Below are 55,254 nucleotides of genomic sequence, written 5' to 3'. Positions count from 1 at the left end.
GCCGGAAAAATGGTGGGAGCACTCCTACTCCACCCGCCTCGTGCAAGACATTATCGGCGCCGACCGCATGTTCCCTCTGACCCTTGAAGGCGTCGATGCGGCAATGAAGGAATTGGCGCGTTAGCGCCGGAGCCGACCGGAAAGGATCGTTCATGCTGCACTCAAACCGTTTGATCGCCCTGGCAATAACCGCAGCCAGCGCCGCGTTGGTCGGGTCCTGCTCGGACAACGGTTCCGCCGACAGCACCGGATTGTGGATCGCCAACCCCGACCGCCTCGGCCCGATCACCGCGGAAACCGCATTCAGCCAAGACGCGCTGGCGGCCATACTGCCTGATTTCTCGGTTGTCGAAGGCGAGGCATTTGCCGAGGGCGAGGCCTATCTGACCTATGAAGCGCACCGCACGACTGCCGGCCCCGCCGTGCTGGTCGTGGACGGCAATGGCGACCAGCTGCTGGCCGTCACCATCCGGGAGCCCGGCTTGATTCAGTCAGCACTGGATATCGGCATGCTGGCCGGTGCAGGCGGGCTCGATCCCGGCCTGTGCTTTCCCGGTGTGGAAGAGCGATCCGGTGACGTTGTCTGCCAGGATGAAAGGCCGACCGGATTGACCTACTGGATCCGCGTCGACCACGCTGGTCCCGACGGCGAAATGCCACCGGTCGAAGCCCTCAATGCGGGGACGGTCTACGAAATCCAGTGGGTTCCGGTGCCAGGCTGAGGCTTCACAGGCTACAGGGCTGTCAGGTGAGCTTGGCGATCCGACCCTCGTCATATTCCAGATCCAACTCGTTCTCGACCCGCGCGACCCAACCCCTCACGCCGAGGAATTCGTCGAGATCGAAGCCACCCTCATCGGCCACCCGTGTGTAGGCGACCAGAGCGATATCCGCGAGCGACAGCTGGTCGCCCACGATGAAGTCGCGTGACAGGAGGCGCATTTCCATCACCCCCAATGCCCGACGCCCCTTGGCCATGAGCTGCGGGTCGATGGCATCGTCCGAAACGTTCTGGAAGGCGCGCTGGAAGCGCCGCACGGCGATATAGGGCTCGTGACTGTATTGCTCCCAGAACATCCATTCGAGCATCTTGGCCTGATCGAACGGGTCGGCGGGGACCAGCTCCGAGCCGTTGGCCAAATGGAAGATGATGGCATTGGACTGGGCCAGGATGCGACCATCCTGTCGCTCAAGGCACGGAACCTGTCCGGCCGGATTGATGGCCAGAAAGTCGTCGGTTCGGGTCTCACCCTTGACGACGTCCACCTCGTGCCAGTCGTAAGCAATGCCCAGGTGGTCGGCCGTCCATTTCACTTTCAGGCAATTGCCGCTGCGGCGGTCACCATAGATGCGTACTGGCTCGGTCATGTCGCGACTCCTGTGCGTGTCGTCACAGCATAGCGCCGCTGCGGGCAAGATCGAGTGGTGAAAAAGGACCGCGCGCAGCCGCTTGCCATGGCAAGGCTTCACCGGTCTCCAGGACTGTGACAGTCCGCCGCTTGGGCGTCGCTGCCAGCCCGCCTATAAGGAGACAAACGAGCACAGGTTCCATTGCCCATGACCACGACACTCCCTTCCGGCATCACCCCGGCTGAAGACTGCCAGACCATGCAGGAGGTCCGCGCCGGCGTCGATGCGCTGGACCGTGAACTGGTCGCCCTGGTGGCCGAGCGAGCGCGTTACATGGAAGCGGCGGCGCGAATCAAACCCAGCCGCGACGTGGTCCGTGACGAGTGGCGGATCAATGATGTGATCTCGAAAGTGAACGCGGAGGCAAAAGCCCGTGGTCTTGCGGTAGAGATCGCCGAGCCGGTCTGGCGCGAACTGGTCGAACGGTCGATCGCCTATGAGTTCAGCGTCTGGGACGCGACACGGACCGACTGATCAGTCAATCCGGGCAAAGGCCAGTTCGGTTTCCCGGAACGCGCGCTCGACTGCCAGCCGGGCTCCCGCCCAGGCGGATTGAGATTGCAGTTCGGCCTCGTCACACACGTCGGCCAGTGCGAAGGCACCCACGCCGCGAGCGGCGCCTTTCAGCGTGTGGCAGGCTGCACGCCAGCTGGCCGGATCCGGCGGGCTGTCCATGATCGTCAGACAGCGCCGCGCCTGGTCGCACATCAGCGACAGCAACTCATCGCGAAGGGCCGCATCACCGCCCGTGTATCGGGCCAGGTGCGCGTCATCGAAAACGGGTGTTGCGAGGGGTTTCATGGCGGCAATCATGCGTCTGTCCTAGCGACCCTGCCTTAACAGCCTCCTTAAAACACCTGCCAGCAAAGGTCTTTCGCTCATCTTGGTGAATAGGGCGTTCACATTCCCGTCAGGCGCGAAATGACAGATTTGTCATGCAAAATCGGGAGGATCACATGTTCAGAACTGTCAGAACCATCGCCTGCGGTCTCGCCCTGGCGATCAGCGCCGGTGGACTTGCAGCCGCGACATCGACGAGCGCGCCAGCGCCCGTCCAGGCTCCGGAAAAGGTTGCCGAGGCCGGCGAAAAACGCCTGCAACGACGCCAGCACCGTCAGCGCGACCAGTACCGCGACCGCCGCGGGTCAAATCGCGGCTATAGCGACCGTCGCGGTGGGCGCCGGGACTATAATGATCGCGGTCGTGGACGACACGACTATCGCGACAATCGCCGTGGCCGCAATGACTACCGCAACAATCGCCGCCACCAGTCACGCTGCTGGAGTGAAAGCCAGCGCTCCCGTTTTCGCGGACAGCCCGCCATCGTCAGTGTTCGGGTGTGCCGAGACCGCCATGGCCGGACTTACACAGTCAGGGGTTCATCGCGGTTGATCCGGTACCTGCGCGGCAACCGTCGTCACTGGTAGGAAGCCTCCGACGAGCCGCTTGAAGCTCGCCCCTCGGCGCGATAATTTCGCGCTGAGGGAGAGTTTTCATCATGTCACAATCCATCCGCTTTCATCTGACCGCAGCCGGAGCGCTGTGCGTTTTTCTGGCCGCCTGCTCGGCGTCCGAAAACGGAGACGGCGACGCGGCACCGGACACCGCGGCTCCGGCGCTGGACGGCGAGACCCGTCCCGCCGATGACGTCACGCCGCCAATGGACAGCCCGGAGGTCGCGGCCGTCGACATCCAGGAATGGGATGTGCCCTGGGAGGGGCGACCGCGCGACCCTTATACGCTGAACGGTGAGACGGTCTGGTTTGTCGGCCAGGCCAATTCCTATATCGGCCGCCTTGATGTCGCCACCGGCGAGATGACCCGCACCGACCTGCGCGAGGGTGCCGGTCCGCACAATCTCATCGTCAATCCGGACGGCCGGATCTGGTATGCCGGCAATCGCGATGCCCATATCGGCATCTATGATCCTGCGAGCGAAACATTCGACTATGTCGAAACGCCTGCCGACACGGTCGCCGACCCGCACACACAGATCTTCGACGGCAACGGAAATATCTGGTTCACCAGCCAGCGCAGCAATTCGGTCAGCCGCCTCAACATGGAGACGCGCCAGCTCGATACCGTCATGGTGCCGACGCCCGGCGCCCGCGCCTATGGCATCAAACAGGCGCCGGACGGCACCATCTGGGTGGCCCTGTTCGGGACAAGCAAGCTGGCATCGGTCGATCCGGAAACCATGGCCCTGACCGAGCACGACCTGCCCCGCGACAGTGCCCGGCCGCGACGCCTCGACATCACGTCAGACGGTCGCATCTGGTATGGCGACTATGCCGATGGCTATCTGGGCGTTCTGGACCCGACCGACGGATCTATCACCGAATGGGCCATGCCATCCGGCGCCAATGCCCGCCCCTATGCCCTTGCTGTCGACGGCCAGGATCGGGTGTGGTTTGTGGAAACCGGCGTCGATCCAAACTGGTTTGTCGGTTTCGATCCTGCCAGCGAGGAGTTCTTCTCCATCACCGGCATCCCGTCCGGCGGCGGCGTCGTGCGTCACATGCACTACCTGGCTGCTACCGGCGAGATCTGGTTCGGCAGCGACATGGGCACGATCGGCCGCGCCCGGGTCGAGTAGGTCTTGCGCGGCGGGACCGGGTGTCGGTCCCGCTCCTCCGTCGCACAAGCGACCCGGCCCCGCGCAGACGCATGGCAGGCATGTGCAATCCGCGGAAGGTATGGCTTGCTTTTACGCCGCGTCGGCGTATTTTCCGCCGCTTCCCAACCGGCGCGCCTATAGCTCAGTTGGTAGAGCAGCTGACTCTTAATCAGCGGGTCCTAGGTTCGAATCCTAGTGGGCGCACCAAATTCCTCCCGATATTCTCCCTGATTGCGACCGATCGGTCACCGCGATCATTTGTGGCAAGAAAAATGGCGCCGACCGGGTGGTCGACGCCATCTTCACGGACGAAGCGATCGCGCGATCAGCTCTTGTCGCTGTCAGCCCCGGCGTCTGACGCCTCGTCGCCCGCGACGTCGCCATCGGCGAGGACAATCCCATCGCCAAAGGCATCCGCCAGGTTTTGCGGGTTACCGACCTTCAGGCCGATTTCCGACAGCATGGCATCGACCAGGGGCGCTTGTGACCGATAGCGCAGCGCCGAGGACACGACCTGGTCTGCAAGTCCGCCGTCCTGACCGTTGCTGCCGCCGCCGGCACCGGTGCCGCTGACCGCGCCACCGTTCAGACCATCGACCTGCAGGATACGGATGCCGTCGATATTCTCGATCGGCTTGACGCTTTGCTCGATGATCTCCGGCAGAGCCTGCATCAGCGCCAGCTTGATCTGCATGGCAACCTGTTCCGGCGACAGTACATTGGCCGCCTCGTTGATGGCCCGCTGACCGATCGCCTCGACCGCGTAGACGCGCTCCTGGGCATCGGCGCGGAGCTTTTCAGCATCGGCCTCACCTTGTGCAGCCGTCCGGATGCGGGTGGCGTCTGCTTCGGCCGCGATGCGGACGGCTTCACCACGATCAGCCGCAGCCTGCTTCTCGGCATCGGCCGCCACGGTAATGGCAATCGCGTCCATCTCGGCAGCTTTCGATGCCTCGACAAGTTCGATCTGCTTGTCACGCTCGGCGATTTCCACCTGGCGGGCAGTCGTCACTTCCTCGGCGGCGCGGGCAGCCAGGGCGCGGGCCTGGTCGGCCTCTGCCTCGGCAACGGATTTTTCGCGCGACTTCTGGGCGACGACAATGTCCCGGCCCTGCTCGGCGAGCTGAATCTGCTTGGCCTTCTCGACATCAGCGGATTCAAGGGCCTGTTCCTTCTGGATCTCCTGCTCACGGACCTGCTTGTCCATGGCAATCTGGCGCTCGGCCACGATCTGGTTGGACTCGATCGACGCCTCATTGGTTCGTTGGGCGGCGAGGATTTTCGCGGTCTCGGCCTCGCGCTCGCGGCTGGCCTTCTCGACGGCGATCTGCGACGCCTGTTCGGCAGCCCGCGTCTGGACTTCACGCTGTTGCTCAAGGCGCGCGAATTCCTCGTCCCGGGCGATCTGCAGGCTTTCCTGCTCGGTGACCAGGTTCTTGCGACGGATGAGGACCTCGGTGTCCTGCTCGATATCATTGCGCTTCTTGCGGCGCTCCTCGATCTCCTGGGTAAGCTTGGTCAGGCCTTCCGCATCGAACGCATTGTTCGGGTTGAAATAATCCTTGTTGGTCTGGTCGAGACCGGTCAGCGAGACCGACTCCAGCTCCAGGCCGTTCTTGAGGATGTCCTCGGAGACTGCAGCCTGCACCTTTTGGACGAAATTGACCCGTTGTTCGTGCAACTCCTCCATCGCCATTTCAGCGGCAACAGCACGCAGGGCATCGACGAACTTGCCCTCGACCAGGTCCTTCAATGCTTCGGGATCCATGGTCCGGCGGCCCAGGGTCTGGGCCGCATTGGCGATTGATTCAGTCGTGGGTTGTACACGCACAAAGAACTCAGCCTGCACATCGACGCGCATGCGGTCCTTGGTGATGAGCGCTTGCTCATTGGCCCGCTTCACCTCGAGCCGCAGCGTGTTCATGTTGACCGGAATGGTCTCGTGCAGGACCGGCATGATCAGGGCGCCACCATTCATGATGACTTTCTGACCGCCAAAGCCGGTCCGGACGAAGGAGATTTCCTTCGAGGCGCGCTTGTAGAGCCCTGCGATGAAGCTGAAGACCGCGAAGAACGCGATCAGGATCGCACCGGCATAAAGCGCAATGGTGGGAAGATCTGGCATGAATGTCCCTTTCACTCTTGTTGGTACAAACCGTCAGGGGTCGCTATCGATTGCGCGACAGCACCTGATGGGTATTGCGGATGACGCGGTAGACCGAGCCGGCCTGGCTGACGATGATGACTTCATCCGCGCCGCCAAAAACCTCGTCATCCTCATCGGGCTCCACCAGTATCCAGTGGGTCTGCCCGTGCATGTCTTTCAGTTTTGCCTCGGCCGGTTGATCGCGCCGGGATTCACCGCGGATGATCACCGCGACCTTGCCGATGAAGCGATCGGTCGAGACCGCCTCGGTTTCTTCCTTGGGCAGCACCGCCCCGAAAGCGCGGCCGAGATATCGCGTACCGGGCAGTGCCACCATCACTGCAGGGATGGCAGCGAGCCAGCCCGGCACCAGGACACCGGCCACGGACGAGGTGACGGCCAAGACCGTCAGCCCGGCAAGCCCGAAAACGGTCAGGAATGCGATCAGCAGCACCAGGGCCGGCGCCTTGCCGAAACTGAGCCAGCTCATCAGATAGGTCAGCGGGCCAACGCTCTCGAGACCACCAACATCCACACTCCCGTCCGGCCCGCCATCGAGATCAGGCAGGTCGAAATCCGGCAGGATCCCGTCCAGAAAACCTGAAATGGCTGCACCGAAGAACAGGCTGACCCCTTCGAGGATGGCGATGAAGGTCATCACCATCAAAGCGATCACAAAGGGCAGCGCGGCGGGTGCGGAGAGAATGTCCATCATTTCGTGTTTTCAGTCCCTGCCGCTTTGGCTGCAGCCAGACGTTCCTTGATGCGGTTGCTCCGGGCGAGCGTTTCAAGCTCGGCCAGCTTGGCGCCGTCCTTGCGAGACCCGCCTGCGGAGCCCGGCATGCCGGTGGCATCGCGCATCACCCGGTCAAAGGCTCGCTCGGCCTTGTTGACCTTGCGCTCGGCGGTTCCCGAGGCGGCCGGATCGCCGTCGGCCGTCAGCGTGTCGGACGCGGCACGGCTTTCCTTGTAGGCCGACAGCTCTTCTTCCATTTCACGTCGTCGTGCCTGGAGGGCTTCGATATAGCCTTCAAGCTCGACTTCCTGGGAGCTGGCATCACTGACAGCGGTTTCCAGGATCGGCATCTGGCTTTCAATGTCCATCTGACGCGAGATCGCAGCTTCGGCAAGATCGTCCCGGCCTTCCTTGACGGCCATCTCGATCTGCTCGGACAGGGTCTCGTGACGGGTGTTGGCATCCATCAGGCGGCGTGAAGCAAGATGCTTGTTGGCGAGCACACGTCCCAGCTCATCGCGCACCTCATCCGTGGCCGATTCGACCTCCCGGATCGCTTCCTTCATCACCGTTTCCGGCGAGACGTTCTCGACGGCGTCAACGAGAGAGTTCACGCCTCCCGATACCAGGCGCTTGACCCGGGAAAACAGTTGTTCGCTCATGGCGCATTGCCTCCTTTCGGCTGTTTCGACAGACGGACCAGATCGAGGATCTCCTGGATCGGTTCCAATCGTCTTTTCATCAACTCCGGATCGAATGTCCGGCTGTTCTCGGTCAGGCCGAGATCGAGCAATTCCTCGATCAGGGCGAATATCTGTTCGGACAGGTCCGCCTCGAAATCCACGAGGTCGTCGACAGTCCCCTCTTCACGCACGCCCACCATCAAGGTCGCGACCAATTCAGGCATCCGCTGATAGGCGCGGGCGACAAGCTCGGACCGGTTGCGATGCTCTTTCTGGGCATTGCGCAGCCGATTCAGCGCGGGTTGCAATTGGGCGCCGCACCATTCGACCCTGCTGGCGAAGTCATCGCCACCCGCCTCCATGCGGCGCGCCTGAGCCAGAAGGGCGCGGAGTTTTTCGCTCGGTGTCTTGGCGCCCTCAGCCTTGAAGCGCGCCAGAAAGGCCGCGTCATCATCGCTGATCCGGACGCTAAGGGGCACGCTTCGGGACATGACCACCTCCACTTGATTACGAAAGCATACAATTGCATTCATATGTCTGCGAAGAGGGATTGTAAAGCCTGACATCCCACCCTGCGGTCGAACCACGCTATCAGGGCCTCCCCGTCATTGACCTACGGCGCCGGGGCGTGGCTATTCGTGTTGCCGTCGGAGCTGACGGAAAAGCCTGGAGCAAGAATGTTCATGACCGGATTGTTTCGCGTGATTTCGCTGGTGGCGACATTGGCTGGCCTGTCGGCCTGCACACATGCGCCTGCCCGGCTGCCGATCATGACCCCGTCGGGCGCCGACGGGCGCAGCGAGACCATTCTGATCGCGACGACCCGCATGCCCAGCGACGACCCAGCCATTCGCCTCACAACCCTGCGCGGCGACCTCTCTTTCGCGCAGGCCGATGTCTGGGTACCCTCGAACCGGCTTGCCGGCGAGATCAACCACCCGTCACGCCGGGCTGACCCGGAACGCGAATTCGGGCTGGTCGGATATCACGACGCCCTGAGCCGGAGGGAGTGGTCCACACGCCTGGATCGCCGCCTGTCGGCCCTGCCCCTCGCACAGCGACAGGTCCTTGTCTTCGTGCATGGTTTCAACACGCCATTTTCGGACGGGCTCTACCTGAACGCCCAGATACTCAACGACTTTGGCGTGGAGACGGTCGCCGTCCACTACGCCTGGCCTTCGGCGGGACGGGTAACCGCCTACCTGCAAGACCGTGACAGCGCCCTCTTCGCCCGCAACGGACTGGCAGAATTGTTGGTGGAGGTTGCGGAGAGCCCGTCCATCTCGGTTACGATTCTTGCGCACTCGATGGGCGCCCAGGTGACGATGGAGGCGTTGCGACAGCTGAGCCTAGCCGGACGGCGCGATGTTCTGGCGAAGATCGATCCGGTCATCCTCGCCATGCCCGACATCGACTTTGACGTATTCTTCAATCAGCTCGACTCGATCGAGCCGCGGCCCGAGAACATGACCGTCCTCGTATCCGGACGCGACCGGGCTCTTCGCGTCTCCGACTCCCTCAGCGGGGGTGGACAAGCCCGGCTGGGAATGGGCGCCCAGCAAGAGGCGTTGACCGCACACGGGATAGCCGTCCTGGATCTGACCGGATTGCGCGATGGCACCGTGATCGGCCACACCGATTTCGCAGCCTCGACAACATTGATGCGACTCGCCGCCAGCGGCGCCCTCGACAATGCCTTCAATGCCGAGTCCCAATCGTCGGGAGGTCTGCTTTCCAGCCCCTTGGCCGCCCTCGCCGCCCAGATCATCCGCCTGCCCGCCCGGGCGTTCGGCGACAACTGATCATCCGGCATCGCCTGAACACAAAAAAGCGCCCGGACCGAGGGGGGGAGAGGGTCCGGGCGCTTGTGTTGCAAGGCGACATCTGGGGGGAGAGATCAGCCTGCCTCGCGAACCTCGGTGAGGAATGTTTCCACGGTGGAATTGAGCTTCTCGGCGCGTTCCGACACCGTCCGTACGGCGTGCAACACATCCTGGGACGCGTCGCCGGTCTGGCGGGCCGAGCGGGACACCACATCGACATTGTCCGAGACGGCCCGGGCACTGGTCGCCGCATGGGAGACCGAGCTCGAAATCTCGCGGGTCGAAGCGCTCTGTTCTTCCGCAGCGGCCGCAATCGCGGATGCCGAGCGGGAAATCTCGCCGACGGCGCGGGTCACATCCTCGATCGAAGCCGACGAAGACGCCGCAGCTTCCTGGATGGCCTGGATCTGGTCACGAATGTCATCCGTGGCCTTGGCTGTCTGCGCGGCGAGTGATTTGACCTCGGAGGCCACAACCGCGAAGCCCTTGCCGGCTTCCCCGGCGCGAGCCGCCTCGATGGTCGCATTGAGGGCGAGCAGGTTGGTCTGCTCGGAAATGTCATTGATCAGCTGGACCACATTGCCGATCTCCTGGGCAGCGGCGCCCAGATTGTCGACAACCGCACGAACCGACTTGGCCCGCTCATCGGCCTGGCTGGCCATGTCCGAGGAGCCCTGGATCTGCTGCGTGACTTCGGCGATCGAAGCGGTGAGTTCTTCCGAGGCTGCAGCGACGGATTCAACATTGGCCGATGCCTGCGCGGCTGATGACGCCATCTGGCCCGACTGCTCGGATCCTTCGGTAGCGGCCTGGGACAGCTGCTCGGCGATGGCTGACATGGACGAGCAAGCCTCGTTGACCTCACCCAGCATGGACATGACTTCGGCATCGAAGGTTTGGGCCAGATCATTGAGCTTGGCGGCACGCTTCTCATTGGCCTCGGCCTGGGCGCGCTGTTCTTGTTCGAGTTCTTCTGCCTGCAGGCCCTTCTCACGGAAACGGCGCAGGCTTTCGACCACGGCACCCAGCTCGTCCGAGCGCTCGAGCGCACCGATATCGAGGGAGTAGTCACCGTCAGCCAAGGTTTCAGTGGCGTCGGCAATCTTGCGGACGGACGCCGAGATCTGGCGACCGAAAAGCACAGCGAGGGCAATCAGGGCAACGCCGACACCAATGGTCAGGCCGATGAATACAATGATGGATGTTCCGGCAGCGGCTTGCGTCTCTGCGGCATCCATGCGGGCCAGGGAAGCCCCTTCCATGGCCAGGCCGTCCAGGTCGGCGCTGATCTCGGCGAACACGGCATCGAACGGCTGCAGGAAGGCGACCGAGCTGGCAAAATCGAGTTCCAGCATCTGGCCGACAAAGTCGAGCGCGTCCTTGTAAAGGGTCAATTGCTCGACCAGGCTATCGAAGGTATCCGTGCCCGAAGCGATATCGGCGCCAGAGCTCTGGAGCTCGACGATGCGGGCGGACAGCCCGTCGACGCGCGCGCTGACCGCATCGAATTCGGCCATCACGTCAATCGGGTTACCGGCTGCCTGGGACGTCACAACAGCAAGCACCTGGCTGTTGATGGTCTGGAGTTCGGATTTCAGGTCGGTGAGTTCAAGGGCGACATTCATTTCCCGCATCGCCCGTTGCTGGCTGTCAGAACCATTCTGCAACGACCAGGCGCCCAGCCCGGCGACGGCAATCAAAGCGATGATCGCGGCGACAGGAGCGACCGCGAATGATTGCGCAATCGTCAGCTTGAAGATTGATTTTAGCTTGCCCATGGTACTCTCCCGGAAGACGTCACCGAAGGCGGATCTGTCATTGGTCCTATGATCCGCCTGAATCGCTAAAGTCAGGGTTAACGCCCCGGTACCAAAGGCACCGGGGCGCTCATTTCATATTAGAAACTGCTCGACAGACCGAACCAGACGCGCGAGTCCGACTGGGCGTTGGCAGTGGTCGCCTCGCCGTCGCCGAAATTGGCATTCTGGGCGTTCAGCGACACAGCGATATGGTCGTTGAAGCGATAGCCGGCGCGGAAGGAAAGAGCGACATAGTCGTCGATCGCAACCTGGGTCGGCAGGCCGAAGACCGGCTGCAGCGGCGAGGTGGTCTCGGAGACATAATTCACGAAACCATCGACACTGACCTTGTCGCCTGTCCAGCCGAGATGGCCGTTGAACAGATGAGCCGGGGTGGCATTCTCGAAGTCCTGGACATGGCCAAGACCGAACGTGCCGTCCAGATCGTCTTCAGTCTGCTGGTACGTATAGTTCGCATCCCAGTTCCAATTGCCTTCCGGATCGCCGATGAGGCCGAATTCGAAACCGGTCGTCGTGGTGTCGCCGCGGTTATCGAACAGGAGGGTCGGGATGGTGACGGTCGGCGGCAGCAGGTCCGGGAAGAGACCGAACTGGCCACGCACGTCCGACGTGTCCTGCATGAACACGGCAGCCCGCATATCGATGGTCGGCGTCAGGTTGCGGTCATAAGCGACCTCATAACTGTCGACGATGGACGGCACCATGTCCGGATTGCCCGACAGGATGAGCGGGTTCCCGCCGACGGTTGTCTGCAGCGTGAAGCCGATATCGAAGGAGGTCGGCGCCTGAATGCCGCGACCCGCCATGAAGCGCATCGTGCCGCCGAAGGAGGGACGCCAGACCAGCGCCGCATTGTAGGAGAACTCCTCGAAGGAGACCGAGTAATCATCCTGGGTGAAGGAATAGAAGGCGCCCGGCGCGCCGTCACGGCTCCAGTCAACGACGTCATAGCGTCCGGCAAGGGTCAGGTCCCAGGTGTTGGAGAACTTGTGGTTCCACATCGCCGAAACGGCCATCGACTCATAGCCGAAATCACCATTGCCCGGATCCGGGAAGGACGCAGTCTGACCGTCACGGAATTCGGCGCCGATACGGATGGTGTCATTGGTGCCGACCTTGAACAGGTCCTGCACACGGAAAGTGGTCAGCTCGGCGCTGAGCGGACCGAAGGAATAGGCGATCTCGCTTTCATTGCGGTAAGCGAGAGCCGTGATGACACCGTAATCGGTATCAGCTTCCAGCTCGGCCTTGTAGGAGCGCAGCTCGTAAAGGGCGCGAGCGGAAGAATAGACCGATGTCATTTCCGACTGGTCGACATTGGTGAAAGTCGCTTCCGCCGTCAGGGTGACCTTGTTGGTCAGGGCAAAACGACCTTCGATGGCCCCGGTTTCACGGTGAAAGTCCTGCAGGGCGAGCGGCTGGGCCTCGATGGCATTCGGGTGGGCCGGAAGCTCCGAAGTCTCCGCATTGCCATAACTGACGCGGACCGCGGCACGATCACCGAACTGGCGCGCCGCCACGAAAGCGGCGTCAAATCCACCATCAGATTCCACATTCACGCGGGCCGTGGCGTAGTCGCCATGCTGCGGATTGCGGGTGATGATGTTGACCACGCCGGACACGGCGTTGAAGCCGTAGAGTGCCGACTGTGCGCCCTTGACCACTTCAATCTGCTGGATCTCTTCCAGCTGGACCGGCAGGGTCGACCAGGCGGTGTAGCCATAGCTGTCGAGATAGACTTCGCGGCCGTTCACCAGCACCAGCAGGCGCGGCGAATAAGGCGTGGCAGCACCACGGATCGAAATCTGGCCGTCACCGTAACCATAACGGTTGTAATTGATGCCGGCATAGTGACGCAGGATGCCCGGGATGTCGTATTCCGGGAAGCGTTCGATATCGGCCTGGGTGATGATCACCATCGTGGCCGGGACATCCGAAGCGCGCTGCGGGGCGCCAGTGGCGCCGGCGGTCACGGCTTCGCCGAACAGATCGCTCATCGCGGTGAAGTCGAGCGACTGGGCAGTCGCCGCGGCGGAGAAACCGACGCTCAGCGCAAGCACGGAGATCGATGTCGTGAGGAATTGGGTCTTCATGGTCGTTACTCTCTCAAATCTCTGTTTACGCTTAGATTTCTTCGATCATCATCGCGAAGGCGGCGGCGAATGAGACCGACGAGCCGTCGGCAGCACCGCGATTGACGACGATGCGCACGGACGGCGCGCTCTGGACACCCATCACGCAACGGGCGCTTTCGACGCAGCCCATGTCGGTGGAGACGGTCATCACGCCAGCCGAGCTGGCGGCACCGTAAACGCCGGCATCGCCAGCGGCGCCACCCAGGAGAACGGCGGCATCGGCGCCGCTGAGCGACCCGGTGTCCGCCATCGGCACCAGGCGTGCGTTCAGCGTGACACGACCGGCCGAGAGGCCGCCGGCCATGGCAGACGCCAGAGCCTGGGCTTCAGCTTCACTGCCCGCGTCATAGACAATGGCGACAGTGCGGTCAGAACCGCTGGCCCCTTCGACAAACCCGAGCGCGCGACCGATCACTTCCAGATCGCGCTGGGTCGTTTCGGCCATCGCCGGTGTTGAGATAAGAAGGCCGGCCAGAGCCGGCAGAATGAATTTGCGCATTTGGGGACACCCCGTCCTGTTCCACATTTCACCGCAGTGCGGCGTATGGGGTGGAACTAGGCGAGGGATATTAACCATGCATTTCTTCTGGGTAATTGGATATTACAATGCTTGCAGGGGCTTACACTGGTCATGGCAACCTTAAATGGACATCGCCGGACGGCGCCCGAGCGATCGGATTCGACGTTATCGACAGCCAGGGTTGAGCTCGCCATCGCGTCACCCGATACCGCATGTGAATTTTGTCCTGCCCCTATTCGGCCCTCTTTCTCGGCCTCTATGCCGGCATGGAGCGGGCAGAAAAAATCAGATTCACCCCTTTGACGACCGGACTCTTGCTGATTTCCAGCGTGCTGTTCGTGCCCGGATTAACCCTGCCGGCCGTCGAAACGCGGCATCTGGGGCTGTGGGGCGACGAACATTCCATCCTCGGCCTCGCCCTGACGCTCGCAGCAGAAGGCGACTGGCTGCTGGCAGCGACCGTGTCTGTATTCTCGATCGGATTTCCGCTCACAAAGCTGGTCTGGATGTGGCGTTTGCAGGTCTTCTCACCCGCCAGGCCTGACCGGACACAAGCGCCTCGCCACGACCGTTCACTGAATTGGCTTGAACGGCTGGGCAAATGGTCGATGGCGGACGTGCTGGTCATTGCACTGGTCGTGTTCAGCCTGCGCGGCAATCTGGTTGTCGAGGCAAAACCCTTGATCGGTGCGGGCTGTTTTGCCCTGTCGACCCTCATGGCCATGTGGACCGCGGGCCGTATTGTCTCGGAGCGGCGTCACTAGTCGGCGTCGGCCGTGAGCAGTTCGGCGGCGCGTCCGCGCACAATGTCCAGCAGACGGACCAGGGTCGCGACTTCACCGGCTTCAAGCCCGCCCAACAGATCCGCTTCGGCGCTCAAGGCGACCGGCATGATCTCCTGGTACAGGGCACGCCCCGGATCGGTCAGGCGAAGGTCCCGCGATCGACGGTCTGCCGCCCGTTCGGCCCGGACCACCAGGCCACGGTCGACCAGGGATTTGACCGCCCGGCTCACCGAAACCTTGTCCATCGCCGCAATGTCGGACAGGGCCTGCGCCGTCATCGGCTCCGCCTCGCCGAGCAGGGCGATGACCCGCCACTCCCACACCGTCAGCCCGAAACGGGCCTGATAGGCCCGCGCAACAACGCGGCTGACCTGGTTCGATGTCACGGCCAGCCGATAGGGCAGATAATCGTGCAGGCTCAGGGCGGGCGGGGTCTCAGTCGGCTCGGTCATGCTTCACAGGTGCCGGATGCCGGCTGCAGCTGCAAGACGTTTGTTGGCTCGACGAAGCGCCGCGCGCTCGGCTATCGATAGGGCATGACCGATATTATCCCCTGCCCCGCTCCGCCCCGCCTGGCCATTGACGGCGACAGCCGTACATTCCCGGTCAGTCGCATTTTCTGCATCGGACGCAATTATGCCGACCATGCCAAGGAAATGGGGGCGGCCGCGGAACCGATCTTCTTTGCCAAGCCGGCCAGCGCCATCACCTGCGCCACCGCCCTGCCCTATCCCACAGAGACTGAAGACCTGCATCACGAGGTCGAGCTGGTTCTGGCGCTGGGTGAAAACGGCACCATCATCGCATCCGGGACCGGCGTCGACCTGACCAAGCGCGACCTGCAGGCCGGCCTCAAGGCCAAATCGGCACCGTGGGAGATTGCCAAGGGTTTCGATGCGTCTGCACCGATGGGCGCTTTACGCCTCGGGCCGCCACCAGCGACCGGTTCGATCAGCCTCGGCGTCAACGGCGCCGTGCGCCAGTCCGGAGATCTGGCGCAGATGATCCTGCCGCCGCAGGACCTGCTGGCACAGCTGACACGCTTTTTTGCGCTCCAGCCGGGCGATCTTATCTTCACGGGTACCCCGTCCGGGGTCGGCGCACTCAATCCGGGCGACACGGTTGCCGCCCGGATTGACGGCCTGCCACCACTCGACTTCACCCTGACCGAAAGGCGCTGAGCCATGACCACAACTCTTTTTGGCTATTGGCGCTCCAGCGCCGCCTACCGTCTTCGGATTGCCCTCAATCTGAAGGGCGCGACCTATGACCAGGTCGCCGTGAACCTGAAAGAGGGCGAGCAGGGCGGAGCGGATTGGCTTTCCATCCAGCCGCAAGGCCTGGTGCCGGTGCTGGAGCATGACGGAGCCCGATTGCTGCAATCCCCTGCCATCCTCGAATGGATTGACGAGACCTGGCCGGAGCCGCGCTTTCTGCCGCGTGATCCGGTCGAGCGGTGCCGCGCGCGCGGCTGGGCCTCGATCATCGGATGCGATATCCACCCACTGCAGAACCTGCGCGTCCTGAAAACAGTCGCGGGTGATCTCGGACAAGGGCCGGACGGCATGAAGGCCTGGGCCCAGCGCTGGATGAGCAGCGGCCTGGATGCGCTGGAAACCCTTGTCGAGGCGGCCCCTCGCACCGGTTCCTATCTGGGTGGTCAGACGCCGGGCCTGGCCGACATTTATCTGGTTCCGCAACTCTATAACGCCCGCCGTTGGGGGCTCGAAGTCGCCGCGTGGCCGGCGCTGGAAGCCGCCGATGCGGCTTGCCAGGCCCTGCCGGCTTTCCAGGATGCACTCCCGGAAAACCAGCCAGACGCAGACGGCTAGAGCGACCGCGGCTCCCAAAAACTGTTGACGATCTGCCAGTCCCCTTCGACGCGTAGCAGGAAGACCCACTCGACACGGTCCTGGGCATCAATCCGGGCGGCACCGGTGGCGCGGGTGGCCTCGAACACGGTGACGGTCGCATCGCGTGTCACCGGCGCGGCCCCGTCCAGCTCGATGGCGATCATCTCGAGAGTCTCAGGCGCCAGATATTCCCGCTCGCCGGAGCGGTCCACATGCCGCCGGTCGAAGTCCGGATAGACGGACGCGACAACCTCCGCAGCATCGCCAGCGTCCCAGGCACGGGCATATCGTGTCACGACCTCGTCTATTTGGGACATGTGCTCGGCACGGTCCGGATTATTGGTCCACTCGAACGAGCCGTAGGCACAATTCACGAGCACCCAGTTGTCATTGATCCGCGTGCCGACGAAGAAATCATACCATTCGGAATCGGCGTTCAGCTGGAAGACGCCGGTATCGCCTGTGCTGTCGAAGAAGCGGACATCAACTGTCGAGGTCACCGGGTCCAGGCGACCATCGCCATTGTACAGCTCACCCAGGATCTGAAGATCGCCCGGCGTCAAATTCTCGATGGTCATGCGACCAAAGCCCTGAAAATTCGGTCGCAGACCCAATTTGGACAATTCCGGGTGCACTGTCGACAGCACCTGGTCGGCGTCCTGCGCATAAAAACCCCGCGCGAAGCGGTCGGCCAGCGGCGCAAGCGCGGCTTCTGTCGCGGCATCATCAGCAAATGCGGCCGGTGAAATAGCTGCCAGCATGGTCGTCGCTACAAGAATTTTCCGGATCATCATCATCCCCTCAGATTTCGATCCGTTCTTGTTGCACGCCGCCTTGAGGTTGGATGTTGCAAGTTCGAAAACTCGATCAACTGGATGTGATCGTCGGGGATCAATCTCGGCGCAGGCGCGCGAAATGTCGGCAGGCCAGACCATCCAGAAGCCACTCGACAGGGCCGACGCGCAGCCAGCGATCAATCGCCCAAACCGCGCCCGCCTGCAGACCGGCCAGAACCAGACCCAGAGCGAACAGGCTCGCCGGCCCCAGTTGACCGTAGAGGGCAATTCCCGGAACGCCCGAGAAGATCAAGGTCAAAAACACGATCTGGCCGACATGGATGCTCAGCCAGACATGCCCGGCTCGGATCAGGAATAATTGCACCGGCTCGGCTATCCGGTAGCGAATGGCCAGAACGACAAGCACGGCATAGCCACTGGCCGTCAGCGCCGCCCCCACAGCATGGGCGGCAATACCGCCCCAGGCCTGGGACGGCGCAAAGCCGGCGTTGATCGCGTTCAATGCGCTCCATCCATTGAGTGGCAGGCCGATGCCAAGTGCAGCGGCCGCGCTGAACACGAGCGGCATCAGCGGCCAGTCGCCGCCCCAGAAGCGGCGTTCAACCAATTCCATCCCGAGCAGGACAAGACCCAGCACGCCACCGCCGAGAAAGAACAGCTCGACAAGATGGAATTGTAGCGCGATCGCCATGTTCCCGGGCAGTCGGGCCCAGAACCCGGATTGATGCGCGGCTTCGATGGCGGCAATTCGGACCGGGTCAAGACCGAGCAAATCCGCGAGGCCCATCGTGTCAGGCAACAGGGCCGTGATCCCGGCGCCCGCCAGCAGGATCAGGAAGGTCCCGCCAATGAGCCCGGTCAGCGTCATCCACCGGGTCGCAGGCGAGAGGGCCTGCATCGGCACCGCGATCATGCCGGCGATCGCGAGCACGGTCAGCAATTCGCCGTGCCAGAAGAGATAGGCCAGCACGAGCCCGACGAGGCACATCCAGCCAAGGCCGCGGGCACCGTCGCCTTGATGACGCAAGGCAAGCGCCGACCCGAACAGGACCAGAAGCAGGATGTTGAATGTCCAGGAGACGAATGTCTGTCCCAGCCACCAGGCCAGATTGTCCAAGACTCCGGGCGTCGCAGTCTGAAGCGGCAGGATATCAGCAGCGGCCCATACATGGGCAAAGCCTGACAGGTTGGCGAACAACAATCCGAACACGGTCACGCCGAGCATGATCAGGACACCGGCTTCCTCCGCCTCGCTCGCCTCATTCATGTCCGCTCCGAAGGGGCTGCGCCCCATTTTGGCCACCTTGTTACCAACTCTTCACGAAGCTCTCATGTTTCGTGAATTGCCCGCACCGTATGCAGGTCCTAGGCACATGTTCAATACCAACCGGGTCCGGGACGCACACCTGACATGATCCAGTTTCTGATCTCCATCATCGAATGGTTTGCTGTCTTGGCGCTGTCCTCGATCGGCATAGACGCGGACGCGGTCAGCGGCTGCACGTCGGGCCAATCCGCCCAACCGGCCGAATACCGCGAAGCCGTCATGTGGGTCGGCGCGACGGACCCGAAGGCCAGACCGGCCAGCCTGATGTCGGATCCATGCCAGCGATGGCTGCCGATCAGTGACTCGCGCGACGTACCGGAATTGCTCGCACCACCGCTCGTCTATACCAGCTGATCGCACCCGGGTGACGCTCGGACAGGTCGTCTTTCCGATGCAAATGTTGAATTTGCATAGATTATCTGTGTGCCTGGCGCGCTTCTGGTCCTATTCTCTGTCATGATATCAGGCATCAACAGGCTCGCGCGTGCGGGTCTGTCGATAGCAGATCGCAGCGATCAGGCCCCAAATGACCGAGACGAACCAAGACCACACGATCGAACTGGCGGAGATGACCATGGCCGATGAGGACAAGGGCACCCCGTTGACGCAGGCAGCCCCGAACGCACTTACGGCTCCGGCGTCGCCGGAGGGACACGATGCCAGCGCGCCGCCTCGTGGCGGCAATTGGCTGGTCTGGCTGGGCAATTGTTTCGCGCTGTTCTGGGTTGGAGGCGCCAGCGCCTTTTTGTGGGGATATCTCGGCATCCAGTCGTTTGAGGCGCTGGGACGCTACGGGTTCGGCCAGCTGACCGGGCTCTCGGTTTTCGCGCTGCTCCCCGCCCTGATTTTCATCATTGCCGGCATGATGGCGCGCGAAATTGTCCGCAATTCCGCCAACACCCGACGGGTCGAGCTTGCCATCCGCAAGCTGGCCGAACCGGCCCAGTATGCGCGGCATGAGGTGCAGACCCTGTCCGACGCAGTCTCCGGCGAAGTCGAACGGATCAACACCGCACTTGAAAGCGCCCTGGCCCGCCTCGCGGCCATGGAAGAAGTCATCAGTCATCACGCTGAATCGCTGGAGCAGTCGGCAACCGATGCCCGCGACCGGACCGAGCACCTTCTCAAGGGACTGCGCACCGAGCGGCTGCGACTGGGCGAGGTTTCTGAATCCCTCGATGACAAGGCCGCCCTGATCGCCGCTGCCATTTCCGACCAGTCCAAGATGGTCGCTGCGGCCGCCGAGCTCGCAGCCAGCCAGGCCACCGACAGCGAAAAGCGGATCCGGGCCAGTGTCCAGGATCTCAACGACGCCGGCAGCGCGGTGACCGAACGCAGCGATGCAGCCGCACTCGTCATCGCCGAACGGACCGGCCATCTGCGCGAGCTGTCCGATGGCCTGAAGGAACGTTCGGAAAATCTCGACGCCGCTTATGTCAAACACCGCCAACGGCTCGCAGACGCCGGCGAGGCCCTGCGGCTCGAGCAGGAAAAGATCGCCGCCGCGCTGGACTTCCACAAGGCCGAGCTGGAGGTCATGGCCTCGACAGCACGCGATGGCGCTGACGCACTCAACTCGGCGGCCTCCAACGGCGCTGTAGCCTTCCGAGAGGCCGTGGAGTCAGCCATCGAGCGCGCTGACGGCATGGCTGGGCGGGTCCGGTCGGAGACCGAAAGCGCTGCCCAGGAACACGAGTCTGCCCTGGCGCGCCTAATTGCCTCCGCACAGGAAGCCAAGGCCGTGTCCGACGCGGCAATCGAGGCCATTGAAGCCCAGGCCGATATCGTCGCCAGCAAGGTCGAGCAGACCAATGAGGCGGCCTTTGCCGCCGCCCGTCGCTCGGACGAAGCCTTTGACCTGCGACTGGCGGAAGCCGACAAGCTGACCAAACGCGCCTCGATCGCGGCCGACGAAGCCGCCGAGTCGGTTCGCAAGCGCCTGGAAGCTGTCCTGGCCTCGGCCCGGTCTGAAACCCAGACCGTCGAGCGGCATATAGAAACCATGACGGCACGCCTGGATGAACTTCCCGGCGTAGCGCGTGACCGCGCCCAGGAAACGGCCGACACGCTGCGTCGCGGGCTGGAGGGCCTCAATGCGGCCGCCATGGCTGCCGCCGAGGAAGCGCAGGAAATCGATGCCGCCTTCCAGGCGCGCATCCGCCAGAATTATGAACTGCTCTCCGACTTCATGTTGCGCATGGGTTCTGTGGCCGGCGGTCGCCGGGCGCCCGAACTGGCCAGCAATGAACTGCCTGACCCTCTGGCCGGCCGCAAGTCACGTCGTCCTGCAACCGACCCCGCCCCGACCCCGGACGCCGAGGAAGCGGGGTCCGATGCCGCATCCGAAGACGAGATGAAACGTCCGCTGGGCCATTCCGAAGCATCCACGCAACCCCGAGCCGACAATGCGGTCGGTTTTCCCGAGCGCGGCGGTCGACGCAGCAATGCCTCGGGTGGCGAACCGGGCTGGCGGTGGAAAGACCTGCTGTCGTCCATGCCTGACGAGGACGGTGATCAAGCGCCCAAGGGCGGACGGCGGGGACGCAAGGACCACGAGGGTTCAAGCGACAGCTGAACCCGCGCACCTGCGTCTTGAATTCAATGTATCAGCTGCCCCGTTGGGCCGTGCGGCCGGCTGTCCAGTCGGCGATTTCGCGACTGGCTGACTGCGCGGCCTGGTCAAAGGCTGCCACGATGGCACTTGTGCGATTGGCGGTAGCCCTGACCTCTGCGGTCACCACACGGGCACCGGCGAAACGACGCCCATGTTCGGCGACCAGGCGGGTCGATATCCGCACCCGGACCAGCGGCGCAGTCTCGACACCGCGATCATACACCGCTTCGAACTCCTGCAGGTCAAGCCGGAGTTCGTAATCCGCCCGGATTCCGTCATCCGACCGGGTCGGCGCGAGCCGGCCGTCATGGGCGTTGAAGGAATCGACCAGAAGGCTCTGCAACAGGCGCGGTGTCGGCGAAATCCATCGCGCGCCATGAATATAGGCGAGGCTTGCCCCATCCTGCATGATCGCGATCTGGTCGCCGGACAGGCCGCGCGGGGCGTTGGGTACATCAATCTCGATGACCGTCCAGCTCTCATCCTGCAACTCGACCGGCTCCGGCGAGGACAGACGATAGACCGAAACCGGCTCGGACTCCGGTAATAGCGACACACAGGCCGAGACAGACAACGCGCTCAGCCCGACAAGGGCGGCACGGATATAGCGGGACCGGCTCATTGCGGCACCTCCACGGTTTCGCGGGGCGCTCCGGCTATGAAGCCGCCCGGATTGCTTTCCACTTCAGACGTGATGCGTTCGAGCGACGCCACCACACGACGCAGATCGGACAGTGTCCGGTTGAGGTCCTCGATGCCGCTCTCGGACAGGCTCTCGATGGCGGGCTGCAAGGTCAGAACAATCTGGTTTGTGTCGGCAGCGGCCTGGTTGACCGCCATGGCGGCCAGCGTGGTCTCATTGGTCGCCAGCGTCATCTCATTGTCGAGGAAGGCTGTCGCAGTGACGCCGAACTCATTCAACGACATGGCGGCGTCCGACATGTCGCTGGCGGCGGTGTCGATCCCGGCCAGCGTATTGCGCATGTCGGCAATCAACGCCTCTTCCTCGGACAGACGGTCGGTGATTTCGCGCAGATTGGTCAAGGTCGCCGAGACTTCCCCGACATTCTGTTCGCTGAGCAGAGCGGTCAGCCGGAACAGCGCGGTCTGGGCCGCGTCGAGCACGTCCTCGGAGCCTTCAACCAGGCCTTCCAGCTGTGCCCGCCGGGCAAAGATGCGGGGCGGCGGACGATTGGCCGGGCTTTCCAGACGCTGGGCGTCCGGCGTACCACCGGTGATCAGGATATAGGACAGGCCGGTCAGTCCCTGCGGCTCAAGCTGGGCAAAGCTGTCCACACGCACAGGTGTCTGGGCCAGCACCCGGATGCGAGCAATCACGCGGCTCTGGTCATCCAGCTCCAGCTCGGTGACCTCGCCGACCTGGATGCCGTTGAAACGGACCTCGCCGCTCTCGCGCAAGCCGCGCACGGGACCGTCAAAGACGATGTCGTAGAAGGCATAGTCCTCGTCAAACGAGACCTTGCCCAGCCAAAGCGCGAAAAAGCCGCCGGCCGCCAGGAGCAGGACGGCAAACAGGCCGACCAGGGCGTGATGGGCTTTGGTTTCCATGTCTAACTCTCCTTGCCGGCCAGCGCGGCGCGTCCGCGCGGTCCGTGGAAATATTCCTGGATCCAGGGGTGCGGATTGGCCAACAACTCCCTGATTGGTGCCACAGCTTCAACCCGCTTGTCGGCCAAAACCGCCACCCGGTCGCAAATCGCGTACAGACTGTCGAGGTCGTGTGTGATCATGACCACAGTCAGCCCCAGCGCGTCAGACAATTCCCGGATAAGATTGTCGAAGGCGGCCGCACCGATCGGGTCGAGGCCGGCGGTGGGTTCGTCGAGGAACAGGATCTCCGGGTCCAGCGCCAGCGCCCGGGCCAGAGCCGCGCGCTTGCGCATGCCGCCGGACAATTCCGACGGGAAGCGGTCAGCGGCACTGGGGTCGAGCCCGGCGAGACCGATCTTCATGCCGGCGATCTCCTCCATCAGGGGGATCGACATGTCGATATGCTCTCGCAGCGGCGCCATGACGTTTTCAAGAACCGACAGCGAGGTGAACAGGGCCCCGTTCTGGAACAAGACGCCCAACCGGCTGTCAATCCGGCGCCGCTCGCGAGCCGACATCTCGGCCAGGCGTTGCCCGTTGAGACGGATCTCACCGCCCTCCGGATGTTTGAGTCCGAGAATCGTGTTCAGCAAAACGGTCTTGCCGGTGCCCGATCCGCCAACAATGCCGAGGATTTCGCCGCGACGGACGTCCAGGTCCAGATGTTCATGGACCACATGGCGACCAAAAGCGCTGCGCAGGTTGCGCACAGAGATGAGGATGTCGTCGGTCAAATCCCCAGCTCCAGATACATCATCGCAAACAGGGCCTCGAGCACGATGATGGCAAAGATCGACTGGACCACAGAAGCTGTCACGCGCCGACCGAGCGACTCGACATCGCCCTGCACCTGCATGCCCTGACGACAACCGATAATCGCGACCACCATGCCGAAGACCGGCGCCTTGGACATGCCGACCCAGAAATGGCTGATGTCGATCTCGGAATGCAGGCGGGTAAAGAACAGCGCCGGCGAAATGTCCTGTGCGGACCAGGTCACCAACATGCCACCGAAAATGCCGGCGACCATTGCGCCGAACGTCAGGAGCGGCGCCATGAGGACACAGGCGACGACCCGGGGCAGCACCAGCGCTTCGTAAGGGTCGAGGCCGAGCACACGCATGGCATCGACTTCCTGCTGCATCTTCATCGCCCCGATCGAGGCCGTGAAGGCACTGTCAGAACGGGCCGCCAGCATGATCGCCGTGATCAACACGCCGAACTCGCGCAGGATCGACAGGCCCACCAGATCGACTGTGAACACGGACGCGCCGAAACTCTGCAGCAGGGTCGCCCCCATGAAGGCGACCACCGCTCCAATGAAGAAGGTGAGCGTGGCGACGATGGGCAGCGCGTTCACGCCAACCTCTTCCATCGCCCACACCGTTGGCGTCAGGCGGAACCGCCACGGCTGGAAGAAACAGCTCAACCCGGTGGTCAGCGTCCGGCCAAAGAAGGCGAAGGTGTCGACAGCTTCCTGATAGGCGACTTCAATCCCCGCCCCGAGCCTCGCGAGCGCCTTTATGAAACCGAAGGTCGGCTCCTCGTCCGGACCGCAGATCTGGGTCCGCATCCGGACTTCCTCGATCAGACGCCTGACCGTGCGATGTTGGCCGACAAAATGGAAATCCGCATCTGGCGTGGGGCACTTGCGGGTTGCGCGACCCAGCAAATAGGCGCCCGCTGTATCGACACGTCCCAGATGACTGACATCCACGACGATACTGCACGGGTCGGCGCTGGCCTCGACGGCACGAATGGCATTGTCATGGCGGCCGATCGTATCGATGACCCAGTCGCCATGGGGCTCAAGGATCGTGCGCTCGCCTTCCTCGCGCACAACCAGCTCCGCTCTCGCTGACGATTCGTCCCGCATACCCCTCATCGCTTCGATCCTAATCGATATTTTCCCGGCGCGGGAGTAAAGAAACACGACGCAACAGGACGGCTGCAGCCAACCCCAACAGGCCCGGCACCATCATGAATGCAAAGCCGCCAACGCCATACTGCGCATAGGCATAACCGGACAAGGTCGATACCGCGGCCAGTACAATGCCGCCGGACAGGGCCGAATTGAGTCCCTGTGAAAGCGCCGTTTGGTCGTCCGGCATGTCATTCGCGGTAAACCGCAAAAAGCCGACATAGGTCGCCGCGAAGGTCAGGGCATGCAGCGCCTGCAACGGGAAGAGGGCCCACAGGGGTGGCGACAGGGCGGTGAGCCCCCAGCGCAGCAATGAGGCCAGCGCCCCGATGATCATCAGGTTCGCCGGACTCAGTCGCCCCAGCCAACCGCGACCGGACAGCGAAAGGAAGACAATCTCGAACGCGACCGCAAACGCCCAGAGTGCTCCCACCATCGCACCGCTGATCCCCTGGGCGGTCCAGGCATTGGCCGAAACGACATAGTAAAATCCGTGGCCGGCCTGGATCAGGGCCGACGCTGCCAGGGCGAGGCCGAGCGGACCAGCCAGCATGCGGCCCAACCGCGCCCACTCGTCAGGTCGAGGAATATGGGCCGAGGGACGATGCCCCGGGGGCAACCAGGCCGCTGCGAGCGCCATGAGGCCGCCGGCGATGATTATCCAGGCCAGCACGCTCTCCGTGCCCAGTCGGTCGATCAATGCCCCGGCGCTGAAATTGGCGATGATGAACAGCCCTGAACCAAAAGCCCTCACCGGGCCGAATTCAAAGGCATGATCCCGCGCGGCCCGCATGGCGAACGCGTCCGTGACCGGAATCTGGCCAAAGACCAGGGCCCCGGCCGCAAAAGACAGGACGAGCAGGATCCACGGTGTCGATACGGGAATATGAAGCGCGAAGACGATGACGCTACCGATGGCGAAGGCAAGGATCGGATCGCGGTGCCGCACGGCACGATCGGCCCAGCGCGCGCCGATCGGCGACACCAGCGTCCGCCCGATCATGCCGGCGGCCAGGATCCAGCCGATCCATTCCGGTGACAGGCCTCGCCCGTCCAGCCAGCGCGGGAAATACGGCAGGAAGGCCCCGAACATCAGATAGAAGGCACCGTAATAGGTGGCAAAGCGCAGGGCTGTCGGTTTGACCATCACTCGATCCTGTCGCTCCGGCACCACATTATCCTGCCGCAACCTGCATCGCCGCATTGCCGCAATTCCGCGACAAGACCGGCTTGGCGAACAATGTTCACTTCTATAGGTTCGCCACTCAATTGCCACCGCCGGAATCACGCATCATGGACGGACATAGCCTTGTTTCCACAAGGATGGAAAAGGAGAGTGACGTCACGCCGGTTCGACCGCTGCGTGTTCTCGTCACCGGCTACCGTTCGCACCCCCATGTTGGCGGACAGGGGGTCTATCTGCGCGAACTCACGCGAGCGCTGACGGCCCTGGGCCACAAGGTTTCGGTAGCGTCCGGGCCGCCCTACCCCGACCTCGACGACGGCATCCCCCTGTACGAACTGCCCTCACTCGACCTGTTCGCCGAGGACAATGCCTTCCTGGCCTTCCGGCCGCGTTATCTGAAATCCTGGGCCGACCTGTCGGAATGGCTGGCTCACAATTCCGGTGCCTTTGGCGAGCTGTACGCGTTTGGCCGCCGCCTCGACCGTTTCCTGGCACGGCATGCAGGAGAGTTCGATGTCGTCCACGACAACCAGACGCTCTCGACACCGATGGTTCGCATCAATGCGCGCATTCCGGTCATCACAACCCTGCACCACCCGATCGCCATTGATCGCGACTACGCCATCGCTGCCGGTCGCAAATGGTGGGAACGCCTGCTGACCCGGCGCTGGTATCGCTTCATCGGCATGCAGGCAAAGACGGCCCGTGCCCTGCCACGACACCTGGCCGTCTCGGACGCCGCACGCCGGACCCATGCCGAGCGATACGGGGTCGATGCCGACCGGGTCCGCGTCGCCTTTAATGGCCTTGACCACGACATCTTCCGGCCGGCCCCGTCGGTTCAGCGGGAGACCGGGCTCATCGTGACCACGGCCAGCGCCGATGTTCCGATCAAGGGGCTGGACGTTCTCATCGAAGCGCTCGGCCGTGTCGCAGCGGCCCGGCCGGCGGCCCGCCTGCATATCATCGGCACGCTGCGCGACGGTCCGGCCAAGCGCATGCTCGCGGCGCACGGGCTGTCCGACCGCGTAACGACCTCCTCCGACCTCAGCCGGGATGAAGTCGCGGACCTTTACCGCCGCGCCCATATCGTTGCCTGCCCGGCCCGCTTCGAAGGGTTCGGCTTTCCGGCCGCCGAGGCCATGGCCTGCGGCGCGGCCGTGGTTGCCAGCGATGGCGGCGCCCTGCCCGAGGTGGTCGGTGATGCCGGTCTGGTCTCGCCCGCCGGAGACGCTGACGCCATGGCGAGGAACATTGCCCGCCTGCTCGACAGCCCGGAAGCCGCCGCACGCCTGGGTGAAAAGGCGGCAGACCGAGCCCGCCGCGAGTTCTGCTGGTCCAAGCATGCCCTTGCGGCGTCCCATCTCTATGTCGAAGCCCTCGCGGAACAGGGCAGGACCTGATCGATGCAAACCATCCAGATCGAAAGCCTGGCGCTGGAGCCCGGCATGCGTGTCCTCGACCTGGGCTGCGGCCAGGGCCGGCATCTGCACGGTCTCTACTGGGACGAGACACCGGTCACGGCAGTCGGGCTGGACCTGAGTTATGAAGACGTCTGCATCGCGCTCGACAAGTTCTTCGAACTGCCTCCGCCCGAGCCCACCTCGGACTTGCGCAGCGCGGTCCTGACGACGGGAACAGGGGAACAGCTTCCCTTCCCCGACAACACATTCGACCGGGTGATCTGCTCGGAAGTCCTGGAGCACGTGCCCGATCCAGAACGGTTTCTGACCGAAATCAGGCGTGTGCTCAAACCGGACGGCATCTTTGCCGCCTCCGTGCCCCGCTACTGGCCCGAAGCGATCTGCTGGTGGCTGTCTTTCGGTTATCAGAACTCACCGGGCGGCCATGTTCGCATCTTCAAACCCGATGCGTTCCGGCATGATGTCGAGAAACAGGGCTTCCGGCGTTTCCGCCGCCACTGGGCCCACGCCCTGCACAGCCCCTATTGGTGGCTGCGCTGCGCGTTCTGGGAGACGCAGGAAGACAACCGCCTCGTCGCACTTTACCGCCGCTTCCTGGAGTGGGACCTGATCAAGCGCCCCTGGCTGACACGGGCTATGGAATGGGTCCTTGATCCGGTCCTGGGCAAATCAGTCGTGATGTATTTCAGGAAGACGAGCTGATGAGCCAATCCGTCGACATCAAGGCCTGCGCCGACCACATCACCGCCCTGCAACGGAGCGATGGCACCATCCCGTGGATCGAGGCCGGCGTCTGGGATGCCTGGAATCATGGCGAAGCAACCATGGGGCTGGCGATTGCCGGTCGCGAGGCAGAAACGCGACAAGCGCTCACCGCGCTCATGGATCGCCAGGAAGCCGATGGCGGATGGACAGGCGATCTTGGCGCCTCGGTTCCACTCGATGACGCCAATCGGCATCTCGTGCCCGGGACACCGAAAACAGCCCGCGATACCAATTTCACCGGCTATGTCGCGGTCACTGTCCTGCGCAGCCTTTCGGCACTGAACGCACTCGACACCCTGCCGCGATACTGGCCGATGGTCGAAGCGGCGATGGGCTTTATCCTCGAGCACCAGACCCCGCACGGCGATGTGGTGTGGCGGGCCCGCGGCGACGAGCAGACGCTGACCGAGATCGACAGCCTGCGCGCTGGCAATGCGAGCCTGTACAAGGCGCTGGAATGCGCCTGCCTGATCGGCCGGCGACTGGGCAAACCGGTCGATGCCTGGATCCAAGCCCGCCGGCGTATCGGCGCCACGCTGCGCGAGAATGATGCCCGTTTCGACCGCAAGGGCACGGACCGGCGCGGCTTTGCCATGGACTGGTACTATCCGGTCCTCGCCGGCGTCCTGCCGACCGAAATCGGGCGCGCTCGCCTCTATGCCCGTTGGGCCGAGTTCGTCGAGCCGGGCCTCGGCTGCCGCTGCGTCTCGGACCAGCCCTGGGTCACCGCCGCGGAAACCGCCGAGCTGGCCCTCGCCTGTCAGGCCGTCGGCCAGACGCGGCAGGCCCAGGAACTGATTGCCAATCTGGCGCCGCTTGTCGCCCGCGACGGCGGATACTGGATGGGCTGGCAGTTCGAGGAGTCGATCATCTGGCCGCGCGAGCGCCCCTCCTGGACATCAGGCGCGCTGATCATGGCGGCCGATGCGATCGAAAGCCTGACCCGGGGCAGCGATCTGCTGGTCAAAAACCACCTGCCTGAGTATCCGGCGACTAAAGCCGCCGCAAAACTTCCAGCGTTCCTGTACGCCTGACCGGTTCGAACAGGCCGGAGGCACAAGCCAGCTTCCATATCTCGTAAGGCGGACGACCACCATCTTCCGGATTGGGGAAAACGTCGTGGATGGCGAGGATGCCGCCGGCGACAACGCGGCCGGCCCAGCCGCGATAATCCGCCAGCGCCGCCTCCATCGAATGCCCGCCATCGATGAAGACCATCCCGAGCGGTGTGGTCCAGTTGGCGGCAATGACGGCCGAGCGACCGACCAGCGGAATCACGCAGTCTTCCAGCTCACCGCGGAACAATGTCTCGCGCAGGGCCGGCAGGGTTTCGACGGCGCCCAGCTTGGCGTTGTACAGCTCGGGGTCGTGATATTCCTCACCCGGCTGGTGCTCTTCGGAGCCGCGGTGATGGTCGAGCGTATAGAGGACGGTTCCCGCCTCGCGGGCCGCCGGCCCCAGATAGAGCGCCGACTTGCCGCAATAGGAGCCGATCTCCAGCACCGGCCCCAGTCGTCCGGCCTCGGCGGCGAGCTGCGCCAGCGCCTGCCCTTCCCCGGGGTCGAGGAAGCCCTTTACCTCATCAGGATGGATCATCAGGAAATCGACGGGTTGCGCATCTGACGGCGCAACTCGGCAAGCTCGTCGGCCCGGTCGCGCAGGTCATTGATGCGCAGGGCCAGAAGGTCACGTTCCACCCGCAAGCCAGCCAGCGCATCGGCATCATGATGGGACGTCATCTCCAGAATGACGGCTTCGATTACCGACTGGGCGGTCTGGGCGTTGGCCATCGCATGCTCGACCGAACCCAGCGCATTGGTCACGTCATTGCGGGACAGACCGATCACGGTGTCCAGCAAGGCGCGCGATGCGGCATCAATCCCGGCTGCACCCTGCCAGACATGGACAATGTCGGCCCGGACCCGGTCCGGTGCGCCGGCATCGGTCAGCATGATCGATTGAGTGTCGAGATAGACGGTCAGCGCGTCCGGCTCATCGCCGTCCACCTGACCGGCGAGCTGGTTCATCCAGCGCATTGCCGGATCCATCGAGCTGGCTTCGCGGATTAGACCGCGCACGCCCAGATCATCGTTGAAATTGTCGACGGCGTCTTCAAGCTCGCGATGGGCGGCAGATGCCGGGGTATCCGGGGCGGCAAAACTGGACCCGGCGATCGAAATCGGCGCACTGGCGCAGGCCGATGCAAGGCTGCAAAAACAAATGGCTAGCACAGCTCGCCCAAATGCGATCATCACACAGTGTTTCCCAGGATCATTAGTCAGCCCAAACCGTCATTTACGATATAGGGTGAAGTGGCGCTAGGCTATGGTTTATTGTGTTTATGACTGGCTAACGGCACAGTATTCGGCATGGACGCTTCCTATTCACGCCGCCTGCTCTACCCGCCGATCCGGCCCTTGCGGGCCTCGCGATTGGCGGTCGGCAACGGACACGACCTCTATATCGAGGAATGCGGCCGGCCCGATGGCCTGCCGGTCGTGACCCTGCATGGTGGTCCCGGAGGCGGCGTGTCTCCTGCGTTGCGGCGATTTTTCGACCCGCGGCGCTATCGCGTCATCCTGTTCGACCAGCGGGGTTGTGGTCGCTCGACGCCGCATGGCGGGCTGGAACACAACACAACGCAGGACCTGATCGACGATATCGAGCGCATCCGCGAGGTGATGGGGATCGACAAGTGGGTCGTCTTCGGCGGCTCCTGGGGGGCGACACTCGCCCTCGCCTATGCCCGCGCCCATCCGGACCGCTGCATCGGCCTGATCCTGCGCGGCATCTTCACCTGTTCCCAGCGCGAGTTGGACTGGTTCTACAAGGACGGCGCCAACATGTTGTTCCCGGACGCCTGGGAACGCCTCGTCGATCCGTTGAGCCCGGAGGAGCGCGGCGACATCATCCGCGCCTATTACGAACGCCTCGCCGAATCGGACATCATCAGACGCCGGCCGGATGCCCTGGCCTGGGCACGCTGGGAGAGCGCCCTGATCTCGATGACCGGCGACCCGTCGGCTCCGCTGGCCGACCCGGTCCGCTCGGACGCCCTCGCCCGGCTGGAGAGCCACTATTTCTTCCACAAGGGCTTCTTCCAGCGCGATGGCGAGCTGATCGAAGATGCCGAGCGCTACAACCATCTGCCCGGCGTGATCGTGCAGGGACGCTATGACGTCGTGACCCCGCCCCAAACGGCATGGAGCCTCGCCCGGGCTTGGCCGCGAGCGAGGCTCCACATGATTGGCGATGCCGGCCATGCAGCCGGCGGGCCGGGCGGGGTCGACGCGCTGGGACGCGCGACCGACGCCTTTGCCGACAAGTTCGCCTAGCCGAGGCCGAGCAGCGAACCGATATTGCCGCTGTTGAACTTGGCATCCAGGCCCAGCAGCAGGATGAAGCCGATTGCCGGCGGCACGATGAACTTCACGCAGAAGTGGAAGAAGGCGAACAGGCCGTTCGAGGCATGGCTCATCTCTTCGCGCATCAGCGAGCGGGGAATGACCCAGCCGGCAAAGACTGCGACGAGCAGACCGCCGAGCGGAAGCAGGAAGCTGCCGGACAGCCAGTCCACAAAAAGGCCGCCAAAATCCGCCGACCACACGGCACCAGCGCCGATCATGAAGGCGAAGAAGCCGAGCAGCCAGGCCGATGTTGCCCGCGAGAAGGAGGTATTTTCTTCCAGAAAGGCCACGGTTCCTTCCAGCAGCGAAATCGAGGATGTGATCGCGGCAATAAAGGCCAGTGCGAAGAAGGCACCACCGATGATATTGCCCGCTGGCATGTCGGCGAACACGGCCGGCAAGGCGGTGAAGATCAGGCCCAGACCTGCGGCCGGGTCGATCCCGACCATGAAGACGATCGGGAAGATCATCAAACCGGCGATCAGCGCGACCAGCGTATCGGCCGAAGCGATCATGATCGAGGACGAGCCGATATTGGTGTCCTTGGACAGGTAGGAGCCATAAGTGATCATGATGGCCGAGGCGACAGAAACCGAGAAGAAGGCCTGGCCGAGCGCGGCCACGAATGTCTGTCCGGTCACCGCGGAAAAGTCTGGCGTGAACAGGTAAGCAACCGCTTCTGCAGCCGCACCGGTGGCCAGCGAATAAATGGTCAGGCCGATCAACATGACGAAGAAGAGCGGCATGAGGAAGGTTGCGACCTGCTCGATCCCGCCTTTCAGGCCCCGCGCCACGATCAGCACGGTGATGATCATGAAGCCGGCATGCCAGGCCAGTTGCGTGAACTCGCCCTGGTAGAAGAGATTGGCACCGTCGGGCTGCGAGAAACCGCCAACAAAGCCGGACGCCGAATAGGCCATGACCTGGCCAGCGATCACCGAATAAGTGGTCAGGATCAGGAAACCACCCGCCGTACAGACCCAACCGACAATCGCCCAATTGGCGGACTTGCCGGCTTCCTGGGCCATTTTGCGGGTCGAGGAGATGGCCGATTGCTGGGCGTGTCGGCCGATGGCGATTTCCGCCATCAGGACCGGAAGTGCGAACAGGGCGACACAGCCGATATAGATCAGCACGAAAGCCGAACCGCCATTATCGCCCGTCTGGAACGGGAAACGCCAGAGATTGCCGAGGCCGACCGCGGAACCAACCGCGGCAAGAATGAATGCGAAGCGCGATGACCAATGCGCGTGCTGACCGGCTGGTGCTGCCGCCATGAGATTCTCCCCTGAAACTGAACGCGATGGCGCGTCCACCCCTTACTGAATTGCCGCGCACACTTCCCCAACCGGACTTTCCGGTCAAGCGCGCGACGTTGCTGCACTGCGGTGTCAGCCGAACAGCCCGGCCCCGCGCGCCGGCTCGGCATTGCGATGGATATGGGCGCCCAGGATCAGACCGAACCCGGCCATGACTGCCAGCACAACGGTCCCGCCATAGGAAATCAGCGGCAGAGGCACTCCGACCACGGGCAACAGGCGCGACACCATGCCGATATTGATGAAGACATATGAGGCGTAGGTGGTGATGATCCCGATCGTCATCAGCCGCAGGAACGGGCTCTTGCAGCTGATGGCAATGATCACGCCCTGGGCCATGATCAGCGCGTTGACGGCCAGAACCGCAATGCCTCCGACAAACCCGAATTCCTCACCCAGCGCGGTGAAGATATAGTCGGTCTGCATCTCCGGCAGATAGCCAAGCTTGGACTGGGTGCCTTCCAGAAAGCCCTTCCCGGTCATGCCTCCCGATCCCAGCGTGATCATCGCCTGATTGGGGTGGTAATTGATGCCGAGTGGATCAAAGTCCGGGTTCAGAAACGCATGCACCCGGTCCATCTGGTATTCGGCCAGGATGTTCTCCAGGCCGTAGATCCCGACGCCGATCACCGCGGCCAGTCCCAACCCGGCGACCACCAGGATGAACCACCAACTCAAACCGGCCATGAAGATGACCATGACGCCGGTCGCCGCCAGGAGAAGCGTGGTTCCGAGGTCCGGCTGACTGACGATCAGCGCTGCCGGCAGCCCGATGATCAACAGCGGCGGTAACAGGCCCGAAATCGTGGTGACCTTGTCGTCAGGCAGATCGTGGTAGTAACGGGCCAGCGCCAGCACCAGGGCCAGCTTCATGATCTCCGCGGGCTGCAGCCGGATCGGTCCGAGGTCGACCCAGCGCTGGGCGCCATTGATGGTCACACCGCCGATCTCGACCAGCACAAGCAGGATCAGCGCCCCGACATAGACCGGATAGGCCAGCCCCATCCAGAAGCGCGGCGGGAACATCGCGATCACGATCATGCCGGCAAAGCCGAGCGCAAAGCGGATGGCATGATTGATCGCCCAGGGCTCCCAGCTGCCACCGCCGACCGAGTACAGCATGCCGACACCGGCGGCGCCGAGCAGGACCAGCAACAGGACCAGCGTCCAGTTGAGTTCCATCATCTTGTCCGGCAGGTCGCGCGGGACGCTTTCTCGAAAAACCGCCATCAGGCGCCTCCGGACCGGGCATTGCCGACATCGGCGAAGACGCCGGCACGGCTGGACGGATCGCGGGCCACGACACGCTGAAGGATATCGCGCGCCGGACGGGTCGCAGCGGATGACCCGCCACCGTGCTCCACCACGACGACACAGGCATATTTGGGCCGGTCGGCGGGCGCATAGCACATGAACAGGCCGTGGTCGCGCAGGCGCCAGGGCAGGTCTTCCTGCTCCCTGACCCCGCTCTCGCGCTCGGCCGCGGTGATGGAGTATACTTGGGCAGTGCCGGTCTTGCCCGCCATCTCGATATCGCCGAGCCCCAGGCCACCCAGCGAGTATGAGGTTCCACCCGGTTCTTCGACGACAGCCCGCAAGCCGTCCCGCACACTGGCCAGGGCCGCATCGCTGATACCGATATGCGGCGCCGGCGGCATCATCGCGTTGCGATAAAGGCTGGGTGAAACCGCCCGCCCAGAGGCCACCCGCGCCGTCATCACCGCCAGCTGCAGGGGCGAAGCGGTGACATAGCCCTGTCCGATGCCGGTATTGTAGGTATCGCCCGTCGACCAACCCTGATCATAACGGGCCCGCTTCCAGGCCGGATTGGGCATGGTCCCGCGGCGGACACCGGCAACACCGATATCGAATTGCTCGCCAATACCAAAACGGGTCGCCATGGCGTGCAGGCGGTCAATTCCGAGACGTTCGGCGACCTGGTAGAAATAGATATCGCACGATGTCTTGACCGCATCGCGCAGATTGACCGGCCCGTGACCGCGACGACGCCAGCAGTGGAATTCACGATTCCCCAGGCGCACGGACCCGGTGCAGTTGATCCGCTCGGTCGGAGGTATGACATCATGTTCCAGCGCTGCGGCGGCGACCACGGCCTTGAAGGTCGAGCCCGGCGGATAGGTCCCCTGGATCGATTTCTGGAACAGCGGATTGTGATCATTCTCGCGCAAGGCGGCATAATCAGCGGTCGAGATTCCGCCCACAAACAGGTTAGGATCAAAACTGGGCGTCGAAACCATGGCGATCAATTCGCCGGTATTGACATCCATCACGACAGCCGACGCGCTTTCCTGGCCGAGGCGCTCATGGGCGTAGCGCTGGATATCGGCATCCAGGGTCAGCACGACATCCCGGCCCGAGACCGGCTCGGTCGATTGTTCCGGCAGTTCGCGGATGACACGGCCGCGGGCATTGACTTCAATCTTCAGCGCCCCCGCCTGACCGCGCAAATCCAACTCGCGCGCCACCTCGACCCCGGTCTTGCCGACCCGAAAACCGGGATGTCGCAACAATCGCTCGGCATCACGCGGATTATTGGCGATATCCTCGTCATTGGGCGGCTGCACATAGCCGATCACATGGGCGAAGGACGGCCCGAAGGCGTAGGATCTGACCTCGCCGACATCCGGCGTCACACCGGCCAGGTCGGGCGCATTGAGATTGATCGAGGCGAAGGTGTGCCAGTCGAGGTCATCTGCCACGGTGATGGCGTGAAAACTGCGCTGACTGCGGGCCGTGCGAAGGATCCGCTCACGCTCGTGATCACTCAGCGGCAGGAATGGCTGAAGCCGATCGAGGGCCGACGCGACATCGCCGGCCTGCTCGGGTACCAACAGCACACGGTAGCTGTCGCGATTATCGGCCACGGCGACACCGAAGCGATCCAGGACACGCCCCCGCGACGGCGGCAGCAGATTGAAATTGAACTGATTGTCTTCGGACATCAGCCGGTAGCGCTCGGTCTCCAGCACCTGCAGCGAATACAGGCGCGCGCCCAGCCCCATGAATGCGAGCCCGCCCGCCCCCGCCATCAGCAGAGCCCGTCGGGTGAATTTCAGATCCTGTTCCTGTCGGTCAGCGCGCATGAAATCCTGTCATCACCCCCCGATAAAGCCGGAACTGCGGGAGCGGCGGCGCCGCAATACCAGATAGGCCGGCAGGGGGAACATCAGAATGGAGGCCAGGATCTCGATCGCCAAGGGCTGGAAATCCGCCATCTGTTCCAGCGCAAAACTGCCGGCCGCAAAGGCGATGGCATGGGCCAGCAACAAGGTGGCGCCAAACCGCAGCAGGATCGGAGGCAGGTCACGCGGCATCCCGTCTTCGCCGCGAAAGCGAAAGACCGAAATCGAAACGAGGTAGGACAGGGCCCACACACCCATCGGAGCGCCGGTCAGAAGGTCCTGCGTCAGGCCGATCGCGAATACGGCAATCGGCGGCATGAATTGCGGCCGCACACCGGACCACAGGAAAATCGCCATCAAGGTCCAGCTCGGCATGATGGTGAGCCCGTCAACCAGCCGCGTCGGCGAAGCCTGGACAATCAGGGCGACCAACACCGAGAGGATGCAGCCGGTTGCAGCAAGCCAGGGCGAATTGCGGTCGGTCGGCTTTCTCATCGGCCACCCTCCAGCGCGTCTTCGTCACTCGCCACGCCTTCAACCCCGGCGTCATCGCCGGGCGTATCGGGCGCCGGGACAGGCGCGGCGCCGCCATCAACCGAGGCTGCGAGCCCGGCTGCATCGTCCTCGATCTCCAGATCGGGCGGTGTCACGCGGCGATAGGGCCAGACCCAGACGAAATCGACCGGGGCCTGATCGGAATACAGCCGCACACGCCAGCCCCCCTCACGCGTCGCCACCGCCTCGCCGATCGGCAGGCCGCGCGGCAGGACGCCGTCATCGCCGGATGAAACGATGCGGTCACCGGGCTCGATGTCCGGCGCTCGACCGACATAGTCCAGTCGCGGAAACTCCGAATTGTCGCCGACCAGGATGGCCCGGGCGTTCGAGCGGTCGGCCATGACCGGAACGCGCGAGTTGAGGTCGGTGAGCAGAAGCACCCGGGCAGACCGGCGACCGGTTTCATAGACCCGGCCGACAAGCCCATACAGGTTGATCACCGGGTAACCGTCGCTGATGCCGGACTCGCTGCCCCGGCCAATCAGGCGGGCGTGGACGAAGGGGCCGCGCGGATCAGCCACGGTCCAGGCTCCGATCCGGTCTTCGATCGCGGCGCTTTCAACATCCAGCGCTTCTTCATAGACCTCGATACGGTCTCGCTGGCGATAGGCGAGGTCTTCCCAGTAGCGCGCCTCGATCAATTGCTGGCGCAGCCGGGCGTTTTCCTCGGCAAGTTCACCCTGTCGGCGCCAGTACGGGCCAATATTCTTGATCCCGCGCAGGGGCTGGGCGGCGAGATCGAGCAGGGGAGCGGACACATCTGTGAAACCGGCGCGAAAACTCGCGAAGGGTGCGGATCTGGAAGCAGGTCGGTCGAAGGCGATCAGGGCGCCGGAAACGACAAGAAGCGCAATGAACAGCGTCCGCGAAAAGCGTACGCCGTGCTCACCATCCTGTCGTGTTGAGCGTCGCGACGCCAACGCCTCACTCCTTCTCCCCCGTTGCGTTGGTGGAGATTACACAGCTTCGGAGAGAATGGGACGCCAGATCCGAAGGTCTTCCACCGCCTTGCCACAGCCCAGCACCACGCAGGACAGGGCCTCATCGGCCAGGCTCACGGGCAGGCCGGTCCGTTCGCGCAGCTCGGTATCGAGATTGCGCAGCAGGGCCCCGCCACCGGTCAGTACAATGCCCTTGTCGACAATGTCGGCCGCCAGTTCCGGCGGGGTCGCCTCAAGGGCCTGCTTGACCGCCTCGACGATCTGCTCAACCGGCTCGGACAGGCTGTCGGCGATCATGGCTTCCGTCACCGCGATCTCGCGCGGGACGCCGTTCATCAGGTCGCGGCCCTTGATGTTCAGCGACAGGCCCTCGCCCTTCACCGGCGGCATGGCGGAACCGATTTCCTTCTTGATCCGCTCGGCAGAGGTTTCGCCGATCAGGAGGTTCGCGGAACGGCGGATATAGTTGATGATCGCTTCGTCCATCTTGTCGCCACCGACGCGGACCGACCGCGAATAGACGATACCGGACAGCGACATGACGGCGACTTCGGTGGTGCCACCACCGATATCGACAATCATCGAGCCGGTCGGCTCGTCGATCGGCAGGCCGGCTCCGACGGCAGCAGCCATCGGCTCGTCAATCAGATAGACCTTGCGGGCGCCGGCGCCGAGAGCACTTTCGTGAATGGCTCGGCACTCAACGGCGGTCGCTCCAGAGGGCACGCAGATCACCACTTGCGGGCTGACCATGGCCCGGCGGTTATGCACTTTCTGGATGAAATGCTTGATCATTTCCTCGGCGACGTCGAAGTCGGCGATGACGCCATCGCGCATCGGCCGGATCGCCTCAACATTGCCGGGCGTCTTGCCGAGCATCAACTTGGCTTCCGCACCGACGGCCTGCACATGTTTGCGGCCTTTTTCGACCTTGTAGGCAACGACGGACGGCTCGTTGAGCACGACACCGCGCCCTTTCACATAGACGAGCGTGTTTGCGGTTCCCAGGTCGATGGCGATATCCGCAGAGAGCAAACCGAAAAGGCTGTTGAGCATGGGGGCGCTGAGTCTCAAAATGTGTGGCGGCAAAGCCGCGGTGCAACTGTTTTCGTTGTGCGATGCTCCGCGCAAGATTGCAAGGGCCGGACGGGGATTCACGCTGAAACCGGACAGGTGCGTGTCAGTCGCAGCCGCAACAGTCGGATTTAGCGGCGACGGCGCCAGTTTAGCGGTTTTCACCGGCTCCGTTATCATCCGACCCGGCAGGCACGCGATTGCGCCGCAACCAGATCCGCGCAAGCAGCATGATGCCAATCCAGGCGAAGGCCGCCGCTGCGAAGGCGATACCAAGCAGGACATTGCCCTCGGTCAGCATCGAGCGGATGCTCTCTCCCATCAGCGCCACGATGAAGATCTTCGGCGCCGAACCGAGCGCTGTCCCGAGCGCAAAGGCCCAATAGGGCGTGCGTGCCACACCGAACCCCATATTGACCACGATGAATGGACCTGACGGCACCCACCTGACGATCATCGATGCCAGCAATCCGTTGCGGCCGATGAAATCGGATATCCGGTTGGCCCAGTCGCCGGCATAGCGCTTGAAGATGTCGGCACCGAAATAGCGGCCAACGGTATAATTCACGGCTGCCGAACATTGCGTCGCGACAAAGGCATAGATCGCACCGGTCGTCGGGCCGAAAGCAACCAGCGCGGCGGCCATCAGTCCGAACTGCGGGGCGCCCAGGAATGACAGCGCGGTGAAGGTCAGGATTGTCAGCGGCAGGGCGTACCACTGGCTGGCCGACGCCTCGAACCAGCTGCCGGCCTCGCCCGGCTCGACCTCGAGCACAAACCGGCCCAGCAAAAAGACCAGCGCCACGACAACAAACAGCCCGACCGAAACGATCACGGCCCGGGCAGCGCGTGCGTCCATTCTCAGGAAAAAATCAGTCAGTCGGTTCATTGCAAGGCGAGCCCGGTCGAAGCAGCAGACCGCCTAACTAAGCACGCTTTGCACAACGGGCAATCACGCAGCGCCGTTTTCATCGGCGACCGGATGCCCGGCCATGTCGACCGCTTCACCGGACGCGATGGCGGCCAGTTTCGCGCGCTGGATGGCGAGAACGCCCAATTGTTCGTCGAGCACCTTGAGAATATCGCGCGCTTCATCCTGGTCGATGCGACCGGGCGACTTCTCGGTCTCGCTCAGGCTTTCCATGATCGCGGAAATATTGCGGGCATTGCGACGGCTCGCCTCGCCAGCCAGAGCCAGCCAATTGGCGTCGTCGGCCTTCTCGATCGGCAGGAAAATGCCCCCGGCGAGCGCGGCCAGGTGCTGGGCGGCGGCGGTGGCGCCTGACTCGGTCAGCTTGGCGATACGAGCGTAGGAAATCTCATTGGTCGAATCCGGGTCCGCCAGCGCATAGACACGCGTTCGGCTCAGATCGAGCAATTCCATGACTGTCGGAATGCCGCCAGCTTCCTCGAAGACCCGCGCAACAACTTCCTTGGGTTCGCCGTAGCGCCGCACTTTGACCGGATTGAATGACATTTCACGCCCCCGCATGAGATTCTCGTTTGAATAAGTCTATTACAGGTGGCGGGGCATGTTGGCTATTTCGAGGCACCGTAAATCCGGTTGCGCAATTCAGCGCCGACAGTCTCGATACGCAAGGCCCGGTCGGCCGCACGCTCGGCCACCATCGCGCGCCCGGCTTCATGGGTCTCGACCCATTTGCGGGCAAAGCGATCGCTCTCGATATCGGCCATCGCCTCATCGAAGACCCGCTTCAACTCCGGACCGGCAATCCTGTCCTCGATCTGACGGGCGCCGAACTCCGCCGTGTCCGATATCGCCTCATACATGCCGGCAATACCGCGCGCCTGGATCAGGTCGGCGAGGTATTTGATCTCGTGGACGCAGTCGATATAGGCCATGCGCTCGCTGACACCGGCCGCGACCAGTCGCTCGAAACTGGCTTTCGCCAGGGCGACCAGCCCCCCCACCAGAACGACCTGCTCGCCAAACAGGTCAGACACGGTTTCCTCGCGGAAACTGGTCGGGAAAATGCCGACCTCGCCGGATCCGATCGCCGCCAGATAGGCCAGTGCCAGTTCCCGCGCCCGCCCCGACGCGTCCTGGTGAACGGCCCAGAAGCCGATCAGGCCCCGCCCCTTTTCGAACTCCTCGCGCACAGCGCCGCCCGGCCCCTTGGCAGCCGCCAGGATCACATCGGCATCGGCGGGAGGCCGGATCAGGTCATAGTGGATGGAAAACCCGTGACAGACGATCAAGGCCTGACCCGGTTTGCGGTGGGGCAGGATGGCGTCTTCCCAGATCTTCCGGTGCGCCTCATCGGCGGCGAGCAGGGAAATCGCATCGGCCCAGGCCGCCGCTTCCGGCAATGAAACCACCTCAAACCCGTCCGCCTCGGCCTTGGCGCGCGAGGCTGAACCGTCGCGCAGCGCGATGCGAATATCGCTGACCCCGCTATCGCGCAGGCACAGGGCATGGGAGCGGCCATGATTGCCATATCCGACAATCGCCAGGCGGCAATTGCGGATCGGCGCGAGATCGATGTCCCGCGTGTAAAGAGGCTCGTCCATCTCAATCGTCATTTCGCGACTCGCTCCCGGGCTGGCTGGGGTGATAAGGCGGATCATCGTCGGGCCTGTCCAGCGACACGACCGGCCTGCGTGCTAACCGGCTGGCTGATCGAGGATATCGGACAGGGCGCAGATCGCCGCCTGTCGGTCGAGCGTGCCGATGCGCGACCAACTGGCCGCCTGATTTCGGAACCAGGTTCCCTGGCGCTTGGCGTAACGTCGACTGTCGCGCTTGGCCAGCTCCACGGCCTCGTCCAGCGCCAGCTCTCCGCGCAAGTGCGCCACCAACTGCGGCACGCCGAGCGCCTTGCTCGCTGGCAGGTCCGGATCAATGTGACGGCGCATGAAAGCGGCGATTTCATCAAGCGCACCGGCCTCAAGCATCTGCTCGAAACGCTGGTCGATACGCTGGTACAAGGCGTCCCGGTCGGGTTCGATGACGATGCCCTGCCACTCGGCAGAGGAGAGCGGCGGCACGGTGTCGGCCTGGAATTCGCTCAACGGCTTGCCGGTCTCGTAGGCGACCTCGACAATCCGCAACAGGCGCTGGCGATCGGCCGCCTCGACACGATTGGCCGCAACCGGATCCAATCGCAACGCCTCCCCTCGCAAGCCGGACAGGCCGTCATCTTCAAGGACACTCGCCGCGCGGGTCCGGGCGTCTTCACCAATCTCGGGAACCGGCGCCAGCCCGCGCGTCAGTGCGTTGAAATACAGGCCCGTTCCGCCGACAAGGATGGGCCGCTTGCCGCGGCTGCGGCAGTCGGAGATCAGCGCCAGAACATCGCTGGTCCATTGGCCGACCGAATAGCGGACAGCCGGATCGATTGCGCCGAACAGGTGATGCGGCGCCCGTGCACGCTCGGCGGCGTCCGGCTGGGCGGTGATCTGCGGCAGGCCGTCATAGACCTGCATCGAGTCGGCATTGATGATCTCACCATCGAGCCTCTCGGCCGCCGCGAGTGAGAGCGCGGTCTTTCCGGCGGCCGTCGGGCCTGCAATCAGCAGGCAGGGTGTCACGACCGGATCGATTGCAGCACATACTGGCCGCCACGATTGATCTGGAAGCGCACCGGCCCACTGCCCTGTCCGTCGACGATCTCGCGGATGGCAGCGACACTGTCGACACGGGTGAACTCGACTTCCTCGATGACGTCGCCCGGCCGCACCTTGCCGGCGGCATCGCTCGTCGGATCGACCTCGGTCACCAGCACGCCCTCGGCATCGGGATGGACCCGGAAACGACGGCGCGAGGCGGTATCGAGCGTGCCGAATGTCATGCCCATAACCGTATCGCCATTGCCGGTCACCGGCGCCACGACCGCGGAATTGGCCGTCTCGCCATCGCCATTGTCCTCGGCCAGTGTTCCGACCGTGATGCGGATCGTCATCGGCCGATCCCGGCGGATGACCTCCAGCTCGATCTCGCGGCCGATCTCGGTTTCGGCGACCATGCGCGGGAAGGAGCGGCTGTCGCGCACGCGGCGACCGTCAAAGGACAGGACCAGATCACCGGTCCGGATGCCGCTGTCTGCCGCCGGACCATCATCCTCGATACGCGAGACGATGGCGCCATAGGGCGTTGCCAGTTCAAAGCTCTCTGCCAGCTCCGGCGTCACGCGCTGGACCGACACGCCCAGCCAGCCGCGACGGGTCTCGCCGAACTCGACCAGCTGGTTGACCACGACATTCGCCAGGTTGGAGGGGATGGAGAGCGAAATGCCGACGCTGGCACCGGTCGGCGACAGGATCAGCGTGTTCACGCCGACCACTTCGCCGTCCATGTTGAACAGCGGTCCGCCGGAATTGCCTGTATTGATGGCGACATCGGTCTGGATGTAGTCGTCATAGCGTCCGCCGGCCTCGCGGCCGCGAGCCGAGACAACGCCCGCCGTCAGCGTACCGCCCAGTCCGAATGGATTGCCGATCGCTATCACCCAGTCGCCGACGCGTGCGGCATCGCTGTCGCCGAAAGCCACGAAGGGCATCGGTTCTTCGACATCCATGCGCAGCACGGCGAGGTCTGTGACGCTGTCGATGCCGACCACCTCGGCGCGGAAGACACGACCATCCGGCAGCGACACCTCAACCTCGTCAGCCCCGTCAATGACGTGATTATTGGTCACCACCAGGCCAGAGGCGTCGATGATGAAGCCGGAGCCCAGCGAGTTGGCGATCCGCGGCGCCGAGCCGAAAATGTCGTTGAAACGCTCCAAAGGCGAGCCCTCGGGAAACTCCGGCAGACCGTCCTCACTGTCGAGCCGCTGGGCGGCCGAAATGTTCACCACGGCCGGAGACAGGCGCTCGGCCAGGTCGGCAAACCCGTCCGGATGGGCGTGACTGGCCGGTGTCGCCACCAGGAGAAGAATGAGAACAAGGAGACGCTGCATCGATTTCCGCCGTATTGAAGGGTTGCCCGGTCGTCGACCTGACTGTGTGCAAATTCTGGTCCGTTAACGTGAATACCGCCTTGCGCGGGTCGGCGGCAACCGCACTGACACAATCGTCATGCGAATGACCGCCCTGTCACGCGCGCGTGCTCGCTCGAACGAAAAGGGCCCGGCCCGCTTTCGCGGAGCCGGGCCCCTGTCATCTGTATGGCTGACGGTTACTCGCCGGCCTGGGTCCGGAAGTAACGGAAGAACTCCGAATCCGGCGGGATCACGATCGGCGTGCCATCGGGAACCGCTTCCTCATAGGCCAGCATCGACCGATAGAAGGTGAAGAATTCCGCATCGCGATTATAGGCCAGGGCGTAAATCTCGTTCCGGCGGGCATCACCGGCACCGCGCAGCCGTTCCGAATCCGCACGGGCCTCGGCGACGATGATCGTCGCCTGACGTGACGCATCGGCACGGATCTCGGTGGCCTGCTGGTCACCTTCAGCGCGGATACGGGCCGCTTCCTGCTGACGCTCGGAGCGCATCCGGTCGAACACGCGCGTTGCGATCTGCTGCGGCAGGTCGGCGCGCAGAATGCGGACATCGATGACCTCGATACCCAGATTCTGGGTCGCAACCTGTTCTTCGACCCGGTTCCGGACCCGCACCATCAGCTCGGCGCGCTGGCCGGAGATGACGTCATTGGCCGGGATCGAGGCGATCACGCCGCGCAGGCTGTCATCCATGATGGACCGCAGACGGGCTTGTGCGCCGCGCTCATTGGTGACGGTCTGATAGAAGCGCAGCGGATTGGTGATGCGATAGCGCAGGAAGGCATCGACCACCAGGCGAACCTGGTCGGCGGCCTGGATTTCCTCCGGCTGCATGTCGAATTCCAGATTGCGCTTGTCGAACATGACCACGTCCATGAAGAACGGGATCTTGAAGTGCAGCCCGGGATCTTCAAAGCCCGGCTCGTTGACCGCGCCAACGGGCTCGCCAAGGCGGACCAGCAGCGCCTGCTCACGCTCGCTGACCGTATAGACACTCTGCAGTCCGACAAAAACGCCGACGACGAGAATAATGATTCCAAGTGTGCGGATCATCAGTTGTTTCCTCCCGCCTGGGTGCGCGACTGGGCACGCGGGGCATCAAGCTGGTTGAGCGGCAGATAGGGCACAGCCCCGGCTCCGCCGTCCAGGATGGTCAGATTGGACCGTCCGAGCACCCGCTCCATGGTTTCCAGATACATCCGGCGACGGGTCACTTCCGGCGCCAATGCGTACTGTTCGTAAATGGCAATGAAGCGGTCGGCCTGGCCTTGCGCTTCGGCAATCACCGAGTCGCGGTAGGCCTCTGCGGCCTGGGTCAACTGGGCCGCCTCACCGCGGGCTTGCGGGATGGTCGAGTTGGCAAAGGCCGTCGCCTGGAGGATCGCCTGCTCGGCATCCTGCTCGGCCGCATCCACGTCGCGGAAGGCATCAATGACGCTGGCCGGGGCCTGCGCCGTCTGCAGGTTGACCTGCAGGATCTGGATACCGGCCTGGTATTCGTCCAGCACCGTCTGCAGCAGGTCGCGTGTGCGCTGCGAAACTTCGCCACGTCCGACCGTGAAGATGAATTCGCGATCCGACGTACCAATGACTTCACGCATGGCGCTCTGGGCGACGTCGGCCACAACCTTTTCCGGATTACGGACATTGAACAGGTAGCTGCGCACATCGATCACACGCCACTGCACCGAAAAATCGATGTCGACGATGTTCTGGTCGCGCGTCAGCATCTGGCCTTCGGCGCCCTGCCCGATCGTGATCGTACGCGTTGCGGTCACATCTTCGATGATCACGCTTTCGATCGGTGCGGGAAGCTTGAAGTGAAAGCCCGAACCGGTCACGCGGGCAAATTCGCCGAAACGAAGCACCACGCCCTGCTGGCTCGGATTGACCTGGTAAAAACCGGTACTCGCAAACCAGACACCGACAATGATCAGGATGATCAGTCCGAAACCGAAGGCTCCTGCTCCGCCGGAGCCGCCCTTGCCAGAGCCGCCCTTGCCGGAACCGCCGCCACCGAACATGCCGCGGACCTTGCGTTGCATGTCGCGGACAACCTCGTCGAGATCGGGACCATCCGGTCCGCCTCCACCCTGCGGGCGCTGGCCCCAGGGGTTTTGCCCGTTGTTATTGTTGCCGCCGGAGCCCCATGGGCCTCCGCCGCCTCCACCCTGATTGTCGTTCCATGACATGTGCTGGATCGATCCTCTCAATTTCCGTTGCGCCTTAAATGAACGTATGCGGCCTGCGGTTCAAGGGTAATCGGGCGGGACGGCGCAGCAGAGCATCCCCCTTGGGCCGCCTTTCCCGCCATTGAGGCGGATCAGACGCGGTCGAGCACACGCAGCATGAAGGCGTGATCATCACCGGGCCCGGCCGGATGGAGTTGCCGGCGGGTTTCCCGCCACTGCGCCTCGTTGATCTCCGGCAGGCAGGTCTCGCCCTCCGGAGCGGCCTCGACTTCGGTCAGATAGAGCCGGTCCGCGCGCTCCAGCGTCGCGGCATAGATCTGCGCCCCGCCGATGACGCAAACCTCGTCGACACCATCCTCGTCAGCGCGCATGATGGCCACGTCCATCGCCTCGCCGAGATCGCCGGCGACATGCCCGCCTTCGGCAATATAGCCATGCTGACGCGTGACCACGATATTCAGCCGCCCCGGCAGGGGCCGACGAGGCAGGCTCTCCCAGGTCTTGCGCCCCATGATGATCGGCTTGCCCGAGGTGATCGCCTTGAAATTCTTGAGGTCCGACGACAAGCGCCAGGGCAGGTCGCCATCCACGCCGATGACACCATTCATGCCACGCGCGACGACGAGCACGATTTTGGGGATGGTGGTAGTCATGGATTGGCGTCACTTTCACCAGCCACGGGCTCCATTACCGCGCTGTCGCGTTCCAGCCAGTGCAGCCACTTGTCCTGCATGGCGGCGTCCATGTCGATGCCTTCCGCCTTGGCCATGATCAGCAGCATGCCCAGCGCGTCGGCCATTTCCAGCGCCAGTTGCTTGCGCGCCGCGTCATCGGCGGGACGACGGGTGCGACCGGTGGTGGTCAGATAGGCTTGGGTCAGCTCGCCGACCTCTTCCTGCAGTTTCAGGAGCGGCCAGTCTCCGGAGCGATCAATGTCGAAATGCGCGGCATAGATGTCGGAGACGCGGACGATCTTGTCGGCGAGCGCGTCGAGCGGTCCGGACATGGGCCCACTCCTAGACGGCGACCGGAGCGGAAATGCGCGGATGCGGGTCATAACCCTCCAGCGCGATATCCTCGTATTCGAAGCCGAACAGGTCGGTCGCGTCCGGATTGAGCTTCAGCTGCGGCAGGGCGCGCGGCGCCCGCGAGAGCTGTTCGCGGACCTGGTCCATATGATTGGAATAGATGTGGGCGTCGCCGAAAGTGTGGATGTATTCACCCGGCTCCAGCCCGCACACCTGCGCCACCATCGCCGTCAAAAGCGCATAAGAGGCAATGTTGAACGGCACGCCGAGGAACATGTCGGCCGAGCGCTGATAGAGCTGGCAGCTCAGCTTCCCGTTGGCGACATTGAACTGGTACAGCGTGTGGCAGGGCGGCAGCGCCATATTGGGCACATCGGCCGGGTTCCAGCCCGACACGATCAGCCGCCGCGAGGCCGGATTATTGCGGATCTGTTCGAGGATGTTGGACAGCTGGTCGATCTCGGTGCCGTCCGGCCCCTCCCAGCGCCGCCACTGCTTGCCATAGACCGGACCGAGATCGCCATTCTCGTCGGCCCACTCATCCCAGATCTTGACGCCGCGTTCCTGCAGCCAGCGCACATTGGTCTCGCCGCGCAGGAACCACAAAAGCTCGATCGCGATCGACTTGAAATGCACCTTCTTGGTGGTCAGCAGCGGGAAGCCCTTGGATAGGTCACAGCGCAGCTGGCGCCCGAACACCGACATCGTCCCGACGCCGGTCCGGTCAGCCTGCTCGGCGCCGTTCTCGAGGATATCGCGAAGCAGCGCCAGATAGGCGTTCTCGACATCCGACCCGTTGGCGCCAGCCCGCGCCGCGGCAAAGCTTTCACTGTCGATGACGGCCATGTCCTGCTCCTCCAGCCCAGGGCCAATCAGCCCCGCGTGATTCTCGGACACGCATCATGGCAGCGAAGGCGAACGGGATGAACCGAGGGTTCCAGATCAGTCGGGGAAAGGCGCGGCAAGTATCTGGCGACGTTGCGGTGAATCGGGTGTGGATGTCGGGCAGCCTGCTCGTCGGAAATGCCGACACTTGCCCGGAGACCCATCACTGTGCGGATGGTCTCGTAGGCCCCGGGTCTTCGCCCGGGGAAAATGGAGCGTATGAGACGGGGTGTGTGGGACGAAGGAGACCTTTCACCAGGCGCACGGGCGCACGCCCCACCATAATTCCCTTGCCGGGAGTTCGCCGTATCCGGTTCTTGAGCTCAAGGGTGAAACCGCGAAGCGGCGGCTGCGCCGCCCTTGACCTCAAGAACCGGATACGGCCCGCTGGCTGACGAGGGGTTGATGAGTGGTTCCGCGCATCGTGGGCGTAAAACGGCGCGGGTCCCCGTTCGTTCGGAAAACTAAATCGGTACGTGTCCCCGGTTTTTGCGATCTAAGAAGTTGCGCCTTTGCTCCCCCGTCGGATCCGTCGCATTCAGCGGATTGTTCCCGACATAAGCATAGGGGAAATTGGCGCAGGGGCAGTCGCGACCTGAGAAACAGGCCGGATGCTACATCATAGCCGTAGGCGAAACGGTCGTATGAGTGGAAATTCGTAAGTGAACCTCCGCAATTTTCTTGCTCATTTTGGCCTTGGCAGGCCAAATCTAATGTACGCATATGAAAACATGGCCACGACCATTCCCGCTCCACCTAGAGGCAAAACAAACATATTTTCGATCAAGTTGCCTTCACGTGTCAGGTAACCAACAGGCATCAACGCTAGGAATGCTACGCTTGGAAATACAATCAAATGGAGAAGCACCTTCTTCCAATCAATAACATGGGGCACGATTCACCTCATCAACATCCATTGCCTTGCACGGAGCACGATGCTGTCGAGTAAATGGGGACAAGCACCAATTGCAGGTAGTACAGAATCGCCAAAACCGCCCAAAAAAGGTGCCTACCCACAATTTTCCATTGCGCCTGTCTCCATTTCCATGGACACGAAACAATTGGTGCGCGCGCCTGTTCTTACTCTCTACTATTCGTCATCACTGCATGCTGACGAAATCGATCGCCCGCCACCCAGATCTTCGGATGTGTAAATCGATCGGTATTGTGGCGGAGCAATCGAAAAACTGCCATCTACGAAACTTAGTACGCCAGCCGCCGTAACCAATTCCCCATCACACTCAAACAACCGACCAGATAGCGGATTATATCGAACTTCTAGATTTACATTACTTAGAGCAATCGAAAATCTGCGATCATCATGAACTGCCAACAGGCCAGAAACAAAAATCCTTCTGCCAATATATTCGTGTAACGCCTCTTCTCTAATATCGACCGGCAGTGTAACCGCCGCCCTCCCCTCGAAAAATTCCAAACGAGCCGCTCTGGTTTCTTCATCCAGATCATCTTGCGCTTTCTGACAAGAAATAGTGAATAAAAATACACCGCAAAATGCCGCATTCTGAAATTTTGCAAACACTGATCGATTCATGAACATGACTTCACCCCAAAAGCAGACTCGTGTTTACTGCTCTTTACATGGCAGGAACAAAATAGGGTTGCGTACCGTTTCTCACTGGAGACTTTAGTCGTCCGGGCAAGGACGACAGCGCGTGATCTCGAAAACTGTGTCTGGCCCGGTTTATTCGAATTCCGCGATCATCTTTTTCATGAATGTCTCCCCGTTGAGGCTCGCCGCAACCGGACCGCCCGGAGAAATTTTAGGGAGATTCGAACGTGCGACGAACCCGTGCCCGGCTACGACCACCGTCCTGTCAGGAGTCATTGAAATGTGACTCGCCCGCCTGCGGTTTTCGTGTAGGGTCGAGACATCGGAACATAGAGGGAACAATCAAATGCTCGGATATGTAACTTTGGGAACCAATGACCTGGAGAAGGCCGCCGCCTTTTACGACCGCCTGTGCGCCGAATTCGGCGTCGGCCGGATGATGGGCGACGACAATTTCATTGCCTGGGGCAAGCCCGATGGCGGCGCCGGCATCGGCCTGACCAAACCCTTCAATGGCGAGCCGGCCACGATCGGCAATGGTGTCATGGCCGCCTTCCAGGCCGACAGCAAGGAACAGGTCGACAAGGTCTACAAAATGGCCGTCGAAGAGCTCGGTGCCCCCTGCGAAGGCCCCGCCGGCCCGCGCGGTGAAGGCTTCTACGCCGGCTATTTCAGAGACCCCGATGGAAACAAGCTGAATGTTTTCACGATGGGCTGACCTGATGCTGGCGTGAACGGGGCACATCGCAGCCTTTTCGAAGTGTCCCGTTCACCCACAATGGCCTCTTCAAAGATCATTTCGATGACCGGTTCATGGCCATCATTGCATCGGTTCGCCCTTCAGGCCGGCGTGCGGGACGTGGGCGGGGCCGGATCATCACCTGGCGCGGCAGGCCTGCCTCGCCGGTGGTCGCGGGTGCGATATCTGCCACCTGCGCCCCCTCCTGTTTCGACAGTTTCAAGGGCAACAAGGTCCCGAACGTGAAGACGATTGCCCGGGGCGGCCAGCCGGCAAGTGTTGTAGTTCGCGGAACGGGCCGATAATCTCAGAAATGACTGATTGAAAATCACAGGAAATCATTGCGATGCGTGAATTCAAACTTGTCTCGGGCGCGCTGGTTGCGGCCCTGACCATGGCGGCCCTGCCGCAAGAGGCCTTGGCGCAGCGCAGCGCGACAGAGCAGCTTGCGGACGACTTGCGGGCCGCCACGAACCAGACGGCTGAAGAAGAAGTCTGGATCTTGGACCGGAACCAGCAAGCCTGGGTCCTCGTGCCACGGAGCGTTGCACAGGCCAAGGGCGGACCAAGCTATCCGGCAGATGGCTTGCCCGCAGGTCACCCTGTCGGCAGCACTTTCATGGCTCTCATCGACGCGTTTGCCGAGAGTGACGCTGGCGAAAAAATCCCGAATGACGCTGTTCAGACATTCTGAGTGGCAGGCCACGTAGTGCCAGCGGTGAGCGGCGGGCGATGGCTGGCCGTTTGGCCTGACATCGCCTTCGCATCCTAACCCGCCAGCGCCTCGAAGAAGTGCTTGCGGCAAAGCGAGACATAGTCCGACTTCTCCACCGCGACCTGCTCGCCCTCGGCGACGGCGCGACCGTCAGCCTGGCGGCGCAGATTCATGGTTGCCTTGCGGCCGCAATGGCAGACCGTGCGGACCTCGCGCAGATGATCGGCCAGGGCCAGCAGCTCCGCCGAACCGGGAAAGAGCGCGCCGAGGAAATCCGTGCGCAGGCCGTAGCACAGGACAGGCAGCCCCAACTCGTCGACCACACGGGCCAGCTGACGGACCTGGTCGGCGGTGAGGAATTGGGCCTCGTCGAAAAATATGGCGTCGAGCGCAGCAGCGCCGGCCTGCGCCTTGATCGCGGCGAACAGGTCGGTGTCCGGCGCGAATATCTGTGCCGACGCCCTCAGGCCGATCCGGGATTCGATCAGGCCGGTGCGATCACCGGGTTCAGCGGCGTGGTGGACCGAGGTCCACAACATGACTGCCATGCCGCGTTCGCCATAATTGTGGGCGGCCTGGAGCAGTATGGCCGATTTGCCGGCATTCATGGCGGAATAGGTAAAGTAGAGCTTGGACATGGCGATTTGCTAGCGCGATTCCGGGTGCTTGGCAGGCCTGGCTGCAGGCGTGGTCGCCCCAACCGGATCCGCTCTGACTCGCGCGGATATTGACCGGTGCGGACCACTGCCGCTTAGTGCCGCCCAGGGGGGATGCCGTTTGACTGATCCATCTTCGAACCCGAGCCGCCGGGACCTATGCGCCAATTGTGGCGCAGGCCTCGACGGGCCGTATTGCGGGCAATGCGGCCAGTCACATGAAGAGATCCGTCGCCCTGTCTGGATATTGGTCACCGATACCGTGGGCGACATTTTTGTCTGGGACGGCCGTTTCCTGTCCACGCTGCGGGCTCTCTTCGCCGGCCCGGGCAGGTTGGCGCGCGCCTATGCCGACGGGCAACGGGCCCGCTGGACACCGCCGATCCGGCTCTACCTGCTGGTCAGCCTGGTATTCTTTGCCGCCATGAGCCTTGCGGGCGTGCGGGTCATTGCCGTGGCCCCCTACCCTGCGGCCGAGACTGTCCGCGCCCAGGACGAGGACCACATCCAGCGCCGCATGGCATCCATCGAGGCCAGCCGGGCACTCGGCGGCACCGCCGCGGCGTCGGTCTCCTGCGGTGTGATGCCTGGCCCTGACGAGATCAACGCCGACGGCCAGCTCGTTTACGCGGCCGATAGCGGCGTCAATGTCACCATGATGCAACGCGGTGCCAGCCCCGAACCTCGACGGATCGACCGGGCGACCGCCGACTGCCTGCGGGCTGTCATGGCGGATGCGCAAGTGCCTTCGATCATCGCCGAGCTGACCTTTGGCGCGATCCGCGACCCGGCTGGCTTCGAGGCGAGCTCATCGGCGGCGGCGGCCCAAGCGTTGATCCTGATGGTCCTGGCCATGGCCCTGATCAACCTGCTGCTCCATCCCAAGCGCACGGTGATCGAGCATGTGATCCTGTCGCTCTATTTCCACGCCGCCTTGTTGCCAGGCTTTGCTGTCGTGCTGTTGCTGGCCAATCTGGTGGCTGGCAATACCGGAGCGGCCGTCGTCGTCGCCCTGCTCGCCCTGGCGGGACAGTTCGCCCTGATTTGGCTCTCCGACCGGCAGTTTTACGGGTCGAGCTGGTATGGCGCGCTGCTGAGACTGCCGGTTCAGGTCATCGGCTATGCAGTCGCCCTCGCGGCAGCCGCGCTGGGACTCATTATCCTGCCGGTCCTGTAGCCGGCCAAGATGGCCCGTGGTCACACCGCAACACCGAACTCCGGCGCTTCGGCCCTGCGCAAGCCGGCCCGATCCGCTGCTCCCTCGCGGGCGGAAAATGCGGCCTGCCCGACACGAAGACTGGGCATCCCCCTTCAATGACGGCCGACGATCCCCTATATTGAGACTGTCGGCTTGCCGACTATGGCGATAAACGCGCTTGTAATAACCGGACCGGACCCGGGGGCAGTACCCGGCGGCTCCACCATAACTGTTCTGCGTTGGCGGACATGCCTGGGGCCGAAACAGGATCGACGGACGGGTAAAGAAGATGGCTTTCGCCGGGGTGAGGCCCCTTACAGGCTCATTTTCAGAGTTGCCAACGACAACTTTGCTGAAGAGGTCGCTCTCGCTGCGTAGTCAGCGCGGGTAATCTCGCACTAAACTCCTATTCCCTTTAGCCGGAATAGGCGGGGCCCGGAGGCGCCTGGCAACAGAAGCCTCCACTTTTCTCCCCGCCTTCTGCGTTATTCGAAATGCCGCCTCAGAAGCCTGGCCGAGCCGACATGCCCGTCGCGACACGCGGCAGCTTTGGCGTGTTGCAGCCGGGACAGAACTTTGCAGTTGACCGGAAAATTCATTGAACCCTATCTTCTGATCGCCCCATGAAGGGGCCTATTGGGGGAAATATGAAAACGTCTGCAATTCTCGCCGCCGGCCTGGCGGCGCTGTTCGCCACCGCCTGTACGTCCACGCCCAAAGTCGACGTCCGCCAGCCCGGCGATCGGAACATGACCTGCGCCCAGCTGGAAGCCGAAATGGAAGCCCTGGATGACATCCAGGAAGAAGCCGAAAACAATCAAGGTGTGAACACCGCGAATGTTGCGGCCGTTGTCTTCTTCTGGCCGGCCGCCGTCGGCAACTACATGGAAGCCGACCGCGCCATGGATCTGGCGGAAGAGCGCCAGGACCATCTGATGGACATCTACACCGAAAAGAATTGCGACGGCTAAGCCTGCCGCAATCACGGATCCCGAGGGCGCGCACCAACAAGGAGCGCGCCCTTTTTCGTTTCGCCGCGCCATGTGCAGTCGTACCGCCCTTGCTCGTTGACCTGCCTAGCGCTTGGAGTACCCTTCAATTGTTACCGGGGGAGTTGGGACATGGCCAAAGACCTGATGCGCTATGACCTGATGGCGCAGGACGCACTTCGCGGCGTCGTGCGACAGGCCTTGCTCAAGGCCGGCGCCCCGGAAGGCCTGCCCGGCCCGCACCATTTCTACATCACCTTCCGCACCACAGCTCCCGGCGTCGATATCGACCCGACCCTGCTGGAAAAATACCCGGAAGAGATGACGATCGTGCTCGAGCATCAATTCTGGGACCTCAACGTCACCGAGACCGGTTTCGAGGTGACGCTGAAATTCTCGGGCGTGCCGAAATATCTCAAAATGCCCTATTCGGCGATTTCCCGCTTTCACGACCCCAGCGTCGGCTTTCATCTCCAGTTCGAGCATGACGGCGCCGAGGACGAGGCCGGTTTCCCGGATGATCCCAAGCCCAAGAAGGGCAAGGCCGATGCCGGCGCGTCCACGGCTGGCGAGAACGGCGATGGCGCCCAGGTGGTCAGCCTCGACAGCTTCCGCAAGAAGTGAGTGAACACCCCTTTCTGCTGGCGCCCGATCTGGTTGATGGCCCTCCACCGGAACCGTTGAGCGCGGATGAAATCCGTGACCGCCTTGTGACCCGCGGCGTGCGCACCAATGTTTCCACCCTGCTCGGTTTCGAACTGATCGACCTCTCCATCGAGGGGCGCTGGATCGAGGCGCAATTCAATCCGACACCGCAACTCGCCAATCTCCGGGGCAGCGTGCAGGGCGGCATCATCACCGCCATGCTGGACGAAGTGATGTCGCTGTCGGTGCTGGTGGCCGAACGTTTTACCTGCGGGGTACCGACGCTCGAAATCAAGACCAGCTATTACAATCCACTACCCGTCGAAACGTGTCGCGCGCGCGGCGAGGCGATGCGGATCGGTGGCCGGGTCGCCTTCATGGAAGGCACGGTCTGGACACCGGGCGGCGAGATCGCTGCCAAGGCCAGCGCCACCTGTCAGGTCCGCCGGGTCAAGCCAACCACCAAACCGTGAGCGCGCCCGCAGGCCTGCCTGGCAAATCGGCAGCGCTTTGCCTGATCGCCATCTCGCAAGTCCTCGCCCTGTCTGTCTGGTTCGCCGGTGCGGCCGCGCTGCCCGCCTTGATGGCCGGAACGGAAATCAATCCGATGCGACAGGCTGCGCTGACCAGCTCGGTCCAGCTCGGCTTTGTCATCGGCGCCGTTCTCAGCGCTGTGAGCGGTCTGGCCGACCGGATCCCGCCGCAACGCCTGTTCGCCCTTGGCAGCATCGTCGCCGCCCTGGCCAATATCGCGGCCCTGCAAATGGAGCCGGGCGGCTGGAGCATGATCACCAGCCGTGCACTGGCGGGCGCCGCGCTGGCGCTGGTCTATCCGGTCGGGATGAAGCTGGCGGCCAGCTGGGCGCGCGGCGATGCAGGCTTCCTGGTCGGCCTGCTGGTCGGCGCCCTGACCCTCGGCTCGGCCCTGCCATTTGTATTCAATATGGCCGGAGACATCACCGATTGGCGCCTGCCCTTCATGGCGTCGGCCATGGCTGCCGCAATCGCGGCCGGTCTCATCCTGTTTGCCAAGGGTGGCCCCGGCCTGCGTCCCGC

The 55,254-nt window shown here is 63.1% G+C and carries 59 protein-coding genes, 1 tRNA gene and 1 other RNA gene (2 of these 61 running past the window's edge); 24 read left to right on the top strand and 37 right to left on the bottom strand.

Annotated features, from left to right (window positions below; translation table 11 throughout):
• Together ACN0X9_RS01955 and ACN0X9_RS01950 are read left to right on the top strand one after the other, a co-directional pair.
• Positions 1-124 carry the 3' end of a vWA domain-containing protein gene (locus ACN0X9_RS01955; RefSeq protein ID WP_417485959.1) on the top strand. 1,052 nt of this gene lie to the left of the window's left edge, so only the last 124 of its 1,176 coding nucleotides appear in the window; the start codon falls outside the window, past its left edge; its stop codon occupies positions 122-124.
• A 28-nt stretch (positions 125-152) separates the two neighbouring features.
• The gene (locus ACN0X9_RS01950; RefSeq protein WP_417485958.1) at positions 153-722 is read left to right on the top strand and encodes a DUF1131 family protein; all 570 of its coding nucleotides are present in this window, start codon (positions 153-155) and stop codon (positions 720-722) included.
• A 22-nt stretch (positions 723-744) separates the two neighbouring features.
• On the opposite strand, the gene ACN0X9_RS01945 is transcribed toward ACN0X9_RS01950, so the two are convergent.
• Positions 745-1,368 carry a glutathione S-transferase family protein gene (locus tag ACN0X9_RS01945; protein ID WP_417485957.1) on the bottom strand — a complete coding sequence of 208 codons (624 nt, stop codon included), beginning with the start codon at positions 1,366-1,368 and terminating at the stop codon, positions 745-747.
• A 189-nt stretch (positions 1,369-1,557) separates the two neighbouring features.
• Between ACN0X9_RS01945 and ACN0X9_RS01940 the strand changes: the two genes are divergently transcribed.
• On the top strand, positions 1,558-1,884 hold the full coding sequence (locus tag ACN0X9_RS01940; RefSeq protein WP_417485956.1) for a chorismate mutase: 327 nt from the start codon (positions 1,558-1,560) through the stop codon (positions 1,882-1,884).
• On the opposite strand, the gene ACN0X9_RS01935 is transcribed toward ACN0X9_RS01940, so the two are convergent.
• Positions 1,885-2,211 (bottom strand): Hpt domain-containing protein, encoded by a 327-nt coding sequence (locus ACN0X9_RS01935; RefSeq protein ID WP_417485955.1) that lies wholly within the window; start codon positions 2,209-2,211, stop codon positions 1,885-1,887.
• A gap of 155 nt (positions 2,212-2,366) precedes the next feature.
• Between ACN0X9_RS01935 and ACN0X9_RS01930 the strand changes: the two genes are divergently transcribed.
• From ACN0X9_RS01930 to ACN0X9_RS01920, 3 genes are all read left to right on the top strand, one after another.
• Positions 2,367-2,837, top strand: coding sequence for a hypothetical protein (locus ACN0X9_RS01930; RefSeq protein WP_417485954.1), 471 nt, complete (start codon positions 2,367-2,369; stop codon positions 2,835-2,837).
• Positions 2,838-2,908: 71 nt separating this feature from the next.
• On the top strand, positions 2,909-4,006 hold the full coding sequence (locus ACN0X9_RS01925) for a lyase (protein ID WP_417485953.1): 1,098 nt from the start codon (positions 2,909-2,911) through the stop codon (positions 4,004-4,006).
• 152 nt (positions 4,007-4,158) lie between these two features.
• Positions 4,159-4,234 (top strand) — tRNA-Lys (locus ACN0X9_RS01920).
• A gap of 118 nt (positions 4,235-4,352) precedes the next feature.
• Here the strand turns inward: ACN0X9_RS01920 and ACN0X9_RS01915 are convergent.
• Genes ACN0X9_RS01915 through ACN0X9_RS01900 form a run of 4 tightly spaced genes read right to left on the bottom strand, consistent with a single transcriptional unit; the run spans position 4,353 to position 8,083 of the window.
• Positions 4,353-6,152, bottom strand: a complete 1,800-nt coding sequence (locus ACN0X9_RS01915) for a flotillin family protein (protein WP_417485952.1) — start codon at positions 6,150-6,152, stop codon at positions 4,353-4,355.
• 43 nt (positions 6,153-6,195) lie between these two features.
• The gene (locus ACN0X9_RS01910; protein ID WP_417485951.1) at positions 6,196-6,888 is read right to left on the bottom strand and encodes a YqiJ family protein; all 693 of its coding nucleotides are present in this window, start codon (positions 6,886-6,888) and stop codon (positions 6,196-6,198) included.
• On the bottom strand, positions 6,885-7,571 hold the full coding sequence (locus ACN0X9_RS01905) for a PspA/IM30 family protein (RefSeq protein WP_417485950.1): 687 nt from the start codon (positions 7,569-7,571) through the stop codon (positions 6,885-6,887). The genes ACN0X9_RS01910 and ACN0X9_RS01905 overlap by 4 nt, the downstream gene beginning before the upstream one ends.
• The gene (locus tag ACN0X9_RS01900; protein ID WP_417485949.1) at positions 7,568-8,083 is read right to left on the bottom strand and encodes a hypothetical protein; all 516 of its coding nucleotides are present in this window, start codon (positions 8,081-8,083) and stop codon (positions 7,568-7,570) included. Before ACN0X9_RS01900 ends, ACN0X9_RS01905 begins: the two co-directional genes overlap by 4 nt.
• A gap of 192 nt (positions 8,084-8,275) precedes the next feature.
• Between ACN0X9_RS01900 and ACN0X9_RS01895 the strand changes: the two genes are divergently transcribed.
• A complete protein-coding gene (locus ACN0X9_RS01895; RefSeq protein ID WP_417485948.1) occupies positions 8,276-9,394 on the top strand; it encodes an alpha/beta hydrolase in 1,119 nt (372 codons plus the stop codon).
• Between the two features lie 95 nt (positions 9,395-9,489).
• Here ACN0X9_RS01895 and ACN0X9_RS01890 read toward each other — a convergent pair whose 3' ends face one another.
• The 3 genes from ACN0X9_RS01890 to ACN0X9_RS01880 all read right to left on the bottom strand — a co-directional run bounded on the left by ACN0X9_RS01890 (position 9,490) and on the right by ACN0X9_RS01880 (position 13,869).
• Positions 9,490-11,193, bottom strand: coding sequence for a methyl-accepting chemotaxis protein (locus tag ACN0X9_RS01890; protein ID WP_417485947.1), 1,704 nt, complete (start codon positions 11,191-11,193; stop codon positions 9,490-9,492).
• Positions 11,194-11,312: 119 nt separating this feature from the next.
• Positions 11,313-13,328, bottom strand: a complete 2,016-nt coding sequence (locus tag ACN0X9_RS01885) for a TonB-dependent receptor plug domain-containing protein (RefSeq protein WP_417485946.1) — start codon at positions 13,326-13,328, stop codon at positions 11,313-11,315.
• Between the two features lie 31 nt (positions 13,329-13,359).
• Entirely contained in the window at positions 13,360-13,869 is a 510-nt protein-coding gene (locus ACN0X9_RS01880; protein WP_417485945.1) for a hypothetical protein, read from the bottom strand.
• 335 nt (positions 13,870-14,204) lie between these two features.
• Here ACN0X9_RS01880 and ACN0X9_RS01875 point away from each other — a divergent pair, with 335 nt between their 5' ends.
• Entirely contained in the window at positions 14,205-14,654 is a 450-nt protein-coding gene (locus tag ACN0X9_RS01875; RefSeq protein WP_417485944.1) for a paraquat-inducible protein A, read from the top strand.
• Here ACN0X9_RS01875 and ACN0X9_RS01870 read toward each other — a convergent pair.
• On the bottom strand, positions 14,651-15,127 hold the full coding sequence (locus ACN0X9_RS01870) for a MarR family winged helix-turn-helix transcriptional regulator (RefSeq protein WP_417485943.1): 477 nt from the start codon (positions 15,125-15,127) through the stop codon (positions 14,651-14,653). The two genes, ACN0X9_RS01875 and ACN0X9_RS01870, sit on opposite strands and share 4 nt — an antisense overlap.
• Before the next feature lie 84 nt (positions 15,128-15,211).
• Between ACN0X9_RS01870 and ACN0X9_RS01865 the strand changes: the two genes are divergently transcribed.
• On the top strand, positions 15,212-15,856 hold the full coding sequence (locus ACN0X9_RS01865; protein WP_417485942.1) for a fumarylacetoacetate hydrolase family protein: 645 nt from the start codon (positions 15,212-15,214) through the stop codon (positions 15,854-15,856).
• 3 nt (positions 15,857-15,859) lie between these two features.
• On the top strand, positions 15,860-16,507 hold the full coding sequence (gene maiA, locus ACN0X9_RS01860) for a maleylacetoacetate isomerase (RefSeq protein ID WP_417485941.1): 648 nt from the start codon (positions 15,860-15,862) through the stop codon (positions 16,505-16,507).
• On the opposite strand, the gene ACN0X9_RS01855 is transcribed toward maiA, so the two are convergent.
• Complete coding sequence (locus ACN0X9_RS01855) at positions 16,504-17,319, bottom strand: hypothetical protein (RefSeq protein WP_417485940.1); 816 nt, start codon at positions 17,317-17,319, stop codon at positions 16,504-16,506. The two genes, maiA and ACN0X9_RS01855, sit on opposite strands and share 4 nt — an antisense overlap.
• A gap of 100 nt (positions 17,320-17,419) precedes the next feature.
• Positions 17,420-18,619, bottom strand: a complete 1,200-nt coding sequence (locus tag ACN0X9_RS01850) for a DUF418 domain-containing protein (protein WP_417485939.1) — start codon at positions 18,617-18,619, stop codon at positions 17,420-17,422.
• Between the two features lie 117 nt (positions 18,620-18,736).
• Here ACN0X9_RS01850 and ACN0X9_RS01845 point away from each other — a divergent pair, with 117 nt between their 5' ends.
• A complete protein-coding gene (locus ACN0X9_RS01845; protein ID WP_417485938.1) occupies positions 18,737-19,006 on the top strand; it encodes a hypothetical protein in 270 nt (89 codons plus the stop codon).
• Between the two features lie 172 nt (positions 19,007-19,178).
• Positions 19,179-21,227, top strand: a complete 2,049-nt coding sequence (locus tag ACN0X9_RS01840) for a hypothetical protein (protein ID WP_417485937.1) — start codon at positions 19,179-19,181, stop codon at positions 21,225-21,227.
• Between the two features lie 31 nt (positions 21,228-21,258).
• Here ACN0X9_RS01840 and ACN0X9_RS01835 read toward each other — a convergent pair whose 3' ends face one another.
• From ACN0X9_RS01835 to ACN0X9_RS01815, 5 genes are read right to left on the bottom strand one after another with little or no spacing between them, the layout of a single operon-like run.
• Entirely contained in the window at positions 21,259-21,888 is a 630-nt protein-coding gene (locus ACN0X9_RS01835; RefSeq protein WP_417485936.1) for an ABC-type transport auxiliary lipoprotein family protein, read from the bottom strand.
• Positions 21,885-22,835, bottom strand: coding sequence for an MlaD family protein (locus tag ACN0X9_RS01830; RefSeq protein ID WP_417485935.1), 951 nt, complete (start codon positions 22,833-22,835; stop codon positions 21,885-21,887). The genes ACN0X9_RS01835 and ACN0X9_RS01830 overlap by 4 nt, the downstream gene beginning before the upstream one ends.
• A 2-nt stretch (positions 22,836-22,837) precedes the next feature.
• Complete coding sequence (locus ACN0X9_RS01825; protein ID WP_417485934.1) at positions 22,838-23,611, bottom strand: ABC transporter ATP-binding protein; 774 nt, start codon at positions 23,609-23,611, stop codon at positions 22,838-22,840.
• Positions 23,608-24,753: an MlaE family lipid ABC transporter permease subunit gene (locus tag ACN0X9_RS01820; protein WP_417485933.1), complete on the bottom strand. Its 1,146-nt coding sequence runs from the start codon at positions 24,751-24,753 to the stop codon at positions 23,608-23,610. Before ACN0X9_RS01820 ends, ACN0X9_RS01825 begins: the two co-directional genes overlap by 4 nt.
• Positions 24,754-24,772: 19 nt before the next feature.
• The gene (locus ACN0X9_RS01815; RefSeq protein WP_417485932.1) at positions 24,773-25,945 is read right to left on the bottom strand and encodes an MFS transporter; all 1,173 of its coding nucleotides are present in this window, start codon (positions 25,943-25,945) and stop codon (positions 24,773-24,775) included.
• A 146-nt stretch (positions 25,946-26,091) separates the two neighbouring features.
• On the opposite strand from ACN0X9_RS01815, the gene ACN0X9_RS01810 reads away from it, so the two are divergent.
• The 3 genes from ACN0X9_RS01810 to ACN0X9_RS01800 are packed head-to-tail and all read left to right on the top strand — an operon-like array spanning position 26,092 to position 29,207.
• Positions 26,092-27,387 (top strand): glycosyltransferase family 4 protein, encoded by a 1,296-nt coding sequence (locus ACN0X9_RS01810; protein WP_417485931.1) that lies wholly within the window; start codon positions 26,092-26,094, stop codon positions 27,385-27,387.
• A gap of 3 nt (positions 27,388-27,390) precedes the next feature.
• Positions 27,391-28,110, top strand: a complete 720-nt coding sequence (locus tag ACN0X9_RS01805) for a class I SAM-dependent methyltransferase (protein WP_417485930.1) — start codon at positions 27,391-27,393, stop codon at positions 28,108-28,110.
• Positions 28,110-29,207 carry a hypothetical protein gene (locus ACN0X9_RS01800; RefSeq protein WP_417485929.1) on the top strand — a complete coding sequence of 366 codons (1,098 nt, stop codon included), beginning with the start codon at positions 28,110-28,112 and terminating at the stop codon, positions 29,205-29,207. Before ACN0X9_RS01805 ends, ACN0X9_RS01800 begins: the two co-directional genes overlap by 1 nt.
• Here ACN0X9_RS01800 and ACN0X9_RS01795 read toward each other — a convergent pair.
• A complete protein-coding gene (locus tag ACN0X9_RS01795; RefSeq protein WP_417485928.1) occupies positions 29,167-29,769 on the bottom strand; it encodes a class I SAM-dependent methyltransferase in 603 nt (200 codons plus the stop codon). The two genes, ACN0X9_RS01800 and ACN0X9_RS01795, sit on opposite strands and share 41 nt — an antisense overlap.
• Positions 29,769-30,425, bottom strand: a complete 657-nt coding sequence (locus tag ACN0X9_RS01790; protein ID WP_417485927.1) for a hypothetical protein — start codon at positions 30,423-30,425, stop codon at positions 29,769-29,771. The genes ACN0X9_RS01795 and ACN0X9_RS01790 overlap by 1 nt, the downstream gene beginning before the upstream one ends.
• Positions 30,426-30,542: 117 nt before the next feature.
• On the opposite strand from ACN0X9_RS01790, the gene pip reads away from it, so the two are divergent.
• The gene (gene pip, locus ACN0X9_RS01785; protein ID WP_417485926.1) at positions 30,543-31,508 is read left to right on the top strand and encodes a prolyl aminopeptidase; all 966 of its coding nucleotides are present in this window, start codon (positions 30,543-30,545) and stop codon (positions 31,506-31,508) included.
• On the opposite strand, the gene ACN0X9_RS01780 is transcribed toward pip, so the two are convergent.
• From ACN0X9_RS01780 to ACN0X9_RS01700, 17 genes are all read right to left on the bottom strand, one after another.
• Positions 31,505-32,857, bottom strand: coding sequence for a sodium-dependent transporter (locus ACN0X9_RS01780; protein ID WP_417485925.1), 1,353 nt, complete (start codon positions 32,855-32,857; stop codon positions 31,505-31,507). The two genes, pip and ACN0X9_RS01780, sit on opposite strands and share 4 nt — an antisense overlap.
• Positions 32,858-32,971: 114 nt before the next feature.
• On the bottom strand, positions 32,972-34,129 hold the full coding sequence (gene rodA / locus ACN0X9_RS01775) for a rod shape-determining protein RodA (protein ID WP_417485924.1): 1,158 nt from the start codon (positions 34,127-34,129) through the stop codon (positions 32,972-32,974).
• The gene (mrdA, locus tag ACN0X9_RS01770) at positions 34,129-36,003 is read right to left on the bottom strand and encodes a penicillin-binding protein 2 (protein ID WP_417485923.1); all 1,875 of its coding nucleotides are present in this window, start codon (positions 36,001-36,003) and stop codon (positions 34,129-34,131) included. The genes rodA and mrdA overlap by 1 nt, the downstream gene beginning before the upstream one ends.
• 12 nt (positions 36,004-36,015) lie before the next feature.
• Positions 36,016-36,537, bottom strand: coding sequence for a rod shape-determining protein MreD (mreD, locus tag ACN0X9_RS01765; RefSeq protein ID WP_417485922.1), 522 nt, complete (start codon positions 36,535-36,537; stop codon positions 36,016-36,018).
• Complete coding sequence (mreC, locus tag ACN0X9_RS01760; protein ID WP_417485921.1) at positions 36,534-37,520, bottom strand: rod shape-determining protein MreC; 987 nt, start codon at positions 37,518-37,520, stop codon at positions 36,534-36,536. Before mreC ends, mreD begins: the two co-directional genes overlap by 4 nt.
• Before the next feature lie 36 nt (positions 37,521-37,556).
• Positions 37,557-38,597 (bottom strand): rod shape-determining protein, encoded by a 1,041-nt coding sequence (locus tag ACN0X9_RS01755; RefSeq protein ID WP_417485920.1) that lies wholly within the window; start codon positions 38,595-38,597, stop codon positions 37,557-37,559.
• A gap of 169 nt (positions 38,598-38,766) precedes the next feature.
• Positions 38,767-39,474 (bottom strand): TVP38/TMEM64 family protein, encoded by a 708-nt coding sequence (locus ACN0X9_RS01750; protein ID WP_417485919.1) that lies wholly within the window; start codon positions 39,472-39,474, stop codon positions 38,767-38,769.
• A gap of 93 nt (positions 39,475-39,567) precedes the next feature.
• Positions 39,568-40,092: a hypothetical protein gene (locus ACN0X9_RS01745; RefSeq protein WP_417485918.1), complete on the bottom strand. Its 525-nt coding sequence runs from the start codon at positions 40,090-40,092 to the stop codon at positions 39,568-39,570.
• Between the two features lie 62 nt (positions 40,093-40,154).
• Positions 40,155-41,159, bottom strand: coding sequence for a ketol-acid reductoisomerase (ilvC, locus tag ACN0X9_RS01740; protein ID WP_417485917.1), 1,005 nt, complete (start codon positions 41,157-41,159; stop codon positions 40,155-40,157).
• Between the two features lie 81 nt (positions 41,160-41,240).
• Entirely contained in the window at positions 41,241-42,167 is a 927-nt protein-coding gene (miaA, locus tag ACN0X9_RS01735; RefSeq protein WP_417485916.1) for a tRNA (adenosine(37)-N6)-dimethylallyltransferase MiaA, read from the bottom strand.
• Complete coding sequence (locus tag ACN0X9_RS01730; protein ID WP_417485915.1) at positions 42,164-43,537, bottom strand: Do family serine endopeptidase; 1,374 nt, start codon at positions 43,535-43,537, stop codon at positions 42,164-42,166. The genes miaA and ACN0X9_RS01730 overlap by 4 nt, the downstream gene beginning before the upstream one ends.
• Before the next feature lie 218 nt (positions 43,538-43,755).
• Positions 43,756-44,634, bottom strand: coding sequence for a protease modulator HflC (gene hflC, locus ACN0X9_RS01725; RefSeq protein ID WP_417485914.1), 879 nt, complete (start codon positions 44,632-44,634; stop codon positions 43,756-43,758).
• Positions 44,634-45,773, bottom strand: coding sequence for an FtsH protease activity modulator HflK (gene hflK, locus ACN0X9_RS01720; RefSeq protein WP_417485913.1), 1,140 nt, complete (start codon positions 45,771-45,773; stop codon positions 44,634-44,636). The genes hflC and hflK overlap by 1 nt, the downstream gene beginning before the upstream one ends.
• Before the next feature lie 131 nt (positions 45,774-45,904).
• Positions 45,905-46,426: a dihydrofolate reductase gene (locus ACN0X9_RS01715; RefSeq protein ID WP_417485912.1), complete on the bottom strand. Its 522-nt coding sequence runs from the start codon at positions 46,424-46,426 to the stop codon at positions 45,905-45,907.
• Positions 46,423-46,779: a phosphoribosyl-ATP pyrophosphohydrolase gene (locus ACN0X9_RS01710; protein WP_417485911.1), complete on the bottom strand. Its 357-nt coding sequence runs from the start codon at positions 46,777-46,779 to the stop codon at positions 46,423-46,425. The genes ACN0X9_RS01715 and ACN0X9_RS01710 overlap by 4 nt, the downstream gene beginning before the upstream one ends.
• Before the next feature lie 10 nt (positions 46,780-46,789).
• The gene (locus ACN0X9_RS01705; protein ID WP_417485910.1) at positions 46,790-47,647 is read right to left on the bottom strand and encodes a thymidylate synthase; all 858 of its coding nucleotides are present in this window, start codon (positions 47,645-47,647) and stop codon (positions 46,790-46,792) included.
• A gap of 1,129 nt (positions 47,648-48,776) precedes the next feature.
• Positions 48,777-49,244, bottom strand: coding sequence for a hypothetical protein (locus ACN0X9_RS01700; RefSeq protein ID WP_417485909.1), 468 nt, complete (start codon positions 49,242-49,244; stop codon positions 48,777-48,779).
• Positions 49,245-49,602: 358 nt separating this feature from the next.
• Here ACN0X9_RS01700 and ACN0X9_RS01695 point away from each other — a divergent pair, with 358 nt between their 5' ends.
• Both ACN0X9_RS01695 and ACN0X9_RS01690 read left to right on the top strand, forming a co-directional pair.
• Positions 49,603-49,974: a VOC family protein gene (locus ACN0X9_RS01695; protein WP_304071471.1), complete on the top strand. Its 372-nt coding sequence runs from the start codon at positions 49,603-49,605 to the stop codon at positions 49,972-49,974.
• A gap of 367 nt (positions 49,975-50,341) precedes the next feature.
• The gene (locus ACN0X9_RS01690) at positions 50,342-50,689 is read left to right on the top strand and encodes a hypothetical protein (protein ID WP_417485908.1); all 348 of its coding nucleotides are present in this window, start codon (positions 50,342-50,344) and stop codon (positions 50,687-50,689) included.
• Positions 50,690-50,763: 74 nt separating this feature from the next.
• Here ACN0X9_RS01690 and ACN0X9_RS01685 read toward each other — a convergent pair whose 3' ends face one another.
• Positions 50,764-51,348, bottom strand: coding sequence for a thymidine kinase (locus ACN0X9_RS01685; protein ID WP_417485907.1), 585 nt, complete (start codon positions 51,346-51,348; stop codon positions 50,764-50,766).
• Between the two features lie 280 nt (positions 51,349-51,628).
• Between ACN0X9_RS01685 and ACN0X9_RS01680 the strand changes: the two genes are divergently transcribed.
• The 6 genes from ACN0X9_RS01680 to ACN0X9_RS01655 all read left to right on the top strand — a co-directional run.
• A complete protein-coding gene (locus ACN0X9_RS01680; RefSeq protein ID WP_417485906.1) occupies positions 51,629-52,543 on the top strand; it encodes a DUF3667 domain-containing protein in 915 nt (304 codons plus the stop codon).
• A gap of 129 nt (positions 52,544-52,672) precedes the next feature.
• Positions 52,673-53,030, top strand: a transfer-messenger RNA (tmRNA) gene (gene ssrA, locus ACN0X9_RS01675).
• Positions 53,031-53,211: 181 nt separating this feature from the next.
• A complete protein-coding gene (locus ACN0X9_RS01670) occupies positions 53,212-53,535 on the top strand; it encodes a hypothetical protein (protein WP_417485905.1) in 324 nt (107 codons plus the stop codon).
• 150 nt (positions 53,536-53,685) lie between these two features.
• Complete coding sequence (locus tag ACN0X9_RS01665) at positions 53,686-54,177, top strand: SspB family protein (RefSeq protein WP_417485904.1); 492 nt, start codon at positions 53,686-53,688, stop codon at positions 54,175-54,177.
• On the top strand, positions 54,174-54,671 hold the full coding sequence (locus ACN0X9_RS01660; protein ID WP_417485903.1) for a PaaI family thioesterase: 498 nt from the start codon (positions 54,174-54,176) through the stop codon (positions 54,669-54,671). The genes ACN0X9_RS01665 and ACN0X9_RS01660 overlap by 4 nt, the downstream gene beginning before the upstream one ends.
• A protein-coding gene (locus ACN0X9_RS01655; protein ID WP_417485902.1) for an MFS transporter crosses the window boundary here: on the top strand, positions 54,668-55,254 show its start. The gene runs 631 nt beyond the window's last position; the window shows 587 of its 1,218 coding nt (coding positions 1-587); its start codon is at positions 54,668-54,670; its stop codon lies off the right edge, out of view. Before ACN0X9_RS01660 ends, ACN0X9_RS01655 begins: the two co-directional genes overlap by 4 nt.

This window comes from Maricaulis sp., from assembly GCF_048268525.1.
Lineage (GTDB): Bacteria > Pseudomonadota > Alphaproteobacteria > Caulobacterales > Maricaulaceae > Maricaulis.
Note: the sequence above shows the minus strand (reverse complement) of the source record. Positions and strands in the feature narration are given on the sequence as shown.

Bases quoted from the DNA above. Each gene is read 5' to 3' on its own strand.
- ACN0X9_RS01950 (WP_417485958.1), top strand. From the start codon at position 153: ATGCTGCACTCAAACCGTTTGATCGCCCTGGCAATAACCGCAGCCAGC.
- ACN0X9_RS01945 (WP_417485957.1), bottom strand. From the start codon at position 1,368: ATGACCGAGCCAGTACGCATCTATGGTGACCGCCGCAGCGGCAATTGC.
- ACN0X9_RS01940 (WP_417485956.1), top strand. From the start codon at position 1,558: ATGACCACGACACTCCCTTCCGGCATCACCCCGGCTGAAGACTGCCAG.
- ACN0X9_RS01935 (WP_417485955.1), bottom strand. From the start codon at position 2,211: ATGAAACCCCTCGCAACACCCGTTTTCGATGACGCGCACCTGGCCCGA.
- ACN0X9_RS01930 (WP_417485954.1), top strand. From the start codon at position 2,367: ATGTTCAGAACTGTCAGAACCATCGCCTGCGGTCTCGCCCTGGCGATC.
- ACN0X9_RS01925 (WP_417485953.1), top strand. From the start codon at position 2,909: ATGTCACAATCCATCCGCTTTCATCTGACCGCAGCCGGAGCGCTGTGC.
- ACN0X9_RS01915 (WP_417485952.1), bottom strand. From the start codon at position 6,152: ATGCCAGATCTTCCCACCATTGCGCTTTATGCCGGTGCGATCCTGATC.
- ACN0X9_RS01910 (WP_417485951.1), bottom strand. From the start codon at position 6,888: ATGATGGACATTCTCTCCGCACCCGCCGCGCTGCCCTTTGTGATCGCT.
- ACN0X9_RS01905 (WP_417485950.1), bottom strand. From the start codon at position 7,571: ATGAGCGAACAACTGTTTTCCCGGGTCAAGCGCCTGGTATCGGGAGGC.
- ACN0X9_RS01900 (WP_417485949.1), bottom strand. From the start codon at position 8,083: ATGTCCCGAAGCGTGCCCCTTAGCGTCCGGATCAGCGATGATGACGCG.
- ACN0X9_RS01895 (WP_417485948.1), top strand. From the start codon at position 8,276: ATGACCGGATTGTTTCGCGTGATTTCGCTGGTGGCGACATTGGCTGGC.
- ACN0X9_RS01890 (WP_417485947.1), bottom strand. From the start codon at position 11,193: ATGGGCAAGCTAAAATCAATCTTCAAGCTGACGATTGCGCAATCATTC.
- ACN0X9_RS01885 (WP_417485946.1), bottom strand. From the start codon at position 13,328: ATGAAGACCCAATTCCTCACGACATCGATCTCCGTGCTTGCGCTGAGC.
- ACN0X9_RS01880 (WP_417485945.1), bottom strand. From the start codon at position 13,869: ATGCGCAAATTCATTCTGCCGGCTCTGGCCGGCCTTCTTATCTCAACA.
- ACN0X9_RS01870 (WP_417485943.1), bottom strand. From the start codon at position 15,127: ATGACCGAGCCGACTGAGACCCCGCCCGCCCTGAGCCTGCACGATTAT.
- ACN0X9_RS01865 (WP_417485942.1), top strand. From the start codon at position 15,212: ATGACCGATATTATCCCCTGCCCCGCTCCGCCCCGCCTGGCCATTGAC.
- maiA (WP_417485941.1), top strand. From the start codon at position 15,860: ATGACCACAACTCTTTTTGGCTATTGGCGCTCCAGCGCCGCCTACCGT.
- ACN0X9_RS01855 (WP_417485940.1), bottom strand. From the start codon at position 17,319: ATGATCCGGAAAATTCTTGTAGCGACGACCATGCTGGCAGCTATTTCA.
- ACN0X9_RS01850 (WP_417485939.1), bottom strand. From the start codon at position 18,619: ATGGGGCGCAGCCCCTTCGGAGCGGACATGAATGAGGCGAGCGAGGCG.
- ACN0X9_RS01845 (WP_417485938.1), top strand. From the start codon at position 18,737: ATGATCCAGTTTCTGATCTCCATCATCGAATGGTTTGCTGTCTTGGCG.
- ACN0X9_RS01840 (WP_417485937.1), top strand. From the start codon at position 19,179: ATGACCGAGACGAACCAAGACCACACGATCGAACTGGCGGAGATGACC.
- ACN0X9_RS01835 (WP_417485936.1), bottom strand. From the start codon at position 21,888: ATGAGCCGGTCCCGCTATATCCGTGCCGCCCTTGTCGGGCTGAGCGCG.
- ACN0X9_RS01830 (WP_417485935.1), bottom strand. From the start codon at position 22,835: ATGGAAACCAAAGCCCATCACGCCCTGGTCGGCCTGTTTGCCGTCCTG.
- ACN0X9_RS01820 (WP_417485933.1), bottom strand. From the start codon at position 24,753: ATGCGGGACGAATCGTCAGCGAGAGCGGAGCTGGTTGTGCGCGAGGAA.
- ACN0X9_RS01815 (WP_417485932.1), bottom strand. From the start codon at position 25,945: ATGGTCAAACCGACAGCCCTGCGCTTTGCCACCTATTACGGTGCCTTC.
- ACN0X9_RS01810 (WP_417485931.1), top strand. From the start codon at position 26,092: ATGGACGGACATAGCCTTGTTTCCACAAGGATGGAAAAGGAGAGTGAC.
- ACN0X9_RS01805 (WP_417485930.1), top strand. From the start codon at position 27,391: ATGCAAACCATCCAGATCGAAAGCCTGGCGCTGGAGCCCGGCATGCGT.
- ACN0X9_RS01800 (WP_417485929.1), top strand. From the start codon at position 28,110: ATGAGCCAATCCGTCGACATCAAGGCCTGCGCCGACCACATCACCGCC.
- ACN0X9_RS01795 (WP_417485928.1), bottom strand. From the start codon at position 29,769: ATGATCCATCCTGATGAGGTAAAGGGCTTCCTCGACCCCGGGGAAGGG.
- ACN0X9_RS01790 (WP_417485927.1), bottom strand. From the start codon at position 30,425: ATGATCGCATTTGGGCGAGCTGTGCTAGCCATTTGTTTTTGCAGCCTT.
- pip (WP_417485926.1), top strand. From the start codon at position 30,543: ATGGACGCTTCCTATTCACGCCGCCTGCTCTACCCGCCGATCCGGCCC.
- ACN0X9_RS01780 (WP_417485925.1), bottom strand. From the start codon at position 32,857: ATGGCGGCAGCACCAGCCGGTCAGCACGCGCATTGGTCATCGCGCTTC.
- rodA (WP_417485924.1), bottom strand. From the start codon at position 34,129: ATGGCGGTTTTTCGAGAAAGCGTCCCGCGCGACCTGCCGGACAAGATG.
- mrdA (WP_417485923.1), bottom strand. From the start codon at position 36,003: ATGCGCGCTGACCGACAGGAACAGGATCTGAAATTCACCCGACGGGCT.
- mreD (WP_417485922.1), bottom strand. From the start codon at position 36,537: ATGAGAAAGCCGACCGACCGCAATTCGCCCTGGCTTGCTGCAACCGGC.
- ACN0X9_RS01755 (WP_417485920.1), bottom strand. From the start codon at position 38,597: ATGCTCAACAGCCTTTTCGGTTTGCTCTCTGCGGATATCGCCATCGAC.
- ACN0X9_RS01750 (WP_417485919.1), bottom strand. From the start codon at position 39,474: ATGGACGCACGCGCTGCCCGGGCCGTGATCGTTTCGGTCGGGCTGTTT.
- ACN0X9_RS01745 (WP_417485918.1), bottom strand. From the start codon at position 40,092: ATGTCATTCAATCCGGTCAAAGTGCGGCGCTACGGCGAACCCAAGGAA.
- ilvC (WP_417485917.1), bottom strand. From the start codon at position 41,159: ATGACGATTGAGATGGACGAGCCTCTTTACACGCGGGACATCGATCTC.
- ACN0X9_RS01730 (WP_417485915.1), bottom strand. From the start codon at position 43,537: ATGCAGCGTCTCCTTGTTCTCATTCTTCTCCTGGTGGCGACACCGGCC.
- hflC (WP_417485914.1), bottom strand. From the start codon at position 44,634: ATGATCCGCACACTTGGAATCATTATTCTCGTCGTCGGCGTTTTTGTC.
- hflK (WP_417485913.1), bottom strand. From the start codon at position 45,773: ATGTCATGGAACGACAATCAGGGTGGAGGCGGCGGAGGCCCATGGGGC.
- ACN0X9_RS01715 (WP_417485912.1), bottom strand. From the start codon at position 46,426: ATGACTACCACCATCCCCAAAATCGTGCTCGTCGTCGCGCGTGGCATG.
- ACN0X9_RS01710 (WP_417485911.1), bottom strand. From the start codon at position 46,779: ATGTCCGGACCGCTCGACGCGCTCGCCGACAAGATCGTCCGCGTCTCC.
- ACN0X9_RS01705 (WP_417485910.1), bottom strand. From the start codon at position 47,647: ATGGCCGTCATCGACAGTGAAAGCTTTGCCGCGGCGCGGGCTGGCGCC.
- ACN0X9_RS01700 (WP_417485909.1), bottom strand. From the start codon at position 49,244: ATGTTCATGAATCGATCAGTGTTTGCAAAATTTCAGAATGCGGCATTT.
- ACN0X9_RS01695 (WP_304071471.1), top strand. From the start codon at position 49,603: ATGCTCGGATATGTAACTTTGGGAACCAATGACCTGGAGAAGGCCGCC.
- ACN0X9_RS01690 (WP_417485908.1), top strand. From the start codon at position 50,342: ATGCGTGAATTCAAACTTGTCTCGGGCGCGCTGGTTGCGGCCCTGACC.
- ACN0X9_RS01685 (WP_417485907.1), bottom strand. From the start codon at position 51,348: ATGTCCAAGCTCTACTTTACCTATTCCGCCATGAATGCCGGCAAATCG.
- ACN0X9_RS01670 (WP_417485905.1), top strand. From the start codon at position 53,212: ATGAAAACGTCTGCAATTCTCGCCGCCGGCCTGGCGGCGCTGTTCGCC.
- ACN0X9_RS01665 (WP_417485904.1), top strand. From the start codon at position 53,686: ATGGCCAAAGACCTGATGCGCTATGACCTGATGGCGCAGGACGCACTT.